The following is a 56,445-nucleotide window of genomic DNA, read 5'->3' as shown; positions in this document are numbered from 1 at the left end:
GTCTGCGGGCGGCGCTGGAGTCGCTGGCCGCCGCGCTCGGGCCCGCGCCGGAGAAGATCGTGCTGGTGGACGACCGTCCGGGCGGGCCGCACGCGGCGCCGAAGGTGCCCGAGGCGCTCGCCGACCGGACGGAGATCGTCGCGTCCGGCGGGGTCGGGCCGGCGGGGGCGCGCAACCTCGGCTGGCGGCGGACGCGGACGCCGTGGGTCGTGTTCCTGGACGACGACGTCCGCGTCGGTCCCGGCTGGCGCGACGAGCTGGCCGCCGATCTGGAGTCGGCGGCGCGCGACGTCGGCGGGGTTCAGGGCGACGTCAGCGTGCCGCTGCCGCGGGACCGTCCGCCGACCGACTGGGAGCGCGGCACGGCCGGGCTCGCGTCCGCCCGCTGGATCACCGCCGACATGGCGTACCGGCGGGCGGCGCTGATCGAGACCGGCGGGTTCGACGAGCGGTTCCCGCGCGCGTTCCGGGAGGACGCCGACCTCGCGCTGCGCGTCCTCGCCGACGGGTGGCGGCTGGAGACGGGCATCCGGCGCACCGAGCACCCCGTCCGTCCGGCGGGGCCGTGGGCGAGCCTGCGGGCGCAGCGCGGCAACGCCGACGACGCGCTGATGCGGCGGCTGCACGGCGCGGACTGGTACGAGCGCGCCGGGGAGACGCCGGGCCGCCGGTCGCGGCATCTCGGGATCGTCGCGGCGGGCGCGTCCGCGCTGACGCTGGCGCTGACCGGGCACCGCCGCGCCGCCGCGCTGCTCGGCGCGCTGACGGCGGCGGGCGTCGGGGAGTTCGCCGCCGCCCGCATCGCGCCCGGCCCGCGCACCGCCCGCGAGATCGCGGCGATGCTCGCGACGAGCGCCGCGATCCCGCCCGCCGCCGTGTGGCACTGGGCGCGCGGGACGCTCGCGGCGCGCGCCGCCCGGCCGTGGCCGCCCGAACCGCGCGTCCTGCTGTTCGACCGGGACGACACGCTGATCCGCGACGTCCCCTACAACGGCGACCCGGCGCTGGTCGAGCCGATGCCGGGGGCGCGCGAGGCGCTGGACGCCGCCCGCGCGCGCGGCCTGCGGATCGGGGTCGTCAGCAACCAGTCGGGCATCGCGCGGGGGCTGCTGACCGCCGCGCAGGCGCACGCCGTCAACCGGCGCACCGAGGAACTGCTCGGCCCGTTCGACGCGTGGGAGATCTGCCCGCACGGCCCCGGCGACGGCTGCTCGTGCCGCAAGCCCGCGCCGGGCCTGGTGCTGCGCGCCGCCGGACGGCTCGGCGCCGCGCCGCACGAGTGCGCGGTGATCGGGGACATCGGCGGGGACGTGGCCGCCGCGCACGCCGCGGGGGCGCGTGCGGTGCTGGTCCCGACCGCGCGGACGCTGCCCGGCGAGCTGACCGGCGCGCGCCGCGCCGCCGACCTCGGCGCGGCCGTCGCGCTGCTGCTGGACGGTGCCCGCGCCGGCCTCTGGCAGGACGCGTGACCGCGCTCGTCGTCCGGCTCGACAACGCGGGCGACGTGCTGCTGGCCGGGCCGGCGATCCGCGCCGTCGCGGCGCGGTGCGGCCCGGTGACGCTGCTGGCCGGTCCGCAGGGCGCGGCGGCGGGACGGCTGCTGCCCGGCGTCGGCGACGTCGTGGTCTACGACGCGCCGTGGTCGGGGTTCGTCCCGCCCGCGTTCGACGGCCCGGCGACCGACGCGCTCGTCCGCCGCCTCGCCGCGAGCCGGTTCACCGACGCGGTGATCCTGACGTCGTTCCACCAGTCGCCGCTGCCCGCCGCGCTGCTGCTGCGGATGGCGGGCGTCGGGCGCATCGCGGGCATCAGCGTGGACCATCCGGGCTCGCTGCTGGACGTCCGGCTGCGCGGCGACCCCGACCTGCCCGAGCCCGAACGGGCGCTGGCGCTCGCGGCGGCGGCCGGGTTCCCGCCGCCGCCCGGCGACGACGGACGGCTCGCGGTGCGGCGTCCGCTGCCCGACGTCGCCGCGCTCGCCGGGGACGGCCCGTACGTGATCGTCCATCCCGGCGCGTCGGTGCGGTCGCGGCGCTGGCCCGCCGAGCGGTGCGCCGAGACGGTCGGCGAGCTGGCCGCGCGCGGCCTGCGCCCGGTCGTGACGGGCGGCCCGGACGAGCGCGCGCTGACGACCCTGGTCGCGGGCCGCCTCGGCACCGACCTCGGCGGGCGCACCGACTGGCCGAGCCTCGCGGCCGTGTTCGCGGGCGCGGACGCGGTGATCACCGGCAACACCGGCCCCGCGCACCTGGCGGCGGCGGTCGGGGCGCCGGTGGTGTCGCTGTTCTCGCCGGTCGTCCCGGCGGCGCGGTGGGGGCCCTACGGCGTCCCGCACGTGCTGCTCGGCGACCAGCGCGCCGCGTGCCGCGACACCCGCGCCCGCGACTGCCCCGTCCCCGGCCATCCCTGCCTCACGAGCGTCACCGCCGCCGACGCGGCCGACGCCGTCGAGAAACTGATCGCGGAGACCGCCTCATGAACATTCTGATCTGGCATGTCCACGGCTCTTGGACGACCGCGTTCGTGCAGGGGCCGCACACCTATCTCGTGCCGGTCACGCCCGAGCGGGGGCCGGACGGGCTGGGCCGCGCCCGCACGTGGGAGTGGCCCGGCACGGTGAAGGAGGTGTCGCCGGACGAGCTGCGCGACCTGGACGTGGACATCGTCATCGCGCAGCGTCCGCACGAGCCCGAGCTGGCCCGGAAGTGGACCGGACGCGATCTTCCCCTCGTCTACCTGGAGCACAACGCGCCCGACGGCGACGTCCCGCTGACCCGCCACCCGCTCGCCGACCGGCCGGACGCGCTCGTCGTCCACGTCACCCACTTCAACGACCTGCTGTGGGACTGCGGGAGCACGCCGACCCGCGTGGTCGAGCACGGCATCGTCGATCCCGGCGCGCTGTGGACGGGCGAGCTGGCGCGGACGGCCGTCGTCACCAACGAGCCGCTGCGCCGGGGCCGCTACGTCGGCGCCGACCTGCTCCCCTACTTCGCCGAAGCCGGGCCGCTGGACGTGTTCGGGATGGGCGTGGCGGACGTCCCCGAACGCCTCGGCCTGCCCGGCGCCCAGGCGTTCGAGGATCTGCCGCAGGACCGGATGCACGCCGAGCTGGCGCGCCGCCGCGTCTACCTGCACCCGGTGCGGTGGACGTCGCTCGGCCTGTCGCTGCTCGAAGCCATGCACCTCGGGATGCCGGTCGTGGCGTTCGGGACGACCGAGGTCGCCGAGGCCGTCCCGCCGGACGCGGGCGTCGTGTCCACCGACCGCGCGGTGCTGCGCGACGCCGTCGCCCGCCTGCTCGCCGACCCGGCCGAGGCCGCCGAACGCGGCGCCGCCGCGCGCCGCGCCGCCCTCTCCCGCTACGGCCTGGACCGGTTCCTCGCCGACTGGGAGGCGATCCTCCCGGCGGCGGCGCAGTGAGACGCGTCCTGCTGCTGCGGGCGCTCGGGCTCGGGGACTTCCTCACCGGCGTGCCCGCCTACCGGGCCGTGCGGGCGGCGTTCCCGGGGCACGAGATCGTCCTCGCCGCGCCCGCCGCGCTCGCGCCGCTGGCCGCGCTGTGCGACGGGCTCGACCGGCTGCTGCCCACGGCCGAGCTGGCGCCGGTCCCCTGGGACGGCCCGCCGCCGGACGTCGCGATCGACCTGCACGGCAACGGCCCCGCCAGCCACCGGATCGTCGAGGCGCTGGGCGCGGACCGGACGATCGTCTACGGCCCCGAGTGGGACGAGGACGAGCACGAGGTCGCGCGCTGGTGCCGTCTGCTGGAGCTGAACGGCATCCCGGCCGACCCGTCCGCGCTCGGCCTGTCGCCGCCGCCCGGCGCGGAGCCCGCGGCGATCGTCCATCCGGGCGCCGCGTCGGGCAGCCGCCGCTGGCCGCCCGAGCGGTTCGCGACCGTCGCCGCAGCTCTCGCCGACGCGGGCCACCGCGTCCTGGTCACCGGCGGGGACGCCGAACGCGCGCTCGCGGCCCAGGTCGCGGACGGCCTGGACGTACTCGCCGACGCGGACCTCGCCGACCTCGCCGCCACCGTCGCCGCCGCGAACCTCGTGATCTGCGGCGACACCGGCGTGGCGCATCTGGCGACGGCGTGCGGCACCCCGTCGGTGACGCTGTTCGGCCCGGTGTCCCCCGCGCTGTGGGGGCCGCCGGACCTCCCCCGGCACAAGGTCCTGTGGAAGGGCGGCGCGGCGGGACGTCCGGGCGACCCGCACGGCGCCGACCCCGACCCGCGCCTGCTCGCGATCACCGTGCCGGAGGTGCTGGCCGCCGCGTCCGCGCTGCTCGACGCGTCAGCCGACGTACCGGCGCGCGGGTGAGCGCCGCTGGGCGTCCTCCAGCAGCCGCAGTCCGAACGCCACGCGCGCGGGGACGGGCCGCCGCTCGCGCAGCACCCACGGCAGGCCCCGCACGGCCTCGGCGACGGCCGCCGCGCTCGCCGTGTCGCGCGGCACCGAGCGCAGGAGCGTCCCGGTGCGGCGGACGGCGTCCAGGCCGGGCCGCCGCAGCCAGGTCGTCCAGAGCGTGTTGCGGATGCCGCGCCGGCGGCGGCTGCGCGGGTCCCGGACGGTCGACGCCGCGTGGTGCACGACGACGTCCTCGGTGAAGCACAGCCACCAGTCCGCCGCCGCGAGGTCGAGGCTGAGCAGTTCCTCCTCGCCGCCGAAGCCGAGCCGTTCGGAGAACCCGCCCGCCTCCCGGAACGCCGACACGCGCAGCATCGACGCGCCCGCGAGGATGCCGAGCAGCGCGGGGCCGGGCAGGCTGTCGGGGCCGGGGACGGGCGAGTGCCGCAGCTCGGGCGTGATGGGGTCCTCGGCGCCGTCCGGCTCGACGCGGATCAGCGCCGTCACCGACGCCACCGACGGATGGGCGTCGAGGTGGTCGGCGGCGCGGGCCAGCGACCCCGGCTCCCACCAGGTGTCGTCGTCGCAGAACGCGACGTAGGGCGTGGTGACGCGCTCGACGGCGAGGTTGCGGGCGACCGCGCCGAGGTTGTCGCGCAGCGCGGTGACCTCGACCTGCGGGAACGCATCGGCGACGGCGGACGCGGTGCCGTCCGTCGACCCGTTGTCCATGACGATGATCGGCGGGCGCTCCGGCACGGACGTCATCCGCCCCAGCACGTGGAGCAGCTCGCCGCACCGGTTGCGGGTGATGATGACGACCGTCATCCGCGGATCGGTCACGGCACCGGCTCCGGCGCATGCCGGTCGATGAGCCCGGCCGCGCGTTCCACCGGCGGCGGCAGCGGGCGGCGCCGGGCCAGCGCGGCGGGCAGCCGGCGCAGCGCCCCGGCGAGGGCGCGGCGGGCGTCGCCGTCGCCGGGCGCGGCGGCGGCGAGCCGGGCGGTCTCCCGGGCGGCCAGCGCGGCGGGCCGCCGCAGCCAGGCGGTGAGCACGGTGTTGCGCAGCTCGGCGCTGCGCCGCGCCCCCGCGCCCTGCCGGCGCGGCGACGGGTCGTGGACGGCCACGACGCCCGGCACATGGCAGCGGTCCCAGCCCGCGGCGGCCAGGTCGTAGGCGAGCAGCCGCTCCTCGCCGACGAAGAACAGCACCGTGCTGAACCCGCCGACGGACAGGAACGCCTCCCGCCGGACGACCGCCGCGCACGCCAGGAAGCCGAGCACCGGCGGGCCCGGCAGCGGGCGCGGCCCCGGCGGCAGCGGCGTGTCCGTCATCGCGGCGTTGATCGGGTCGGGGTCGCGGGCGGCGCCGACGAGCGTGCGCGCCGCGATCAGCCCGAGCCGGGGATGGGCGTCGAACTCGGCCGCCGCGCGGGCGAGCGAGCCCGGCTCCCACCAGGAGTCGTCGTCGCTGAACGCGACGTACGGGGTGCGGGCGGCGGCCACGCCGAGGTTGCGGGCGGGCGCGCCGACGTTGCGGGCCAGGCCGAGGACGGTCGTGCCGGGGTCGCCGAGCGCGCGGACGGCGTCGGCCGTCCCGTCCCGCGACCCGTTGTCCACGACGATGACCTCGGGCTCCTCGGGCAGGGCGCGCAGCCTGGCGACCGTCCGCAGCAGCTCGTCGCGGCGGTCGCGGGTCGCGATGACGACCGTCGTGCCCGCGCCGGGCCGGGGGGCGCGCGGCCCCCCGGCGGACGGACCCGTCACTTGTTGGCCGGGGCCGCGCTGATGTCGGCGAGGGCCGAGCGCTCGTCCCGCTCGATCGCGAGGTCCCCGATCGACACGATGCCCACGGGACGGCCGTCCTCGACGACCGGCAGCCGCCGCACGGCCTGGTCCCGCATGATGTCCACGGCGCGCGAGACGTGGTCGTCCGGCGCGAGCGTGTAGTCGGCGGAGCTGGCGACGGCCTGGGCCGTCGTCGTCCCCGGGTCGCCCCCGTCGGCCAGGAAGCGCGTCACCAGGTCGCGGTCGGTCACGACGCCCAGCAGCCGGCCGTCGTTGGTGACCAGCACCGCTCCGACGTCCTGATCTCGCATCGTCCCCGCAATATCCGTCACCACGGTGTCGGGCTGCACGCACTGCGGGGACTTGGTCATGATCTCGCGGATCTGCTGGCTCATAGCGGTGTCCTTCCTCGTCGGTCGGTGTCCGTCGGCGCGCCTACCCCGCGGGACGTCCGCTATGCGCCTTCCGCCGGGCCTTGCCGCGTCCGCTCGGCCGGGCCGCGGTGGTCCGCGCGGTCGTCCGGGTGGTGGTCCGCGTGGTCTCGGTGACGGTCTGGACCGACCGCGTCCGGCGGGCCGCGCGCGGACGCCGCTCGTCCGCCGGGCCGGGGTCGTCCTCGCCCTCGGCGGCGGCCCGCAGCAGCGCCAGGCTGTCGCGGATCAGCCGGGACACGTGCATCTGCGACAGCCCGACGATCGCGGCGATCTCCCGCTGCGTCTTGTTGCCGTAGAAGCGCAGCAGCAGGATCTGCCGCTCCCGCGCGGCGAGCCGGTTGAGCACCGGCTTGACCGACTCCCGCGAGTCGATGACCTCCGGCTCGGTGTCGAGCGTCGCGATCGTCTCGGCGACGGTCGGGCTGTCGGGGTCGTCGTCCACACTGCGGTCCAGCGAGCACAGGTGGTACTCGTCGCCCGCCTGGATCGCCTCGATGATCTCCTCCTCGTCGGTGTCCAGGTCGGCCGCGAGGTCGGCGATCGTCGGGGACCGGCCGAGCGACTGGCTGAGCCGGCCGCGCGCCTCGTTCAGCTCGGCCCAGCGCTCCTGGACGCCGCGCGGCGGGCGCACCGCCCAGCCCCGGTCGCGGAAGTGCCGCTTGATCTCACCGACCACGGTCGGCGTCGCGTAGGCGAAGAAGCGGGTGCCGCGATCGGGCTCGAAGCGGTCCACCGCCGAGATCAGGCCGAGCATCCCGACCTGGAAGAGGTCGTCCACGCTCTCGCCGCGGGACGCGAACCGGCGCGCGATCCGCTGCACCGTCGGGACGCACGAGACGATGATCTCCTCGCGCATCCGGTCGCGGCGCGGCCCGTCGGTCAGCGCGCGCAGTTCGGCGAGGCGTTCCTCGATCGTCGGTCCGGTCTCGTCCGGGCCGGGCCGGTCCGCCGTGTCAGTACGCGGGTCGGTACGAAGGTTCGTGGGACTCGTGAAAGCTGTCATGAGCGGAAAGTTCCTCCCTGCGGGACGCTGACCGGTCGGGTCATCACCGCCGAAGAGGCCGTGAATCACGCGGACGTTCTTCGGGAACGCCGCGTGCTCTCGTGGATGTGGTCCGCCGGGTGACGTTCACCCGGATCGGGCCGCGGCCGGGGCCCCCGCCGCCTTCCGGTCCCGCCGCGCCGTCTCGCGTGCGGGCCGTGCCGCGGGCCCCGCGCCCGGCGGCGGTCCTGCCGACGGGCGCACTTTCAGGATTGGCGCGGCGTCCGGGCGGAGTCAACTCGGATCGGCCATGGCGGGTCACGGCCTCGGCAAACGATCCTTGTCCTTGCTCGTCCGGGTATGCGATGCATCACCGTTTTGCCAGTGCTCCCCGGGTATGTCGGGCTTTATGGTGCACAAGGTGACGCAGGTGAAGGACGGGCCGCTGCTCATGGAAGGGCCGGTGGAGATCGAGATGGACGACGGGACGACCGTCCGGTCCGACCGGTTCGTCGTCGCGCTGTGCACGTGCCGCCGCAGCCGCACCGCGCCGTTCTGCGACACCAGCCACCGGCGCAAGGTCCGCGACGACGGCTAGCCCCCGTCCGCCGCCGCCCGAGCGGCCGTCGCCGGTCAGAGCGGGCGGAGCAGGGACGTGCGGCCGGCGTCCCAGGAGCCGAGCAGGTGGCCGTCCAGCCGGTCCTCCAGCAGGACGGTCGCCTCCGCGCCCAGCGCGACGTCCGGCGCCAGCTCCGGTTCCGCGTCCAGCAGCCCGCCGATGACGTCCCGGCGCAGCACCTGCTCGTGGACGGCGTCGGCCTCCACGTGCTCGGCGTAGAACCGCACGCCGCGCTCGGCGACGCCGAGCCGCCGCAGCGCCCGGCACATCCGCTCCGAGCCCGGGCTGCTCGTGATCTCCAGGACCGCGAAGTGGCCGAGGATCGCGCCGCGCAGCGCCCGGTGCAGCGCGAACAGCGACATCATGTTCGTGATGGCGAGCATCGGCGCGGGCACGACGTCCACGTACGCGCCGTAGGACGGGTCGAGGTCCGCCTCCTCCATGAGGTCGGCGAACAGCCGGGCGTGCATCCTCTCCGCGTTGCCGCCGCCGAACTCGTCGTACTGGACGGCCGCTAGCGCAGCCTTCGGCGGGCCTGCCAGTCTCGGGACGGCGAACGCCTGCGGATCCGACTCCTTGAGCTGGTAGATCGACCGGTGCACCAGGTACTCCCGCATCTGCCACATCTCGCCCTTGTCGCGCAGGTGGTGGGAGGGGCCGCGGGCGTCCAGGTGCTCGATGAGGAGGGCGTCCAGGACGTCGTGGACGTCCTTGCCGGGCGTCCCGTCCCGCAGCTCTGCGAGGAACGCCTGTTCCAGGGTGGCGCGCAGCCCGAGCAGCGCCGGATCCCACTCCCACCCGGCGTCCACGCCGGTGAGCCCCTGGTAGTGCAGCTCGTAGCAGAGGTGCAGCGCGAGGTGGAGGTCGTCGCCGAACGGGTCGTCCGCCGCCGGGGCCGCGCCGAGCGCCTTCTCCGCCGCCGGAGTTCCGGCCGGGCCGCGCAGCACCTCCAGGAGGGCTTCGCTGAGCGGGCCGCGGGGGGCCGGAAGGTCGGCGGTCATGAATTCCTCCAGGTCGTTCGTCCGTTGCTGCGTTCGCCGTCCTACCCGGCGCACGACGGACATGCGTGATCTTCGCCGCCTTGACAGCCCCGCCAGGCGCGGACATGGTCTTAGGTACATGTCCCTTAGGTCATGTTAAGGAGAGCGCCATGAGCGAGCAAAAATCCATCCTGGTCACCGGGGCCGCCGGCGGCATCGGGGCGGGGATCGTCACGGCCCTGGCCGAGCGGGGTCACACCGTCTACGCGGGGGTCCGCGCGGACACCAACGTCTTCGACGGCCTGGCGAACGTGCGCACCGTCCGCCTCGACGTGGCCGACCCGGCGAGCGCGTCCGCCGCCGCCCGGCTGATCGCCGCCGAGCTGGACGGACGCGGACTGGCCGCCGTCGTCAACAACGCCGGGCTCATCGTGCAGGGGCCGCTGGAACTCGTCCCGCCCGCCGATCTGCGCCGCCAGTTCGAGGTCAACACGTTCGGGCCGGTGTTCGTGGCCCAGGCGTTCCTGCCGCTGCTGCGGGCGGCGCGCGGACGGATCGTCAACATCAGCGCGCCCACCGCGCGGATGCCGTTCCCGATGCTCGGCGCCCTGTCGGGCAGCAAGGCCGCGCTCGCGTCGATGTCGGAGGCGCTGCGCGGCGAGCTGCTCGCCTGGGGCGTCCCGGTCGCGCTGGTCGAGCCGGGCAACACGGCGACCGAGATCTTCGCCCGCGCGGCGGCGGCGGACGCCGCGGCGCTCGCGGCGGCCGATCCCGAGCGCGCGCGTCTCTACGCCGCGCACCGGACGGCCTTCGAGCGGGCGGCGGAGCGGCGGCGGCCGGCGGCGGTGGACGCGACGGCCCGGGTGGTGGTGCGGGCCGTCGAGGCGCGCAGGCCGCGGCGGCACTATGCGGTGTCCGGCGAGGTGCGGGCCGTCGGGCTGCTGCTGCGTCTCCCCTACGCGGTGCGGTCCCGGCTCGTCCGGCGCGCGCTGGGCCTGCACGCGGTCCCGGCGGGCGGCTGACCCTAGCCCTGCCCGCCCGGCGGCGCGGCGGCCGGCGGACGGTCGGCCGCCCACCGCGCCCAGTCCGCCAGGGCGTCGAACAGCCGGACGGCGGCCTCGATCGTCACCCGCATCGACTGGACGGGCGGCGCGTCCCCGAACTCCCCCGCGTCCTTGCGGGCGGCGTACGCGCGGTAGGCCTCGGCCATGCCCGCGTAGTACTCGGCCTCCCGGGCGAGGTGGCGGTTCAGCTCGTCCGGGTCCATGAGCCAGAAGAAGAGGGAGCGCAGGAGCGGCTGGAGGCGCATCGTGCGGTCGACGTCCTCCTCGGCGAGCCAGTGCCGCAGCGCGGCGAGGCCGTCCCCCGTGATGCGGTAGGCGGTGCGTCCGCGCGGCCCCTGGCTGTCGACCTCGATCAGGCCCTCGGCGGTCAGCCGGCGCAGTTCGGCGTAGATCTTCGGGTGCTGCGCGGGCCAGATCGAGCTCAGCACCTCCTGGAAGCGCCGGGCCAGGTCGTACCCGCTCGCCGGTCCCTCGGCGAGCAGGCCGAGCAGGCCGTAGCGCAGCGACATCGGGCCCCCTCACGAATCGGGATCGGGCCTTTCATCTTGGCACGCGGTGGGCGGGCGTCATCCGCGGGGCGGACGGGGTCGGCGGTGCGGATGAGGCGCGAGGGAAAGGGCGGGCTGACCGCGAGGCGGTAGTTCCGGCACTTCACACCACTCTCTGCCTGCACCTATTCCCCTTCCGTAGTCAAACGACTACGTTCTGCGGTGAGACGTGGCAGACCGCCACGGTTCACATCGGGAGGACCCATGAGGATGCGCAGGATTCTCGTCGCGTCGGCCGTCGCCGCCGCCACGGGGCTCGCGCTCGCCGCTCCGGCCTCGGCGTCGCCGTGGCCCAACGGACCGCACCGGCCGCACGGACACCACGTGTACCAGCACCCCTACGGCCCGCACCGGCCGTACGCGCCCGGCCACCACGAGCACGGCCGCCCCTACGGCCAGCCGCACGGCCGCCCGCACGCGCACCACGGCCCGTACGTGCACCGCGGCCCGGCACGCCCGGGCCTCCCGTCGAGCACCGGCGTCGTCCACGGCCCCGGCGGCCACCACGGCTACGTCGCCCCCTGACACCTCCCGCCGGAGCGGCCACCCGGCCGCTCCGGCCCCCACACCGCCCCGACGAGCTGGACGCAAGCTGGACGCGACGAGCTGAGCGCGACGAGCTGGACGCGACCATGCCGGCGTGACGCGGTGTGCGCGAGGAAGTGAGCATGAGGAAGTGAGCACGAGGGAGCGTGCGCGAGGAAGTGAGCACGAGGGGGTGAGCGCGAGGAGGTGAGCGCAACGAGGTGAGCGCAAGAAGGTCGGCGCGGCGATGCCGACGCGACCGTGCCGGTGCGACCATGAGGCGTGACCTCAAGCAGCGAGACCTCGGCGGGCGACGCGGCCTGGCATGCGCGCATCGAGCATGTGCGAGGGCGTGATCTCACGCCGGACACGGCGCAGACGTCCGGGATGGTGAGATTCGAGGCGGTCTCTGGAAAGACCGTGGGCTCGGAGCGGCTGTGGATGGGCCGCACGCACGTCGCGCCCGCGACCGGTTCCGGCGACCACCACCACGGGGAGGCCGAGACGGCGATCTACGTGGTGTCCGGCCGTCCGGTGTTCGTGTTCGCCGACGGCGACGCGGAAGTGCGCGTGCAGACCGAGCCGGGCGACTACATCTTCGTGCCGCCCTACGTGCCGCATCGCGAGGAGAACCCGTCGCCGGACGAAGAGGCCGTCGTCGTCATCGCCCGCAGCACGCAAGAGGGCATCGTGGTGAACCTGCCCAGCCTGTGGGCGGAGGTCGAACGGCCCGCCTGAACCGGCGCGGCGTGCGGGCGGCGTTGAACGGGCTGCCCGGTCCGGTGGAACGCGCGTGGGTCATTCGTAGGGTTCGGTGCGGGATGTCACGACGGCTACCGGGCAATGGGCGTGGTGCAGGACGCCGTGGCTGATCGAGCCGAGCAGCATGGAGCGCATCCGGCCGAGGCCGCGGGCGCCGACGACGACCAGGTCGGCCTCGTGGGAGCGTTCGGCCAGGGCGTGGACGGGGTGGTCGCGGACCAGGACGTCCACCACGTCCACTTTGGGCCGCTGTTCGCCGAACTCGCGGCGCACGTCGCTCATCTGGGCGCGGAGCGAGTCCTCGACGCCGTCGATGTCCACGAAGCGGCCGGACGCCACCAGCGACGGCGCCGCGTGGAAGCCGCAGACGATCCGCAGCCGCGCGCCGCGCAGTTCGGCGGCCTCGTAGGCGTATTCGAGGACGTCGTGGGTCCGCTCGGACAGGTCCACGCCCGCGATCACCTCGTGGTGCCCGCCCTCGGGCGGCTTCTCGCCGCGCACGACGACGACCGGTCCGGCGGCCCGGCCCGCGACGCGCAGCGCCACCGAGCCGAGCATCATCCCGGCGAACCCGCCGAGGCCCCGGCTGCCGATGACGGTCTCGAACGCGCGCGGCGACTCGGCGAGCAGCGCCCGCACCGGGTCGGCGGTCAGCGCCTCGCCCGAGACGCTCAGTCCCGGCTGGCGGTGCGCGGCGATCGCGCGCGCCTCCTCGATCACCTTGGTGCGACCGTCGCCGAGTTCGCGGCCCTCGGGCCGGTCGGGCGGCGACTCCACGCCCATCGGCCATTCGCCGTCGGCGTAGAGCACGTGCAGTTCCCGGCCGCGCCGCGCGGCGTCGTCGGCGGCCCACTCGACGGCGCGGGCGCCGCCCGGCGATCCGTCCGTCCCCACGAGGACCGGGCGGTGCTCGTTCCCTGCCATGATCGTCCTCCCAGCCCGGGCACGCGTGCGCTCGCCCGTCGCTGATCGGCTACCCGGCGGGCCGGGGTCGCGGACGGACCCCGCAGGTGTCTTGCCGGAAGATTGACCGGCTTGTGAATCTGGTGCCCGCCCCCGGAGCACCCCGGTGGCCGCGGCCGGACCGCCGCCGGAGCCGCCCGGACGTCCCGCGTTCGGCGGTCGGCCGGGACCGCCGACGCTACGCTGAAGCGATGACGCAGCCGAAGGCCCCGTGGGCGGCCCGCACCGCCCGGGCCGGCCGCGACCACGAGACCCGGACGCTCCTGCTCGCCTGCGCCGCGAAGGTCTTCGCCCGGCTCGGCTACGCGCGCACGACCGTCGCCGACATCACGGCCGAGGCGCACGTGTCCCGCGCGACGTTCTACGTCTACTTCGCCTCCCGCGCGGACGTGTTCCGCGCCATCGCGGGACGGGTCCGCGACGCGTTCCTCGCCGCCCACGAGATCCCCGACGCGGGCGGCCCGGACGTCCTCGCCCGCGCGTCGATCGCCGCGTTCCTCACCGCCGCCGCCGAGCACCGCGAGCTGCTGACCGTCCTCGAACACCAGGCGCTCGCCGATCCCGCGATCGCCGCGATCATGACGGAGATCCGGGAGCGTCCGCTGCGCCGCAGCACGCGCTACGTCGAACGGCTCGCGGCGCGCGGCGAGGCGCGTCCGGCCGCGTCGCCGCGCGCGGTGTCGGAGGCCGCGTACGCGATGATCGACCGGTTCGCCCGGACGATCGACGGCCCGGCCTCGTTCGAACGGGCGCTGGACGACGTCACCGCGATGTACCTCCGCCTTCTCTTCCCCGACCGTCCCTGAGCGCCCGCGCGGGTCGTGCCCTGCGGGAAACGGGGTAAGGATCTTGGTACGCGGGTGAGGAGGGTGCATGGTGACCGGTGAGGGGCCGCGCGGGTGAACGCCGGCCTCGGGCTGCTCGCGGTGCTGGTGCTGACGGCCGCGACGGGCTACTTCGTCGCCCAGGAGTTCGCGTTCGTCACCGCCGACCGGCTGGAGCTGGAGCACCGCGCCCGCGACGGCGACCGGCGCTCCGCCCGCGCCGTCGAGGTGATGAACCGGCTGTCGTTCATGCTGTCGGGCGCGCAGCTCGGCATCACGGTGACGGCGCTGGTCGTCGGTTTCATCGCCCGGCCCGCCCTCTCCGGGCTGTTCCGTCCGGCGCTGGACGCGCTGGGCCTGCCCGCCGCGATGGCGGACGGCGCCGGGGTGGCGCTCGGGTTCGTCCTCGCGACGATCGTGCAGATGGTGCTCGGCGAGCTGTTCCCGAAGAACCTCGCGCTGGCCCGCGCCGAACCGCTCGCCCGGTTCCTCGCGGCGTCCACGCTCGCCTACCTGGCGGTCGCGGGGCCGCTGATCCGGCTGTTCGACGCGGCGGCGAACCGGCTGGTGCGCGCGGCCGGGATCGAGCCGGTCGAGGAGCTGCACCACGGCGCGACGCTGGAAGAACTCGGCCACATCATCGGCGAGTCCGGCGAGCAGTTGCAGGAGGGCCACATCGACCTGCTGGAACGCGCGCTGGTGTTCTCCGAGCGCAGCGCGGAAGAGGTCATGGTCCCGCGCGTGGACGTCGTGACCGTCGCGGCGGGCGACATGGCCGACGCGCTCAGCGAGGTGATCATCGCCAGCGGCCACACCCGCTACCCGGTCGTCGGGACGGGCGTGGACGACGTCGTCGGCATCGTCGGCCTGGACGAGCTGATCACGCTGAGCCCCCAGGAGGCCGCGCGGACGACCGTCCGGTCGCTGGCGCGGCCCGCGCTCATGCTGCCGTCGACGCTGCCGCTGCCGGAGGTCGTCGCGCAGCTCCAGGCGATGCGCGCCCCGCTGGCCTGCGTCGTGGACGAGTACGGCGGCTTCGCCGGGCTGCTGACCTGGGAGGACGTCGCCGAGGAACTGGTCGGCGAGATCTCCGACGAGAACGAGCCGATCGAAGAACTCGCGATCCGCAGCGGCGAGTGGTGGACGATCGACGCGGGCCTGCGCATCGACGAGGCCGCCCACGAGACGGGCGTCGAGCTGCCGCGCGGCGACTACGAGACCGTGGCGGGGCTGCTGCTGAAACGGCTCGGCCGGGTCGCCGAGCCGGGCGACGTGGTGGACGTCGAGCTGGCGGCCCGGCTGGACGAGCCGCCGCTGCACGCCGTGGTCGAGGTCATGACCGTCCACCGGCACGTGCCCGAGCTGGTGCGGATCCGCGTCGAGCCCGCCGGGGACGCGTCGTGAACCTCGGGATCGGCGCCCCGGTGACGCTGGCGCTGCTGGCGGGCAACGGGTTCTTCGTCGCGGCGGAGTTCGCGCTCGTCGCGGCCAAGCGGCCCCGGCTGGAGCGGGACGCGGCGGAGGGGTCGCGCGCCGCCGCGTCCGCCATCGCGGGGATCCGGGAGCTGTCGCTGATGCTCGCGGGCGCGCAGCTCGGCATCACGATGTGCTCGCTCGGGCTCGGCCTGGTGTCAGAGCCGGTGATCACCGACGCGCTGCTGCCGCTGTTCCACGCGGTCGGGCTGCCACGCGCGGCGGGGCACGCGGTGGCGTTCGTGCTGGCCCTCGCGCTCGTGACGTTCCTGCACATGGTCGTCGGGGAGATGGCGCCGAAGTCGTGGGCGATCGTCCGGCCGGAGCGGTCGGCGGAGATCCTGGCGCCGCCGTTCCGCGCGTTCACCCGCGTCGTCCGGCCGGTGCTGACGACGCTGAACGCGGTGACGAACCTGCTGCTGCGCGCGATCGGCGTCCGGCCGCGCGACGCGGCGGAGATCTCCCGGACGCCCGAGCAGCTCCGCGACCTCGCCGAGGAGTCGCGGCGCCTCGGGCTGATCGACGAGGCGGACCTGCGGGTGCTGACGGCCGCGCTGGACGCCCCGCGCGCGTCGCTGAAGGGCCTGGTGGTGCCGCTGGCCGACATCATCGCCGTCCACGAGAGCGCGTCGCCGCAGGAGATCATCGACACGGCCGCGCGGACGGGCCGGACGCGGCTCATGGTGCGCGGCGCGGGCACGCCCCGGATGGTCCACGTCCGGGACGCCTACCTGGCGCGGGCGCGCGACCGCGACACCCCGGCGGGCGAGCTGGCGCACCCGGTCCCGATGCTGCCGGAGCGGACGCCGGTGGCCGCCGCCGTCGCGGACCTGCGGGCCGCGCACAGCAACCTCGGGCTGGTCGCGGACGCGGCGGGCCGCCCGGTGGGGCTGATCAGCCTGGACGACCTGCTGGCCACCCTGCTCGTCCACCGCCAGCCGTCAACATGAGTTGACACCGCACCGCCCGTCAACCTAGATTGACGGCCATGAGCGATGGAGCGACGCTCGCCCGCGAGGCGAGCAGCGGGGACCCGGCGGTGGGCCTGCGCGCCGTCCGCGCCCTGCGGGAGCTGGCCGACCGGCTGGAGTCCTTGCAGGTCGCGAACGCCCGCGACCACGGCTGGTCCTTCCAGGAGATCGCGGTCTTCCTCGGCGTCAGCCGGCAGGCCGTCCACAAGAAGCACGGGAGCGGCGGCAGCCGCCGCCCGTCCCGCAGGGAGGACTGAATGTTCGAGAAGTTCGCGCAGTCCGCCCGCGAGGCGGTCGTGCAGGCGCAGCAGGCGGCCCGCGCCACCGGCGCGCGGCGGCTCGGCACCGAGCATCTCCTGCTCGCCCTCGCCGACGGCGACAGCGAGGCCGCCGAGGCGCTGCGCGCGGCGGGCGCCACCCCGATCCGGCTCCGCGACGCCGTCCAGCGCGAGGACGACGTCCTGGACGCCGAAGCCCTGCGCTCGATCGGCGTGGACCTGGCCGCCGTCCGCGAGGCGGCCGAAGCCGCGTTCGGCCCCGGCGCCCTAGACGCCCCCGCGTCCCGGCCCCGCCGCAGCGGCAAGCACGTCTCGCTCACCCACGAGGCGAAGAAGTCCATCGAGAACGCGCTGCGCCTGTGCCTGCGGACGGGCGGCCGACGCATCGAGGCCGAGCACCTGCTGCTCGCCGTCCTCATGGACGGCCGCTACGCCTCCGTCCTGCTGCTGATCGACGAGGGCGTCGACGTCCCCGTCCTCGCCGCCGACGTCACCCGCCGCCTGGAGGCCCGCGCCGCGTGACCCAGGGTCAGAGGCGGTCCACTGCCAGGACGCGGAGGACCGCCTCGCCCGCTTCGTCGGAGCCCGCCAGGTCGATTTCGGCGCTGATGCCCCAGTCGTGGTCGCCCGCCGGGTCGTCGAAGACCTGGCGGACGCGCCACAGGCCGTCCGCCGGGACCTCCTCGATCTGGAGGAGCTTGGGGCCGCGCGCGTCCGGTCCGGTGAGCAGTTCGTCGTGTTCGGAGTAGTAGGCGTCCATCGCGTCGGCCCACGCGTCCGCGCCGAACTCCGGGTCGAGGGCGCCGAGGTCGGAGTAGCGTTCGAGCGCGGCCAGTTCGACGCGGCGGAACAGCGCGTTGCGGACCAGCACCCGGAACGCCCGCGCGTTGGCCGTGACGCGGGTGACGCGCTCCTCGACGATCTCGTCCGGCGACGCGGCCGGGTTGGCGAGCTGCTCCCACTCGTCCAGCAGGCTGGAGTCCACCTGGCGGACCAGCTCGCCCAGCCACTCGATGAGGTCGATGAGGTCGTCGTTCTTGATCGACTCCGGGACGGTCTGCTGGAGCGCCTTGTACGCCCCCGACAGGTACCGCAGGACGAGCCCTTCCGCTCGCGCCAGCTCGTAGTACCCGATGTACTCGGTGAACGTCATCGCCCGCTCGTACATGTCGCGGACGACCGACTTCGGGCTGAGCGGGTGGTCCCCCACCCACGGGTGCCCAGCCCGGTACACCTCGTACGCCGCCTCCAGCTCCTCTTCCAGCGGCTTGGCGTAGGTGACGTCCTGGAGCAGTTCCATCCGCTCCTCGTACTCGATCCCTTCGGCCTTCATCGCCTGGACGGCCTCGCCGCGCGCCTTGTTCTCCTGCGCGGCGAGGATCTGGCGCGGGTCGTCCAGCGTCGCCTCGATCACCGACAGGACGTCCAGCGCGTAGCTCGCCGAGGACGGGTCCAGGATCTCGAACGCGGCGAGCGCGAACGTCGACAGCGGCTGGTTGAGCGCGAAGTCCTCCTGGAGGTCCACGGTGATGCGCGCCCAGCGGCCCTGCGCGTCCGGCTCGGGCAGCGACTCGACCACTCCCCCGGCCAGCAGCGACCGATAGATCGCGATGGCGCGGGAGATGTGGCGGCGGCGCGCGGCCGGGTCCTCGTGGTTGTCGGTGAGCAGCCGCTTCATCGCCTGGTAGGCGTTGCCGGGACGCGCGATCACCGACAGCAGCATCGCGTGGCTCACCTGGAACCGGGACCGCAGCACCTCGGGCGCGGCGGTCTGGAGCTTGGCGAACGTCTCGGCGTCCCAGCCGACGAAGCCCTCCGGCGCCTTCTTGCGCTGGACCTTGCGGCGCTTCTTCGGGTCGTCCCCGGCCTTGGCGAGCGCCTTCTCGTTCTCCACGACGTGCTCGGGGGCCTGCGCGACGACGAACCCGACGGTGTCGTAGCCGGCGCGTCCGGCGCGGCCCGCGATCTGGTGGAACTCGCGGGCGCGCAGGCGCCGCACGCGCGTCCCGTCGTACTTGGACAGGGCGGTGAACACGACCGTCCGGATCGGGACGTTCACCCCGACGCCGAGCGTGTCCGTCCCGCAGATGACCTTGAGCAGCCCGGCCTGCGCGAGCCGTTCCACGAGCCGCCGGTACTTCGGCAGCATCCCGGCGTGGTGGACGCCGATGCCGTGCCGGACGAACCGCGACAGGTTCCGCCCGAACTTCGTCGTGAACCGGAACCCGCCGATCAGCTCGGCGATCCGCGCCTTCTCCTCCTTGCTGCACACGTTCACGCTCATCAGCGACTGCGCCCGCTCGATCGCGGCGGCCTGCGTGAAGTGGACGAGGTAGATCGGCGCCTTGCGCTCGGCGAGCAGTTCCTCGATCGTCTCGTGCAGCGGCGTCACGCGGTAGTCGTAGATCAGCGGGACGGGCCGCTCCGCCGACGACACCACGGCGGTGGGACGCCCGGTGCGGCGCGTCAGGTCGGTGCGGAAGAACTCGACGTCCCCGAGCGTCGCCGACATCAGCAGGAACTGCGCCTGCGGCAGCTCCAGCAGCGGGATCTGCCAGGCCCAGCCGCGCTCGGGCTCGGCGTAGAAGTGGAACTCGTCCATGACGACGACGCCGATGTCGGCGTCCGCGCCGTCGCGCAGCGCGATGTTGGCCAGCACCTCGGCGGTGCAGCAGATGATCGGGGCGTCGGCATTGACGGACGCGTCGCCGGTCATCATCCCGACGTTCTCGCGCCCGAACATCTCGCACAGGTCGAAGAACTTCTCCGAGACGAGGGCCTTGATCGGCGCGGTGTAGAACGCGACCTCCTCGCGGCCGAGCGCGGTGAACAGCGCGCCCGCCGCGACGAGGCTCTTGCCGGACCCGGTGGGCGTGGCGAGGACGACGTTCGCGCCGGACACGACCTCGATCAGCGCCTCCTCCTGCGCCGGGTACAGGGTGATGCCGCGGCCGGACACCCAGCTCTCGAACGCCGCGTAGAGCGAGTCGGGGCCGAGGTCGTCACCGGTGGGAAGCTGATCGAGGAGGGTCACCCCTCCATCCTGCCCCCGAACGCCCACTGCCCGCGCCACGCGTCAGGCGGTGACCTCGGAGCGGTCGCCGCCCCAGAGCGTGTGGAAGGAGCCGTCCCGGTCGGTGCGGCGGTAGGTGTGCGCTCCGAAGAAGTCGCGCTGGGCCTGGGTGAGCGCGGCGGGCAGGCGGCCGGCGCGCAGCGCGTCGTAGTAGGCCAGCGCGCTGGAGAACCCGGGCGCGGGGATGCCGGCCCGCGCGGCGGCGGCGACGACCGAGCGCCACGCGTCCTGCGCGTCGCCGAGGGCCTGCGCGAAGTGCTCGTCGGTGAGCAGCGTCGGCAGGTGCGGGTCGGCGGCGTAGGCGGCGCGGATGCGGTCGAGGAACCGGGCGCGGATGATGCAGCCGCCGCGCCAGATCGTCGCCATCGCGCCCGCGTCGATCTCCCAGCCGTACTCGGCGGCGCCCGCCTCGATCTGGTGGAACCCCTGCGCGTAGGCGACGATCTTGGACGCGTACAGCGCCTTCTCGATCGCGTCGGCGAGGCCGGGCTCGGACGCGTCCGCCGAGTTCGGGCGCGGCCCCGGCAGCCCGGCCGCCGCCGCGCGCAGCCCGGTGTGGCCGGAGACCGAGCGGGCGAACACGGCCTCGGCGATGCCCGCGACGGGGACGCCGAGGTCCAGCGCGCTCTGGACCGTCCAGCGTCCGGTGCCCTTCTGCTCGGCACGGTCCAGGACGACGTCCACGAACGGCTGCCCGGTCGCGGGGTCGGCGTGGTCGAGGATCTCGGCGGTGATCTCGATGAGGTAGGACTCCAGCCGCCCGGTGTTCCAGGTGCGGAACACCTCGGCGATCTCGGCGGGCTCCAGCCCGACGGCGTGCCGCAGCAGGTCGTAGGACTCGGCGATGAGCTGCATGTCGGCGTACTCGATGCCGTTGTGGACCATCTTGACGAAGTGTCCGGCGCCGTCCGCGCCGACGTGGGTGCAGCACGGCGTGCCGTCCACGGTCGCGGCGATGTCCTCCAGCAGCGGGCCGAGCGACGCGTACGCCTCGGCCGACCCGCCGGGCATGATGCTCGGGCCGTTCAGCGCGCCCTCCTCGCCGCCGGACACGCCGGTGCCGACGAACAGCAGGTTGCGGCGGCGCAGGTCGGCCTCGCGGCGGCGGGTGTCGAGGAAGTGCGCGTTGCCGCCGTCGATGATCATGTCGCCGGGCTCCAGCAGCGGCGCGAACTCCTCGATGACCGCGTCCGTGGGCGCCCCGGCCTTGACCATGACGACGAGCTTGCGGGGCCGCTCCAGCGCCGCGACGAACTCCTCGGCGGTCTCGGTGGGGACGAACGTCCCCTCGTCCCCGAACTGCTCGACCAGCTCCCGGGTGCGCGCCGCCGTCCGGTTGTGGAGGGCGACGGCGTGGCCGTGCCGGGCGAAGTTGCGGGCCAGGTTCCGGCCCATGACCGCGAGCCCCGTGACGCCGATTTGTGCCTGCTCCATTGCATGCCTCCCCGTGTCCCTCCGGACCCTACCCGGGGCGCCCCCGGGCCGATCACGGCGAGTTCACGGGAATGCCCGCCCCGGCGGAGGGAAGAAGCGCAATCATCGGGGAGACGGGGCAGCCGACGAAAGTGAGACCATGCTGGGACTACCCGACGAGGTGACGGCCTGCCTGTTCGATCTGGACGGGGTCCTCACGCGGACGGCCGCGGTCCACGCCGCGGCGTGGAAGCGCATGTTCGACGCCTACCTGAAGGAACGGTCCGAGCGGACGGGTGAGCCGTTCCGCCCGTTCGACCTGCGCAACGATTACGCGACCTACGTCGACGGGAAGCCGCGCGCCGACGGCACGCGCTCGTTCCTCGCCTCGCGCGGCATCGAACTGCCCGCCGGCGCGCCGGACGACCCGCCGGACGCCGAGACCGTCGCCGGGCTCGGCAACCGCAAGAACGCGCTGGTGCTCGCGCTGATCGAGCAGGACGGCGTCGAGGTCTTCGAGGGCTCGGTCGCGTTCGTCCGGGCGGCGCGGGCGGCGGGGCTGAAGACGGCCGTGGTGTCGTCCAGCGCGAACACCGCCCAGGTGCTGCGCGTCACCGGCATCGAGGACCTGTTCGACGCCCGGGTGGACGGCGTCGTCGCCGCCGAGCGCAAGCTGCCGGGCAAGCCCGCGCCCGACACGTTCTTGGAGGGCGCGCGGGAACTCGGCGTGCCGGCGGCGCGGGCGGCGGTCTTCGAGGACGCGCTGGCGGGCGTCGAGGCGGGCCGCGCGGGGGCGTTCGGGTACGTCGTCGGGGTGAACCGGGTGGACGCCGAGCACGCCGCCGCGCTGGCCGCGCACGGCGCCGACCGCGTCGTGGACGATCTTTCCGAGCTGACGGGGGACGCAGGGTGAGCGACCAGGAACCGGAGCGGCCGCTGTTCCGGGTGGAGCCGTGGGTCGTCCGCGAGACCGACCTGCGGCTGGACCGGCTCGCGCAGACCGAGTCGGTGTTCGCGCTGTCCAACGGCCATCTCGGGCTGCGCGGCAACCTGGACGAGGGCGAGCCGCACGGGCTGCCCGGCACGTATCTGAACTCCTTCTACGAGGCGCGTCCGCTGCCGAGCGCGGAGGCCGCGTACGGCAACCCCGAGTCGGGGCAGACGGTCATCAACGTCACCAACGGCAAGATCATCCGGCTGCTGGTGGACGACGAGCCGCTGGACGTCCGCTACGGGCGCCTGCACCGGCACGAACGCGTCCTGGACCTGCGCGCGGGAACGCTGACGCGCGAGCTGGAGTGGACGTCGCCCGCCGACCGGACCGTCCGCGTCACGTCGGTGCGGCTGGTGTCGCTGACGCAGCGGGCCGTCGCGGCGATCTCCTACGAGGTCGAGCCGGTGGGTCATCCCGTCCGGGTCGTCGTGCAGTCGGAGCTGGTGGCCAACGAGGCGCTGCCCGAGGGCGACGGCCGGGACCCGCGCGGCACGGCCGCGCTGCGCGCCCCGCTCGTCGGCGAGGAGCACATGGCCGGGCACAACAAGGTCGTCCTCGTCCACGGCACGCGGGTCAGCGGGCTGCGGATGGCGGCCGGGATGGCGCACGAGATCGAGGCGCCGGGCCGGCTGTCGGTGGACGACGAGTCCAGCGAGGACGTCGGCCGCACCACGATCGCGACCCGGCTGGAGCCCGGGCAGAAGCTGCGGATCGTCAAGTACGTCGCCTACGGCTGGTCGGGGCGCCGGTCGCGGCCCGCGCTGCACGACCAGGTGGTCGGGGCGCTCGCGGGCGCGCGGCAGACCGGGTTCGACGGCCTGCTGGACGAGCAGCGCACCTACCTGGACGAGTTCTGGCGCGGCGCGGACGTCGAGGTCGACGGCGACGCCGAACTCCAGCAGGCCGCCCGCTTCGGGCTGTTCCACATCCTCCAGGCGGGGGCGCGCGCGGAGCGGCGGCTGATCCCGTCCAAGGGGCTGACCGGGCCGGGCTACGACGGGCACACGTTCTGGGACTCCGAGACGTACGTCCTGCCCGTCCTCACCTACACCCAGCCCGACGCCGCCGCCGACGCGCTGTCGTGGCGGCACATGACGCTGCCGCTGGCGTGCGAGCGCGCCCGCCAGCTCGGCCTGGACGGCGCCGCGTTCCCGTGGCGGACGATCCGGGGCCAGGAGTGCTCGGGCTACTGGCCCGCCGGGACGGCCGCGTTCCACATCAACGCCGACATCGCGGACGCGGTCGTCCGGTACGTGGACGCGACGGGCAACGAGCAGTTCGAGCGCGAGGTCGGGCTGGAGATCCTCGTGGCGACGGCGCGGCTGTGGCGCAGCCTCGGCCACCACGACGTCGAGGGCGTGTTCCGGATCGACGGCGTCACCGGCCCGGACGAGTACAGCGCCATCGCCGACAACAACATCTACACGAACCTGATGGCCCGCCGGAACCTCCAGGAGGCGGCGCGGATGGCGATGCGCCACCCCGACCTCGCCGACCGGCTCGGCGTGTCGTCGGAGGAGGCGGCGTCCTGGCGGGACGCGGCGGCGGCGATGTTCATCCCCTACGACGACCGGCTCGGCGTCCACCCGCAGTCGGAGGGGTTCACCAACCACGCGCCGTGGGACTTCGAGGACACGCCGCCGGAGAACTACCCGCTGCTGCTCAACTACCCGTACTTCGACCTGTACCGCAAGCAGGTGGTGAAGCAGGCCGACCTGGTGCTCGCGCTGCACCTCTGCGAAGAGGCGTTCACGGCGGAGCAGAAGGCCCGGGACTTCGAGTACTACGAGACGCTGACCGTCCGGGACTCGTCGCTGTCCGCGCAGACGCAGGCGGTGATCGCCGCCGAGGTCGGGCACCTGGAGCTGGCGCACGACTACCTCGGCGAGACGGCGCTGGTGGACCTGCACGACCTGAACGCCAACACCCGCGACGGCCTGCACATCGCGGCGCTCGCGGGCGCGTGGACGGGCCTGGTCGCCGGGTTCGGCGGGATGCGGGCCCGCGACGGGCTGCTGCGGTTCGCGCCCCGGCTGCCCGGCGGGATCAGCCGGCTGGCGTTCCGGATGCGGTACCGCGACAACCGGATCAAGGTCACGGTGACGGCGGACAAGGCCCGCTACGAGCTGCTAGAGGGGCCGGGGCTGAAGCTCGTCCACCACGCGACGGACCTGACGCTCGGCGACGAGCCCGCCGAGATCGCGATCCCGCCGCTGCCGCCGCGCGAGCCGCCGACGCAGCCCGCCGGGCGCGAGCCCGCGCCGCGCCGGATCGACCCGCGCGGGCACGAGGTGCGGTCCCCGGCGCCGTCCTGAGCGGGGACGGTCAGCAGGACGCGCAGCCGTCCGGCAGGGTCGGCTCCTTCGCGTCGGCAGGCTCGGGAGCCGGGCTGGGCGCCGCGCTGGGAGCCGGGCTGGGCGCCGCGCTGGGAGCCGGGCTGGGCGCCGCGCCGGTGAGCAGCCGGCGCGGCCCCGGCCCGTCGTCGCCGAGCCGGTCGTAGGGGTTGGCGAGGGCGCACTTCCTGATCGACAGGCAGCCGCAGCCGATGCAGTCGTCCAGGTCGTCGCGCAGCCGCTGGAGCTGGTCGATGCGGGCGTCCAGGTCGGCGCGCCACAGCTCCGACAGCCGCTTCCAGTCCGCCGACGTCGGCGTGCGGCCCTCGGGGAGCGTGTCGAGCGCGGCGCGGATGTCGCTGAGCGGGATCCCGACGCGCTGCGACACCTTGATGAACGCGACGCGGCGCAGCGTGTCCCGGGCGAAGCGGCGCTGGTTGCCCGCCGTCCGCCGGCTCTCGATGAGCCCCTTGGACTCGTAGAAGTGGAGCGCCGAGACGGCGACCCCGCTCCGTTCGGCGAGCTGCCCGACGGTCAGCTCGTTGACCCGGAATTCCAGACGCGACATGCCATCGGATCCTACGTTCCCCCGGCCGCGATCAGCCGGGGGCGATGAGCCGGGCCGCAGAGCCGGCCCAGGAGGCCGCGATGCCGATGCTCGACGTGTACGTCCCGGAAGGCGCCCTCGACCCCGACGTCGAGGACGAGCTGCTGCGCCGGATCACCGACGTGCTGATCACCCACGAGGGCTTCGACCCCGCCGATCCGGCGACGCGGGCGGCGTCCTGGGCGTTCCTGCACCGTCCGGCGGCGATCCGGGTCGGCGGCGAGCCCGCCGACGCGCCCCGGTACAAGATCGTCCCGTCCTATCCCGAGGGGCAGCTCGACGCGGACGGCCGGGCGGCGGTCGTCGCGGCGGTGACCGAGGCCGTCCTCGACGCCGAGCGCGGGCACTGGCCCCGCGACCCCGCCCGCGTCTGGGTGTTCCCCACCGAGATCCCCGAAGGGCACTGGGGCGGACGCGGAGGCGTCATCCCGCTCGCCGCCATCCTGAGCTTCACCGGCGACCCCGCGACCGCGGAGGCCCTGGCGGCCGAGCGGATCGCGCGCGCCCGCGCCGAGCGCGCCTAGGAGCCCGCGGGCTCGACGGAGATCGCGACGTCGTCGCCGGTCCGGTCGACGTGGACGGTGTCGCCCTCCGTCAGGTCGCCGCCGAGCAGCATCCGGGCCAGCGGGCCGTCCAGTTCGCGCCGGACGGTCCCGCGCAGCGGCCGGGCGCCCGCGCCGGGCCGGTGGCCGTGCTCGGCGAGCAGGTCGCGCGCCGCCTCGGTCACCTCCAGCCCGACGCCCTGCCCGGCGAGCCGGTCCTTCGTGCCGCGCACGAACAGGTCCACGACGGCGCGGAGCTGCGGATGGTCGAGGCGGGCGAAGACGATCGTCTCGTCCACGCGGTCGATCAGCTCGGACCCGAGTTCGGCGACGAGCAGGTCCAGCACCTCGTGCCGCAGGTCCGGGCTGTCGCGGCCCGCCTCCAGGACCCGCTGCCCGCCGACCCCGGTCGTCAGGACGACGATGGTCGTCCCGAAGTCGATCGTGCGGCCCTGCCCGTCGGTGACGCGGCCCTCGTCCAGCACGCGCAGCACCACCTCGCGGACGGCCGGGTGCGCGCGCTCGATCGCGTCCAGCACCACGACGCCGTGCGGGCGCCGCCGGACGGCCTCGGTGAGCTGCCCCTCCTCCTCGTAGCCGACGTAACCGGGCGGACGGCCGATGAGGCGCCCCACCGTGAACGCCTCCCCGTACTCGGCGAGGTCGATCAGCGTGAGCCGTCCGGACCCGCCGAACAGCACGTCGGCGAGCGCCCGCGCCGACTCGGTCTTGCCGACGCCCGGCGGCCCGACGAACACGAACGACCCGAGCGGGCGGTCGGGGTCGGCGAGCCCGGCGCGGGCGCGGCGGACGGTCTCCCCGATCGCCGCGACGGCCTGCTCCTGCCCGACGATCCGCTCGCCGATGTGCTCCTCCAGCCGGATCAGCCGCCCGCGCTCCTCCTCGGTGAGCCGGTCGACGGAGATCCCGGTCATCTGCGCGACGACGTCGGCGATGTCGGCGGCCGTCACCTCGGGCGCGCCCTCCGACACCGCGCCGTCGTCGTCGTGCTCGCGCCAGTCGCGGGGACGGCCGCGCCGCGCCCGGTCGAGCTGGGGCCGCAGCTCCTCGATCTCCATCCGGAGCCGTTCGGCGCGCGGGAAGTCCTCGTCGGCGACGGCCTGCTCCTTGTCGCGGTGCAGCGCGCCGAGCCGCTGCTCCAGCTCGCGGACGTCGTCGCGCGGCGACAGCGCGCGCAGCCGGACGCGGGCGGCGGCGCGGTCCAGGACGTCCACGGCCTTGTCGGGCTGGAACCGGCCGTGGACGTGCCGGCCCGACAGCCGCGCGGCGGCGTCGAGCGCACTGTCGGCGATCTTCACCTGGTGGTGCGCCTCGTACTTGTCGCGCAGCCCGGCGAGGATCTCGACCGTCCCGTCCGGGGTGGGCTCGGCGACCAGGACGGGCTGGAACCGCCGGTCCAGCGCCGCGTTGCGCCCGACGGCGCGGCGGTACTCGGCGGTCGTCCCGGCGGCGACGACGTGGACGTCCCCGTCGGCGAGCGCGGGCATGAGCAGGCTCGCGGCGTCCCCGGACCCGGCGAGCAGGTCGACGCCGTCCACGAACACCACGAGTTCGCCGGACGACGCGCGGATCTCCTCCAGCATCCGCGCGACGCGGTCGGCGGACTCGGCGCGGTTCCCGGCGGCGAGCCGGGACGGGTCGAGGTCGAGGACGCGCAGGTCCTTGAGCGGTTCGGGGACGGCGCCGTCCACGATCCGCTGCGCGACGCCCTCCAGCACCGAGGTCTTCCCGACGCCGGGCTCGCCGATGAGGCACGGGTTGTTGCGGGTGCGGCGGGCGAGGATCTCGACCGTCTCGGCGATCACCTCCTCGCGGCCGACGACCGGGTCCAGCGCGCCGGTGCGGGCGGCGGCGGTGACGTCGCGTCCGCAGGAGTCGAGCACCGGCGTCCGGGACGGCCCGGCGCCCTGCCCGCGCCCCGGCCCGCCGAGCGACGGACGGGCCAGCAGCGCGTTCTGGATCTCGTTGGCGGTGACGCCCTGCGCGCCGAGCAGCCGGACCGCCGGCGTGTCCGTCCCGGCGGCGGCGCCGAGCAGCAGGTGCTCGGGGCCGAGATACCCGGCCTCCAGCGCCCGCGAGACGCGCTGCGCGTCCAGCAGCGCGCGCTTGGCCGCCGGGGTCAGCGTGACGGGCGGATCGCCGGGTTCGCCGTCGACGAGGTCGCCGATGCGGGCCAGCAGCGCGTCCGGATCGGCGCCCGCCGCGCGCAGCAGCGCCCGCGCGGGGTCCTCCCGGGCCGCCGCGCCGAGCAGGTCCACGACGTCGAGGTCGGCGGCGCCGCGCCGGGCGGCGTGCTCCAGACCGCGCCGGACGAGGTCGCGGCCGGTGTCGCTGAGGAACCGGCCGAGGTCGGCGCGCCACGCCTCGGGCGCCTCGAACGGCCGTCCGGTCAGGGAGTCGAATCCGCGGAACGGGTCGCTGAACATCGAACCGGCCACGGCGTCCCTGCTGCTTGCGTCCCCCATGCGGACGGTCCTCGCCGCAGCCGCGCACGGATAAAACCAAGCATTCTCCCCCTTTCCCCCGGGGTCGGGCGCGGGATTTTACCCCCGGCGGCCCGATCGCTCTGTCGTCGTGTCCGGGCTTTTTCCGGAACCGGCCGTCCGCGCGGAAGCGGACGGCCGTTTCCCACCGGACACCCATAAGGTGTGCATCTCCCCGCCAACCCGCACGTTCACAGGGAGTAGTCCGATGTCGTCGGAATCGTCGGAAGGCGCGGTCGCGCGGTGGTGGGACGCGGTGACGCGGCGGGGCGGGTTCGTCCACGCCGCCGTCGTGGGCGCGCGCGGCACCGGGAAGACGACCTGGTTCCGGAGCCTCGCCGACGCCGACCCGAAGGCCGTCGCGCTGTGGGACGTCCGCCGCGTCGCGCGGGCCCGGTCGATGGACGAGGTGTGGGCCGACCTGTTCGCCGTGCTGGACGTGGAACCGACCGGCGGCGACCCCCTGGACGACCTGGAGGACCGTCTCGACCTCCTCGACCACGGCCCGGTTCTCGTCGTGGACGACTGGGACGCCGCCGTCGACGGGCGCGGCACGACCGTCCCCGACTGCTGCTACGAGGTGCTGGACCAGCTCGTCCGGTTCTGCCTCGGCCAGGCCACGACCCGCGCGGGCGCCGCCTGCCTCGGCCTCGTGCTCGTCACCTCGCTGCCGGACGTCACCGACCTCGAGTACTTCACCCGGGCCGTCCAGCGGCCGACGTTCGAGCGGCTGTCCCGGCTGGTCACGCGCGCCTTCACCGCCGAGCGCTTCCCGCTGCTCGGCCGCGCCGAGAGCGAGGCGCTGCTGCGCGGCGCGGGCCTGGCCGCCGCCGACGCCCGCAAGGCGGCGGACGCGTGCGGCGGCTGGCCCTGGCTGCTGCGGGAGGCCGCGGCGGCGGCGCACGCGCACGGCGGCTGGACGCCCGACGCCGAGCGCGACGTCCGCGAGGGCCGCCTGCCCGCCCTGCTGGACGCCGGGCTGCTGCCGAGCCTCGCGGCGCGGCCCGAGGTCCGGGTGCTCGGCGGCGCGCCGCTCGACTACCTGGTGCGGGAGCTGGACCGGCTGCGCGAGCCCGCCGCGTTCGGGCTGCCGCACGCGTTCGACGATCCGGGCCGTCCGGCGCCGCTCGTCCGGGACCTGCTGACCCGCCGGTTCCTCGTCGTGGACACCGAGAACCTGCGGATGCCGTTCCAGCGGCACGCCGAGGTCGCGCCGGACCGCTACGGCGGCGACGTCGACGCCTACCTGCAACCGCGCGTCGGCGCCTGGCTGCGGCGGCTGTGCGCGGCCCACCGCGTCGCCGCCGACGACGTGTGGCTCGTCGGCCGGTCGCAGGAGCGCATCGACCGGACGGTCGGCGCCGCGACGCCCGGCCGCCGCCTGTACCCGCCCGCGCCGCTGCGCAAGAAGGCGCGCAGCGGGAAGAACGGCAGCGACGACAACCTCATGACCGCCGAGGTCGCCCGGGAGGCGCAGCGCAACCCGCTGGCCCGGTTCGTGCTCGCCACCGGCGACGCCGACGCGCCGTTCATCCTCGACGTCGTCGGCGCGCTGGACCAGGTCACCGTCTGCACGCCGTGGGCGGCGTCGACGGCGCTGCGGCGGCGCCTGGCGGGCGAGGGCCGGCTGATCGAGCACACGTTCAAGGAGCGGCGCCCGCCGGAGGTGCGGCGCCGCAACCCGCCCGGCGGCGAGCGGTGACGGGCTTCGACCGGCTGGCGGCCGTCCTGCACGGATGGAAGTTCTGCGCCGCCAAGCCGTCCGTGCTGGCCTGGGCGACCGTGTCGGTGCTGGCCGTGTGGGACACGGCGGCGGAACGGCGCCTGGTCATGATCGACGTCGACCATCCGCTGCTCGCCGGGTTCGCCGACGCCGTCCCGGCCGGGGACGTCCTCGCCCGGCTGGCGGCCCTGCCGCCCGCCGAGCCCGCCGGCCCGGTCTGGACGGTCCGCACCGCGACCGGGACCGTCGTCGCGCCGCAGCGCGCCTGGTACGACGCCGCGCTCGCGCCGCCGCGCTGGGCCGAGCCCGCCGCGCTCGCCTCGGTCGCGCTCCGGACCGACGACGCCGCCGGCCCCTGCGTCGTGGAGCACCACCGGTCCGGGACGCCGGTCGCGCCGGCCGTGGCCGCGACCGAGCTGCTGCTCCTGCTGGCCCTGTTCACCCGGACGGCACCCGCCGCGATCGCCGCCCTCACCGCCGTCCTGGCGAAGCAGCCGCTGTTCACGGCCGCCGCCCGCGACGACGGGACGTTCTACCGCCGCGTCGGCGACCGGGCGCCCCAGACCTACGTCCCGGCGGACGGTTCGATGGCGTTCGTGTGGGACCGGAGCGCCGCCTGCGGGACCGTCCACGTCCTGGACGCCGCGTCCCCGGCGCTGGAAGGCGCGCGCTCGACGGCCAAGGACGGCGGCCCGGTCGTCCCGATCGGCGCGCCGCTCGCGCTGGCCGGCGGCATCGCCGTCCCGCCGGACGGGCCGGACGGCCTCCTCGTCCAGCAGGACGCTGGCTGGACCCTCGTCGGTGGCGTGCTCGTCGCCCGCGACGTCCGCGGCTGGGCGGTCACGCTCGACCCCGCCGCGCCGCCCCGGGGCGCGGTCCGCCGGGTGGCCCTGCGCGCGGACGGGCTGACGCTCGTCCACGACACCGCCCCGGGCGCCGACACCCGGGCCGCCCTGGACCGGCTCATCGTCCTCACCGCGGGCATCGCCGGACACGCCGTCGCCGCCCACGACACCTGGGCCGGGTCGGACGCGGCGGTCGCGGCCACCCGGCGGCGCGCCGTGGAATGGCTCGGCGCGCGCCGCACGCCGCTCGACCGGGACGCCGTCGACCACGTCGTCGCGACCGCCCTGCGCAACCAGTCCGACCCGCCGACGCTGCCCGCCGTGCAGAGCGCGCTCCCCCGCGTCGGCGTCGAGGACCTGGAGGACCGGCACTACGGGACGCAGGCCGTCGCGCTGCTCGTCCTGGAACGCGAGCTGGAACGGCGGTTCAAGCGCAAGGCCACCGACCCGGCCGTCTTCGCCGACGCGCTGACCGCCTACCTCGTCGCGCTCAACCAGGCGTCCACCGAGACGTGGCCGTGGGCGTGGCAGCGGATCGTCCGGCACCTGCGCGAGTACCTCGGCCGCACGCGGCAGCCGCAGCGGCGCGAGCCGACCCTGTCGGAGCAGGCGCTGCCGAAGGCGGTGCGCCCGGAGTGGGAGCGGCTGGCCGAGCGCATCCCGTGGATCCGCTGGGTGGCCCGGCCCGCGCTGGACCCGCCGAACGGCGTCGCGGTCACCGCCGCCGACGTCGTGGACCTGCTGACGCTGCTGCGTCCGCGCCAGGAGCCCGTCATGACCGGGACGCGGCGCCACAGCTCGGACATGGCGGTGCGGAACGTCCCGCTGCCGCCCCGGTTCGCGCAGCTCTACCGGGGCCCGGCCGTCGCGCCCGCCGTCCTCGGCGAGCTGGCCGACGCGCTCGGCCCGCTGCTGCACGACCCCGGCCAGTCCGCGCGCATGGCGCAGGCGCTGACGCTGCCGCCCGCGCTCGACGCGGCGGTCCGGCGGCGGCTGGCCGACGCGATCGAGGACCAGACCGACACCGCGCACCTGCTGGTCGTCCGGGTGGACGACTTCGAGTCCCCGCGCGTCCTGCTGACGAACCTGTCCCCGCACGCCGGGCTGTACGTGCGGCTGGATGACGAGCCGATCCGGCTCGCGCCGTGCGCGGTGGAGCAGGAGGGCGCGTTCAACTACTGCGCCGTCCGCCCGACGACCTCCGACGGCCGGCTCACGGTCGGGTCGGAGCGCGTGCCGCTGGACGCCGTCCGGTCTCCGCTGGACGAGGGCGCCGACGTCACGCTCCCCGCGCTGCCCGCCGACCTGTTCCGGGGCCGCGAGCAGCAGCTCGCCCGGCTGCGGCGCGTCATCGGCGGGTCGGGGCCGCGCGCCGGGAGCCTCGTGTTCGGCACCCGGCGGGCCGGGAAGTCGTCGCTGGCCTACCAGATCAGCCGGGACGACCGGCTGCGCGGACGGCTCTGGATCGACCTCGGCGACACGCCGACCTCGGTGACCGACGCCGCCGCCTGGAACCGCTCGGTCTGCCGGACGATCGCCCGCCAGGCCCGCCGCGAGCTGGGCATCGCGCTCGACCCGTCCGAGGGCGACGTCGTGGAGCTGCTGGCCGACCTGGACGACGCCCTCGACGGCGGTAAGCCGGTCGCGGTCGTGCTGGACGAGCTGGACGTCCTGCTGCTGCCCGAGCAGGGCGGCGCGGGCCGCCGGACGGCGGGCCGGCTCGGCAACCTCGCCCCCCGCAACCTCGTGCTGATCGGGACGGTGCAGCGCTTCCACCGGTCCGTCCACGAGTTCAAGACGTGGCAGGCCGTCGAGTGCCCCGCCGACCTGTCCTGGGCCGACGGCGTCACGTACTTCTTCGGCCCGCTCGCCGACCGCTCGGCCGGGCCGCGCGTCGTATGGCCGCGCCGGGCGGGGGTCGCGCCGCGCCACTTCGCGACCGAGATCGTCCCGCGCATCGGGCTGCGCCCGTACTTCTGGGCGCGGCTGCGCAACGGGCTGGACGGGCACGTCCACGACGACCGGGCCGGGACGCGGCTGGTCACGGCGCAGGACGTCCGCCGGTACCTGGACCGGCTCGTGGTCGAGGACCCGCACCTCAGCACCGTCATCGACGACGGCGCCGAACTCGACGCGCAGGAGCGGCGGCGGCACGACCTGTTCGGCGTGGACGAGCGGCGGATCCTCGTCCAGTTCGCGCAGATGCCGACGACGGGGAAGACGCTGTCGGTGCACCGGGCGGTGCGGGCGGGCGGGGAGGCGGCGCTCGCGGAACTGGTCGACCGCGCGTACCTGGCGTACACGCCGGAGGGGACGCTGCGGACGGCCGTCCCGATCTACCACGACTTCCTGCGCGCCCGCGTGACGGACCTCGTCGCGGTCACGCCCGCCGGGTGACGCCGGGGCCCGCGCGGGCCCCGGCGCCGGGAGCTAGGGGCGGAGGTCACCGTCCTTCATCCGGGCGAGGACGCCGGCCAGCACGCGGCGCGACAGCAGGAGGTGGCCCTGCTCGGGGGCCTTGCTGTCGCGGACGCCGACGCCGCCGGGCAGCGCGGCGACCGCCACGCAGTTCCCGACGCTCCGGCTGAGGCTCGACGTGCGCCATTCAACGGCCATCATGGCTCCAGGGGTGGGTGCGGAGGGGCGGACAGGGTCTACCCGATCACCGAGCGCTAGAACATGAAAAACCGTCCGAAAACGGACGGGACCGCGTCCCCTGCGGCGAGTTGCGTCGAGGGGGCGCGGTCCCGTTCCGGATCCGGTGCGCGGCGTCACTCCGCCAGGCGGTTCACCAGCGCGTTGTACTCGTCCCACAGCTCCTTCGGAAGGTGGTCGCCGAAGGTGTTGAAGTGGTCGGGGACGAGGGCGGCCTCCTGCTTCCAGACCTCGCCGTCCACCGACAGCAGCGTGTCGAGGTCGGCGTCGTCGATGACCAGGCCGTCGGTGTCCAGGGCGGCGCGGGTCGGCAGGTGCCCGATCGGCGTCTTCACGGCGTCGGCGCGGCCGTTCAGGCGCTCCACGATCCACTTCAGGACGCGGCTGTTCTCGCCGAAGCCCGGCCAGATGAACTTGCCGTCGGCGTTCTTGCGGAACCAGTTGACGTAGTAGATCCGCGGCAGCTTCTCGGCGTCGGTCGAGCGGCCGATCTTCAGCCAGTGGCCGAAGTAGTCGCCCATGTTGTAGCCGCAGAACGGCAGCATCGCGAACGGGTCGCGGCGCAGCTCGCCGACCGTGCCCTCGGCGGCGGCGGTCTTCTCCGAGGCGATGTTCGCGCCGAGGAAGACGCCCTGCTGCCAGTCGAAGGACTCGGTGACGAGCGGGACGGCCGAGGCCCGGCGCCCGCCGAACAGGATCGCCGAGATCGGCACGCCCTTCGGGTCCTCCCACTCCGGCGCGATGATCGGGCACTGCCCGGCCGGGGTGGTGAAGCGGGCGTTCGGGTGGGCGGCCGGGGTGCCGGACTCCGGCGTCCAGTCGTTGCCCTTCCAGTCGGTGAGGTGCGCGGGCGGCTGCTCGGTGAGGCCCTCCCACCACACGTCGCCGTCGTCGGTGAGCGCGACGTTCGTGAAGATGCTGTTGCCCCAGAACGTCTCGACCGCGTTGGCGTTGGTGTCGGCGCCGGTGCCGGGCGCGACGCCGAAGAAGCCCGCCTCGGGGTTGATCGCGTAGAGGCGGCCGTCCTCGCCGAACCGCATCCAGGCGATGTCGTCGCCGATGGTCTCGACCTTCCAGCCCGGGACGGTCGGCTCCAGCATCGCGAGGTTGGTCTTGCCGCACGCCGACGGGAACGCCGCCGCGACGTACCGCGCCTCGCCCTCGCCCTGCGGCGGGGTCAGCTTGAGGATCAGCATGTGCTCGGCGAGCCAGCCCTCGTCGCGCGCCATCGTGGACGCGATGCGCAGCGCGTAGCACTTCTTGCCGAGCAGCGCGTTGCCGCCGTACCCGGAGCCGTAGGACCAGATCTCACGGGTCTCGGGGAAGTGCGAGATGTACTTGGTGGAGTTGCACGGCCACGGGACGTCCTGCTGCCCCGGCTCCAGCGGCGCGCCGACCGAGTGGACGGCCTTCACAAACGAGCCGCGCTCCTCGATCAGCCGCAGCGCGGGCTCGCCCATCCGGGTCATGATGCGCATGGAGACCACGACGTACGGCGAGTCGGTGATCTCGACGCCCAGCTGGGAGATGTTCCCGCCCAGCGGGCCCATGCAGAACGGCACCACGTACATGGTGCGGCCCTTCATCGAGCCCTTGAAGATCTCGCCGAAGGTGCGGCGCATCTCGGCCGGAGCGACCCAGTGGTTGGTCGGCCCCGCGTCCTCCTCCTTCTCGGAACAGATGAAGGTGCGGTCCTCGACGCGGGCGACGTCGCTCGGGTCGGACGCGGCGTAGAAGCTGTTCGGACGTTTGGCGTCGTTGAGCCGCTTGAAGGTGCCCTGCTCGACGAGGAGGTCCGTCAGGCGCGTCCACTCCGCGTCGGAGCCGTCGCACCATTCGATCCTGTCCGGCTGGGTCAGCTCGGCGATCTCCCGTACCCAGTCCACGAGTTCGGCGTGGCTGGTCGGGGCCTGGTCGGTGTGTGAAGAGGCGGACGACGCAGCAACCTGGTGGGACACGGGCAACTCCTTCTTGCTGTTCGCAGGATCCTCGCATCATGAACAAAACCGAACGTCTTTTCCATTTGGTCTGGACCAATCACGCCCGGTTTTGGGTGATCCGGCATCCATTTGTGATGCTTATCACGGACAAAACCCCTGCTCAGGGGCCTTGGCACGGTCCTGTCCGCGGCCGTTCATGCCGGGTATACCTGGATCTCTGTGGCTTTGACCGATGTCCAGACCTCACTCCCGGTGACGAGTCCCAGGTCCGCCACGGCGGCCGGGGTGACGTCCGCGGCGACGGTGCGGCCGGGAGCGTCCAGGCGCACGCGGACCCGGTCGCCCTGCGGTTCGACGCCGCCGACCGTCGCGCGCCAGAGGTTGCGGGGGCTGCCGTCCGGCCGGGTCCGGTAGAGCGCGACCGAGGCTGGCGAAAAGGAAAGAAAGACCTCACCTCGCAGTGAGGTCGCTATGTCGATGGACGGGCCGTCCTGGACAACGGCGACCGGACCGTGCTCGCGGACCTCGACGCGTCCCCGGAACAGGTTCAGCCCGACCAGCCGCGCCACGTAGCCGGTGCGGGGCCGTCGCGCGACCTCGGCGGGCGCGCCCTCCTGCACGACGCGCCCGGCCTCCAGCACGACGAGCCGGTCGGCGAGCACCATCGCGTCCAGCGGGTCGTGGGTGACGAGCACCGCCGCGCCCGCGAACCCGTCCAGATGGCGGCGCAGCGCGGCGCGGACCTCCAGCCGGGTGTGGGCGTCGAGGGCGGACAGCGGCTCGTCCAGCAGGAGCAGGCCGGGCCGGACCGCGAGCGCGCGGGCCAGCGCGACCCGCTGCGCCTGCCCGCCCGACAGCGCGCGCGGCCGGGACGCGGCGTGCGCGGCGAGGCCCATCCGGTCCAGCCAGCCCGTCGCCTCCCGGCGCGCCGCCGCCTTGCGCGCGCCCCGGCAGCGCAGCCCGAACGCGACGTTGTCCAGCGCGCTGAGGTGCGGGAACAGCAGGTAGTCCTGGAACACCATGCCGATGCCGCGCCGGTCGGCGGGCAGCGCGGACAGGTCGGCGCCGTCCACGCACAGGTGCCCGCCGGACGGGACGAGCCCGGCGAGCGCCCGCAGCGCCGTCGACTTGCCCGCGCCGTTCGGGCCGAGCAGCGCGACGACCTCGCCGGGCGCGGCGGTCAGCGCCAGGTCGAGGGCGAACCCCGGGCGGTGGACGACGATCCGCGCGTCCAGCCCGCTCACGGCGCGCTCACCCACCGCCGCCGCAGCGCCGCCAAGACGGCCACCGACACCGCCAGCAGGACGAGGCTCAGCACGATCGCGGCCTGCGGGTCGTTCTCCAACGCCAGGTAGACGGCCAGCGGCATCGTCTGGGTGCGGCCGGGGAAGTTGCCCGCGAACGTGATCGTCGCGCCGAACTCGCCGAGCGCCCGCGCCCAGCACAGCACGGCGCCCGCCGCGATCCCGGGCGCGACGAGCGGGAGCGTGACGCGGCGGAAGACCGTCCAGCGGCCCGCGCCGAGCGTGGCGGCGGCCTCCTCGTAGCGCCGGTCGGCGGCGCGCAGCGCGCCCTCGACGCTGATCACGAGGAACGGCATCGCGACGAACGTCTCGGCGAGCACGACGCCGGCCGTGGTGAACGGCAGCGTGACGCCGAACGCGTCGTCCAGCCAGCGGCCGACCAGCCCCCGGCGCCCGAGGACGAGCAGCAGCGCCACGCCGCCGACCACCGGCGGCAGCACGAGCGGGACGGTGACCAGCGCCCGCGCGAGCCGGACGCCCGGGAACGGCACGCGCGCCAGCAGCCACGCCAGCGGCACGCCGAACAGGACGCAGAGCGCGGTCGCGAGCGTCGCGGTGACCAGGCTGAGCCGCAGCGCCTCGCGGACCTGCGGTTCGGCGAGGCGCGTCCCGAGCGTGGTCCAGGGCGCGCGGGCGAGCAGGCCGACGAGCGGCAGGACGAGGAACGCAAGCCCGACGAGGGCCGGGAGCACGAGCACCAGCGGTGCCCGGCCCCGGTTCCCGTCCCGGCGGCGCGTCACGGCTTCTCGAAACCCGCCCTGGTCAGCGCGTCCTGGCCCGCCGGGGACAGCACGAAAGCGACGAACTGCCGGGCCAGCGCGAGCTGCGGCGCCTTGGCGAGCGCGGCGATCGGGTAGGCGTTGATCGCCTGCGCGGCCTCGGGGAAGTCGATGCCGGTGACCTGGCCGGCGGCGGCGCCGACGTCGGTCCGGTAGACCAGGCCCGCGTCGGCCTCGCCGAGCCGGACCTTCGTCAGGACGGCCTTGACGTCCTGCTCCCGCGACACCGGCCGCACCGTCAGCCCGGCGGCGGCGAGCGCGGTCTTCGCGGCGGCGCCGCACGGGACCTGCTCGGCGCAGAGCACGACCTTGTTGCCCTTCGCCGCCAGGTCCTTGAGCGCGTGGACCTTCGCGGCGCCCTTCGGCACGGCGATGACCAGCCGGTTCCTGGCGAAGACCTGCGGCGCGCCGGACGCGTCGCCGTCGTCGGTCACCGTCTTCATCGTGGCCGGGCTCGCGGCGGCGAACACGTCGGCGGGCGCGCCCTGGACGATCTGCTGCGCGAGCGCCGAACTCCCCCCGAAACTGAACCGCACCTTCACGCCCGGATGGGCCCGCTCGAACGTCTTCCCGAGCGCGGTGAACGTCTCGGTGAGGGACGCGGCGGCGAGGACGGTCAGCGTCCTGTCCTCGCTCTTGCCGCCGTCGTCGCCGCACGCGGCGGCCGTCAGCAGGGTCAGGGCCGCGACGGCCGCGCTCAGGATGCGTTTCATCGTGCGTCTCCAGGGGGGTCGGGGCGTTCGACGACGACGGTGGTGGACTTCACGACGGCCTCGGCGACGACGCCGACTTCGAGGCCCAGCTCGTCGGCCGCCTCGCGGCTCATCAGCGAGACGATCCGGAACGGCCCGGCCTGGACGTCCACCTGCGCCATGACGCCGTCGCGGATCACCGCCGTGACGATGCCGCGCATCCGGTTGCGCGCCGAGGAGAACCGCTCGGCCTGGTCGCCGCCCGCCGCCTGCGCGCGGACGAACTCCGCGAGGGCCGCGCCGGGGATCCGCCGGTGCCCGTGCTCGTCCCGGTCGGCGACGAGGCGCCCGCCGTCCACCCACCGCCGGACGGTGTCGGCGCTGACGCCGAGCAGCGCGGCGGCCTCACTGATCCGGAACGTCGTCACGAGCAAACCCTACCGATGCGCAGATACCACCCTATAGTCGCCTCTGCCCTTCGAGATGCGACCGTGACCGCGATCCAGAGGTGGCAACTGCCGCACGCCGCCCGGCGGCGGGCCCTTGGCCGCGCGGACTGCGGCGGGGTAGTTAGGACGCGTGGAGAACCTTGTGATCGAACGGCGCGGCCGGGCCAGCCTGCGGTCGCGGGCCGTGGCGGGCGGCGTCCGGGGCGTCGTCCGGCCCCGGCTCGCGCGCCTGGCCGCCCGCCCGCTGGACGACCGCGCGCTGCGCCGCGTCGCCCGGATCGACCGGCTCGCCGGACGGGCCGGAACGCCGCGCGGCGTGTCCTGCGAACCCGTCCGGTTCGACGGGTTCGGCGCCGAATGGGTCCATGGACGCGGCGTCGGGCCGGACCGCAGCCGCGCGATCCTCTACCTGCACGGCGGCGGATGGGTGAGCTGCGGCCTCAACACGCACCGGCGGATGGTCGCGTGGTTCGGGGCGGCGGCGGGCGTCCCGGCGCTGTCGGTGGACTACCGGATGTACCCGGCCGTCCCGTTCGAGCGCGAGGTCGAGGACTGCGTCGCCGCCTACCGGTGGCTGCTGGCGTCCCGCGACCCGGCCGACGTCGTGATCATGGGCGACTCGGCGGGCGGCCACCTCACGTTCGCCACCGCGCTGCGCGCCCGCACCGAGGGCCTGCCGATGCCCGCCGCGCTCGTCGGCCTCTCCCCCGCGCTGGACCTGGACCTGACGGCCAAGCTCGCGCACGAGAACGTCCGGCTCGACCCGTCCGCGCCCGCCGAACTGCTCCAGCGGCTGGTGGACGCGTTCGCCGGGCACCTCGACACGTCCGATCCGGACATCTCGCCCGTCCGGGCCGATCTGACGGGCCTGCCGCCGACGCTGCTCACGGCGGGCTCCACCGAGCTGCTGTACAGCGACTCCGCCGAGATGGCGCGGCGGCTCGCGGACGCGGGCGTCCCCGTGGTCCTCGACGTCTGGGACCGGCAGATCCACGTGTTCCAGATGTTCGGCCCGCTGCTGCCCGAGTCCCGCGCGTCCATCCGCGACGTCGGCCGGTTCGTGCGGCGGGCGCTCAGCGCAGCGCCGCGCTGACCATCCCGAGGACGGACCAGTCGGCGCGGCCGTCGCGGCACAGCTCCCCGTAGGTCGTGATCTCCACCTGGGTGACCTCGCCGTCCGCCGCGACGCCGAGCGGACCCGCCGCGCGCAGCCGCGCCAGCTCGGCGTCGGTGATCTCGGCGGCGTAGACGTGCGCGCGGTGCGCCGAGAGCGTCGCCGCGACCTGCCGCGTCCCGCACGGCCGCAGCCGGTCCGCGGCCAGGACGAGCCCGGTCTCCTCGACGACCTCCGCGAGCGCCGTCTCCACCGGCCCGCCGGGACCGGACCCGCCGGGCGGCTCTTGGACGAACCCGTCCGGCGCCGCGCCCGGCGCGCGGAACTCGCGGACCAGCACGATCTCGGTCTCGTCCAGGGTCGGGCGCGGCCGGTAGAGCACGACCGCCGACACGTCCGGGCGCCCGAGCACGACCTCGCCGTCCTTCACCCGGTCCTCGGCGGCCACCAGGACCCGCACGCTCAGCGCCCAGAACGCCGCCGGACGGCCCTTGACCGGCAGCCGCCACACCAGCCGCGCCCCGAGCAGCACGTTCCCCGCGCCGCGCTGCGCCGCGTACCACCGCCGGAACGACGGCTCCCGCCACACCAGCAGCGGCACCTCGCGCTCGCCCCCGGACCGGACGGCGCCCGTCCCGATCCGCTCCAGCGCCGCCGCGACCGTCCCCGGCAGATCCTCGGCGACCGGCATCCCCGACCGGACGGCGTGGTGCAGCAGATACCGGTTCTTCGGGGCGTCCGGCGGCGCGCCGAACACCGCGCGCCCGCTGGCGTGCCACATCCCGAACTCTACGTTCGTCGTGAAGCCGGGTAGCGTGTCCAGGTCGCGCGGCACGTAGAAGACGACCTCGTCGGCCAGGTGCAGGCAGCGCTCCTCCCAGTCCACCTGGCCGAGGTAGTCGCCGTGCCACCCGTCCTGCGGTTCCGGCGCGAACACGACCAGCCGTCCCGGCCCCTTCCACCGCCGCCGCAGCTCGGCCACGGCCGCCGGACGCCACGACGGGACGTCCGCCGCGCGCGGCGACGGGCCCGCCAGGAACACCGCCGCCGCCCACGCGTCCGGGGGCTCCTGCGGGGCGAACACGACGCTGACCTCGGCGTTCACGATCCGCCTTTCGTTTCGCGCATGTTCGGACCGGGAGGCCGGGGGTAGGGGGCGCGCCAAGCAGAACGCACCTAATTCACCCCGGAGGGTGACCATGAATCGGACCATGCGGGCACCGCGCACCAGGGGTGCCCTCAGCGGAATGCTTCTCACGCTGCTCGGGCTGTGGGGTGGGCTGATGCCCTTCATCGGGCCGTACGCCTACTTCGGGTTCGCACCCGAAAGCGCCTGGCACTTCACCACCGACCGGCTCTGGCTGATCATCCTGCCGGCGGTCGCCACGATCATCGGCGGGCTGATCCTGATGTTCGCCGCGAACCGCGCCGTCGCGATGTTCGGCGGCTGGCTCGCCGCGGCCGGCGGGCTGTGGTTCGTGGCCGGCGGGACGATCGCCGCGCTGTGGGGCGGCGGGCTCGGCGCTCCGCTCGGCGACAGCCTGGGGCACCGCGTCGCCGTGGTGCTCTCGCTGACCACCGGGCTCGGCGCGCTGATCACGATGCTCGCCGGACTGGCCCTCGGCCGCTTCGCCGTGGTCGGCGTCCGCGAGGCGCGCCGTGCCGAGGCCGCCGCGGCGGCCGGGACGGGCGCCGGAGCCGAACGCGGCGCGCCGCGCCAGGGCGCCGCGCCGGAGTGGGAGCGCACCGGCGAGAACCGCGGCCGGCCGGTCCCCGCGCACGGACGGGCCGGACGCAACTCCAGCGAACGGGCCGCCGGTGAACTGCGCGACCGGCACTGACGCCGGTACGGCGCGGCTCAACGGCCGCGGGACCGGCGCATGTCGCGCACCGTCTTGCTGGTCTCGTAGCCGCCGTCGTCGCGGACGTCCACGTCGTCGCGGTCGGTGAACATGCCGACGAAGGCGACCAGCAGTCCGACGCCGCCGATCCACGGCGCGTGCCAGACGAAGCTGAGGGCGATGCAGACGGCAGCGACGGCCAGCAGGATCAGGAGCTTCATGTCACCTCGCGCGCCCGGGCCGTCCCGGGCGGGGGACGGTGGAGAAAGATCCGGTCCGCCCGATCCTGACACGGCGGGACCCGTCCGGGAAGACTCCCGGACGGGTCTCGTCGCTACTTCTTGCGGGCCCGCTTCTCGCGGATCTTCATCGTGACGTCCAGCGGGGCGCCCGCGAACCCGAACTCCTCGCGCAGCCGCCGCTCGATGAACCGGCGGTAGCCCTCCTCCAGGAAACCGGTCGTGAACAGCACGAACCGCGGCGGGCGCACGCCCGCCTGCGTCGCGAACAGCACGCGCGGCTGCTTGCCGCCCCGGATCGGGTGCGGGTGGGAGTTCACGAGGTCGGCGAAGAACTGGTTCAGCTTGGACGTCGGGACGCGCTGGTCCCAGCCGGCGAGCGCGGTCTCCAGCGCCGGGACGAACTTCTCCATGTGCCGTCCGGTGCGGGCCGAGACGTTCACGCGCGGCGCCCACCGGACGTGGTGGAGCTGCCGTTCGATCTCGCGCTCCAGGTAGTGGCGGCGCTCCTCGTCCAGCAGGTCCCACTTGTTGTAGGCGATCACCAGCGCGCGGCCCGAGTCGACCACCATCGAGATGATCCGCAGGTCCTGCTCGGCCAGCGACTCCGACGCGTCGACCAGCACGACCGCGACCTCGGCGCGCTCCAGCGCCGACTGCGTCCGCAGCGTCGCGTAGAAGTCGGCGCCCTGGTTCTCCCGGTGGCGGCGGCGGATCCCTGCGGTGTCGATGAACCGCCACACCTGCCCGCCGAGGGTGATCTCCTCGTCGATCGGGTCCCGGGTGGTGCCCGCGACGGCGTCCACGACCGCGCGGGTCTCCCCCGCGAGCTGGTTCAGCAGGCTGGACTTGCCGACGTTCGGGCGGCCGACCAGCGCGATGCGGCGCGGCCCGCCCGCCTCGGCGAACGTCTCCGGCGGCGCCTCGGCCGGCAGCGCCGCCAGCACCGCGTCCAGCAGGTCGCCGCTGCCGCGCCCGTGCAGCGCGCTCACCGGGTGCGGCTCGCCGATCCCGAGGTTCCACAGCAGCGCCGCGTCGGCCTCGGCGGAGACGCCGTCGACCTTGTTGGCGACGAGCACGACGGGCTTGCCGGAGCGGCGCAGGATCTCCACGACGGCCTCGTCCACGTCGGTCGCGCCGACGGTGGCGTCCACCACGAACATGACGACGTCGGCGAGGTCCACCGCGAGCCGCGCCTGCTCGGCGATCGACGCGGCCAGGCCGCGCGCGTCCGGCAGCCAGCCGCCGGTGTCCACCACGGTGAACCGGCGCCCGCTCCACGTCGCGTCGTAGGCGACGCGGTCGCGGGTGACGCCGGGAACGTCCTCCACGACGGCCTCGCGGCGGCCGAGGATGCGGTTCACCAGCGTGGACTTCCCGACGTTCGGGCGGCCCACCACCGCGACCACCGGCGCGGGCGGCGCGTCGGGCGGCGGCGCGTCGAAGTCCGCGTCGATGTCGACGCCGAGGTGGAAGTCGTGTTCGCTCACTGCAAGTCCCCTACGGTCCGGCGCGGCGGCCGGTCCGCTCACGTCTGCTCTTTCGCGAGGCGGACGACCGCCTCGACGACCTCGGCGAGGCCCAGCTCGGTCGAGTCGATCTCGGTCGCGTCCGCCGCCCTGGTCAGCGGGGACGTCGTGCGGGTCGAGTCGAGCCGGTCGCGGCGGGCCTGCTCGTCCAGCGTGACGGTCACCGACGCGGCCGGGTCGGCGGCCAGGTCCTTCGCGCGCCGCTGCGCGCGCACCTGCTCGCTGGCGGTCAGGTACACCTTGACGGGCGCGTCCGGGACGACGACCGTGCCGATGTCGCGACCCTCCACGACGATGCCGCCGGTTCCGATGATCTCACGCTGCAGGACCACCAGCCGCGCCCGGACCGCCGGAACCGCGCTGACCGCGCTGACGGCGTTGGTGACCTCGCGGGTGCGGATGGGCTCGGAGACGTCCGTGCCGTCCACCGTGATCGTCGGCGCGGACGGGTCGGTGCCGACCTCCAGGACGGGGTCGGCCGCGCGCGCCGCGACGGCCTCCGGGTCGTCCACCGGGACGCCGTTCTGCAACATCCACCAGGTCATGGCCCGGTACATCGCGCCCGTGTCGAGGTAGCGCAGGCCGAGCGCGCGGGCGACGCCCTTGGACGCGCTGGACTTGCCGGACCCCGAAGGGCCGTCCATGGCGATGACGAGCGACACGATCGCTCCCTCTCTCACGTTCGGGTGAAGGCCCGCGACGGCGGGCGGACGGGGCCGCGCCGAACGCCCCGGATCGCGGGCGGCCCCGGCCGTTCAGCGTACCGGTAGGCACGCACCGCGACGGCCCGGTTCGGGCCGGTGCGCGTCGGTTCAGCCCGGGACGGACCAGCCCCGCGCGCGCAGCTCGGCGGCCAGCGTCTCGGCCGCCTCGGGCTGCACCGCGATCTCCAGCACGCCGAGCGGACGGCCCGGCGAGTGCTCGATCGTCACGTCCTCGATGTTGACGCCCGCGATCCCGGCCGCCTGGAAGATCATCGCCAGCTCGCCGGGACGGTCGGGGATGACGACGGTGACGGTCGCGAACGCCTGGCCGGGACCGCCGTGCTTGCCGGGGATCCTGGACCGTCCGGCGTTGCCGCGCAGCAGCAGGTCCGCGACGTGGCCCGCCGCGCCCTCGCTGCCGTCGCGCAGCAGCGACGCGGCCACCGCGAGGTCGGTCGCGACGGCCTCCAGCACGTCGGCGACCGGGGCCGCGTTCGCGCTGAGGATGCCGATCCACAGGCGCGGGTCGCTGGCGGCGATGCGGGTGACGTCCCGGACGCCCTGCCCGGCGAGGCCGAGCGCGGTGTCGTCGGCGCCGGTCAGCCGCGCCGCGACCGCCGCCGACACGACGTGCGGGGCGTGCGAGACGAGGGCGACGGCGCGGTCGTGCTCGTCGGCCTCGACCACGACGGGTTCGGCGCCGCACGTCCGCGCCAGCGCCTCGACCGCCGCGACGGCCGCCGGGGACGTCTTCGGGGTCGGGCACAGCGCCCACGGGCGGCCGAGGAACAGGTCGTCGCGGGCCGCGGCGGGGCCGGAGCGCTCCCGTCCGGCCAGCGGGTGCCCGGGGACGAACGACGCCGGGTCGCAGCCCAGCTCGGCGGCCTGCCGCAGCGGCAGCGCCTTGACGCTCGCGACGTCGGTGTAGACGCGGGCGAGCCCGCGCTTCTGCGCGTCCAGCAGGGTGACGGCGACGGCGGCGGGCGGCACGGCGAGCACCGCGACGTCGGCGGGACCGCCCGGCGGCGGGCCGTCCCCGGCGGGCAGCTCGGTGCCGGCGCCGAGCCCGACGGCCAGGTCCAGCGCCGCGCGGTCCCGGTCGGCGAGCAGCACCTCGGCGCCCCGCGCCCGCAGGACGAGCGCGATGGACGTGCCGATCAGCCCGGTGCCGACGACCACGACGCGCCCGGGCGCTCCCTCGTCTGCCATCCCGCCACCCTAGCGCGTGCCCGCGCGGGCTCCGGCCCGCTCGCTACTGGGCGATGTCCAGGCGCAGGGCGGTCGCCCCGCGCAGGTAGACGTGCTGGATGTCCGAGCGCGGCCGGTCGGCGCTGACGTGCGCCATCAGCCGGATCACCCGGGGCAGCGCGTGCGGGACGGCGATCTCCGCCGCGCACAGCAGCGGGACGTCGTGGAACCCGAGCTTGCGCGCCGCGAGGGCCGGGAACTCGGCGGTCAGGTCCGGAGTGGCGGTGAACAGCACGCTGATCACGTCGTCGGTGGTCAGCGCGTTGCGCTCCATGACGGCGGTGACCAGCTCCGCCGTCGCCGACAGGATCTCCTCACGGTCGTCGGCGTCCACCTGGATCGCCCCGCGCACCGCGTGTACCGCCACTCTCGTCCTCCTCGTCGCGCGCCGCCCGGCGCTCCTACAGACCCATCTACAGGCCCACGGCCTTGTACAGCTCGCCGATCTCGCGGACGGTCAGCGCCCGCATCCCGCCCGGCTTGAGCTGGCCCAGCTTGACCGGGCCGAACTCTACGCGGGCGAGCTGCTGGACGGGGAAGCCGACCTCCTTCAGCAGCCGCCGCACGATGTGCTTGCGCCCCTCGTGCAGGGTGATCTCCACCAGCACCCGGCGGCCGACCTGGTCGAAGATCCGGAACCCGTCCGCCTTGGCGAACCCGTCCTCCAGTTCGACGCCCTTGCGCAACCGGCGGCCGAGGTCGCGCGGGATCGGCCCGTGGATCTCGGCGAGGTAGGTCTTGTCGACGCCGAACGACGGGTGCATCAGCCGGTGCGACAGCTCGCCGTCGTTGGTGAGCAGGATCAGGCCCTCGGTGTCGGTGTCGAGCCGTCCGACGTGGAACAGCCGCTCGGGGACCTCCACGTAGTCGGCGAGGGACTTGCGGCCCCGCTCGTCGGCCATCGTGCTCACCACGCCGCGCGGCTTGTTGATCATGTAGTACCGCATCTCGGCGCGGGTCTCGACCCGGCGGCCGTCCACATGGATCACGGCGCGGCGGGGGTCGACGCGCTCGCCGAACCGGAAGACCTTCTTGCCGTCGACCGTCACCCGGCCCTCGCCGATCAGCTCCTCGCAGTGCCGGCGGCTGCCGATCCCGGCGTCCGCCAGCACCTTCTGCAGCCGCACCTCCTGCACGTCCTCGTCGGCGCGGCCCTGGTTATCGCTCACGTGTCCTCAACTATCTCGTCCGGAAGGTCATCGGGAAGGTAGGGGGCGAGGTCGGGCAGCTCGTCCAGATCGCGCAGGCCCAGCCGCTCCAGAAAGTACCCGGTCGTCCGGTACAGGTGCGCCTGGCTCTCGGGGTCCTGCCCGGCGTCCTCGATGAGGCCGCGCAGGGTCAGCGTGCGCATGACGCCGTCGCTGTTGACGCCCCGGATGGACGACACCCGCGCCCGGCTCACCGGCTGCCGGTACGCCACGACCGCCAGCGTCTCCAGCGCCGCCTGCGTCAGCCGCGCCTGCTGCCCGTCGGTGACGAACCGCTCGACCACGGGCGCGCAGACGTCCCGCGTGTAGAACCGCCAGCCGCCCGCGACCTCCCTCAGGTCGAACCCCCGCCCGTCGGCGGTGTATTCCGCCGCCAGCTCGCGGAGCGTCGCGGTGATCTCGGGGACGGGCCGGTCCAGCAGATGGGCGAGGTTCACGACCGGGACGGGCTCGTCCACGACGAGCAGGATCGCCTCGACCGACGCCCGCAGGCCCGGCCCCTCGGTCGCGGATTCGGTCACGGTGTCGGTCATCCGCCGTCCTCCCCGGCCCCGGCGCCGCCCTCGCCGGGCGGCGGGCGGGTGCCCTCGTAGTCGTCGCCGACCTCGACGTCGCCGTCGTCGGCCCCGGTCCAGGTGACGTGCAGCGCGCCGAGCGGTTCGGCCTGCTCGAACGTCACGGCCGCCTCGCGGTACAGCTCCAGCAGCGCCAGGAACCGCGCGACGACCTCGAACGTGCCCTCGCAGTCCGCGGTGAGCACCGCGAACGTCGTGCTCCGCAGCCGCCGCAGCATCGCCACGACGAGCGCGGCCTGCTCCTTGACGCTCGCCTTCGGCTGGTACATGTGCTCGACCGACACCGCAGGCGGCGCCTTCGGCGCGAGCGCCTTGGCGGCGAGCCGCGCGAACTGGTCCGGGCCGAGGCCGAGCAGCACCTCCGGCAGCAGGTTCGCGAACTTCGGCTCGATCGGGACCGTGCGCGGGAAGCGGCGGGCGGCGTCGGCCATCCGCGCCGCGAGGTACCCGGCGACCTCCTTGTACGCGCGGTACTGCAGCAGCCGGGCGAACAGCAGGTCGCGGGCGGACAGCAGGGCGAGGTCGTCCTCGTCGTCCACCTCGCCGGACGGCAGCAGCCGCGCGGCCTTCAGGTCGAGCAGGGTCGCGGCGACGAGCAGGAAGTGGCTGGCCTGGTCGAGGTCCCAGTCTTTTCCGTGCGCGCGGATGTGGGCGATGAAGTCGTCGGTGACCTTGTGCAGCGAGACTTCGGTGATGTCCAGCTTGTGCTTGGCGATGAGGCCGAGCAGCAGGTCGAACGGCCCCTCGAAGTTGTCGAGGTGGACGCGGAACTTCCCGGCGCCCGCGGCGTCCTCGCCGGCGACGGCCTCCGTCGCCTCCCCGATGCTCACCGGTCCCATGTTCCCACGGCGCGGAACCGTCCGCGCCGACGCGCGCTCACTCGGCGGCGGACCACCGGTCGAGCACCTCGCGGGCCAGGCTGCGGTAGGCGTTGGCGCCCATGGAGTTCGGGTCGAAGAAGGTGATCGGCTCGCCCGCGACGGTCGCGTCGGGGAACCGGACCGTCCGGTTGATGACGGTGTGGAACACCTTGTCGCCGAACGCTTCCACGATCCGGCTCAGGACCTCGCGGGTGTGCAGCGTCCGCGAGTCGTACATCGTGCCGAGGACGCCGTCGATGACCAGGCCGGGGTTGATGCGCCCCTGCACCTTGTCGATCGTCTCCATCAGCAGCGCGACGCCGCGCATCGCGAAGTACTCGCACTCCAGCGGGATCAGCACGCCCTCGCTGGCGGCCAGCGCGTTCACCGTGAGCAGGCCGAGGGACGGCTGGCAGTCGATGAGGATGTAGTCGTAGTGCGGGACCGCGCCCTTCAGCGCCCCCGCGAGGATGTACTCGCGCCCGACCTCGTGGACGAGCTGGACCTCCGCGCCCGACAGGTCGATGTTGCTCGGCAGCAGGTCCATGCCCTCGACGCCGGTCTCGATGACGACGTCGTCCCACTCGGTGTCGTGTTCGAGCAGCATGTTGTGGACCGTGACGTCGAGCTGGCGCGGGTCGCCCTTGCCGAGGCCGACCGACAGCGCGCCCTGCGGGTCGAAGTCCACGAGCAGGACGCGGCGGCCGTACTCGGCGAGCGCCGCGCCGAGGTTGATGGTGGTGGTGGTCTTGCCGACCCCGCCCTTCTGGTTGCAGATCGCGACGATCCGGGCGGGCCCGTGCTCGGCGAGCGGCTCCGGTTCCGGGAAGACGGGAACGGGGCGCTGCGTCGGACCGAAACTGCGCTGCGGGTCGGTCTCGATGGTCGCCGAAGAGAGAACACCTCCCGGAGCCTGCGTGTTCTTCACCAGTTCCCTCCCCGACGGCTGCTTCTGCCATCCAGAACCGGGACTCTAGGCGCTGTCAAGGCGGGGCTCAAGCCGACGCGCGACGTTAGGCGCGATTTGTCACCGGACCCGGCGGGTGCGCGCCCGAGGATGCGACGTCGCGTACACCTCGCGCAGCAATCGCACGGTGACCAGCGTGTAGACCTGCGTCGTCGTGACGGACGCGTGCCCCAGGAGTTCCTGGACGACCCGGACGTCGGCGCCGCCGTCGAGCAGATGCGTCGCGAACGAGTGCCGGAGCGTGTGCGGGGACACATCGCTGAGCCCCGCGCGCTCGGCGGCGGCGCGCAGCACCATCCACGCGCCCTGCCGCGACAGCCGACCGCCGCGCGCGTTGAGGAACAGGGCGGGGCCGCCGCGTCCGGCGCGCGCCAGCTCGGGCCGCGCCCGCACCAGGTACGCCTCGACGGCGCGCCGCGCGTAGTCGCCGACCGGGACGACGCGGGTCTTGCCGCCCTTGCCGCGGATCCGGGCGAAGCCCTCGGCGAGGTCGAGGTCGTCGACGTCCAGGCCGACGGCCTCGGAGATCCGCACGCCCGACCCGTACAGCAGTTCCAGCAGCGCCCGGTCGCGCAGGCCGCGCGCGGCGTCCCCGGCGTCGCCCGCCGGGCCCTGCGCGGCGCCGAGGAGGCGTTCGACGTCGTCCAGCGAGATCGCCTTGGGCAGCCGCCGGGGCGGGGCGGGCGGCCGGACGTCGCGGGCCGGGTCGGCGTCGGCCAGCCCCTCGCGCAGCGCGAACCGGTGCAGGCCGCGCACCGCGACGACCGCGCGCGCCGCCGAGCCGGCCGCGAGCGGCGGGTGGTCGGCGTCGCCCTCGCGCAGCCCGGCGAGGAACGCCCGGACGTCGTCCTCGGTGACCTCGCCGATCGCCGCGCGGCCCCGCGCCGCCAGCGCGTCGGTGTAGCGGCGCAGGTCGCGGCGGTAGGAGCTGAGCGTGTTGGCGGCGAGGCCCCGTTCGACGGCCAGGTGTCCGAGGTAGCCGCGCACGGCCGCCTCCAGTGCGCCGGCGGACGTGCCGGGGCGTGTCGCGGGCGAGGACAGCGCGGCACCTCCTCGAAGGGGCGGGACGATCAGCCCATCATGCCCGCTCGCGCCCGCCGCGGCCCGTTCCCGCGCCCGGCATGTCGGGACCCCGTGTCGGCAACCGGACGAACCGGTCGCTACTCCTCGGGCGCGTCCGCCGGGCGCAGCCCCTCGACCGCGCCGCCCCGGTAGGCGTGTGCGGCCAGGATCCCCTGGACGGCGAGCGCGTTGTGGATCTCCCCGGCGAGGACCTTGCGGACGGCGTCGGCCAGCGGCACCCACACCACCGGCATGTCGGCCTCCTCGTGGACCCGCTCGAAGTCGATCTCGTCGGCGGGCACCTCGGCGAGGTCGCGGGCGAGGAACACGCGGGACCGCTCGTCGGACATGCCCGGCGACGGGTAGACGTCGACCAGCGTGTCCCAGCGCTCGGCCCGGTAGCCGCTCTCCTCCAGCAGCTCGCGGGCGGCGAGGTCGCGCAGGGGCTCGCCCGCCACGTCCCGCAGCCCGGCCGGGATCTCCCACAGCTTCGCGCCGACCGCGTGCCGGTACTGCCGCAGCAGCAGGACGCGGTCGGCGGCGTCGAGGGCGAGGACGGCCACCGACCCCTGGTGCTCCACGACGTCCCGGCCGACGGCCTCGGTGCCGCCGCCGGACGCGGGCATGACGACCTTGTCCCGCCGGATCGCGAAGATCGGCCCTTCGAACGCCCGGGCGGACGCGGTGACCTCCCAGCGCTCGGGCTCGTCCCGGACGTCCCCGGGACCGGGCGCGGCCGTCACGAGCGCTCCGCGTAGTCCAGCGCCGCCGCGACGAGCCCGACGAACAGCGGGTGCGGACGCGTCGGACGGGACCGGAACTCCGGGTGCGCCTGCGTCCCGACGAAGAACGGGTGCTCCTCGCGCGGCAGCTCGACGTACTCCACGAGGCGGCCGTCGGGCGACAGGCCGCTGAACCGCAGCCCCGCGTCCTCCAGCTTGCCCCGGTAGGCGTTGTTCACCTCGTAGCGGTGCCGGTGCCGCTCGGACGCCTTGGCCTCGCCGTACAGCTCCCGGACGATGGTGCCCTCGCCGAGGTCGGCCGGGTACAGCCCGAGCCGCATCGTGCCGCCCATGTCGCGCTCGCCGGCGACGACGTCGAGCTGGTCGGCCATCGTCGCGATGACGGGGTGCGCGGCGGCCGGGTCGAACTCGGCGCTGCCCGCGCCCGCGAGTCCCGCCAGCGACCGCGCCGCCTCGATGACCATGCACTGGAGGCCGAGGCAGATCCCGAGCAGCGGGACGCGGTGCTCGCGCGCGTAGGTGATCGCGCCGACCTTGCCCTCGATGCCGCGCACGCCGAAGCCGCCGGGGATCAGGATGCCGTCCGCGCCGCCGAGTTCGCGCTCGGCGCCCTCGGGGGTCTCGCAGTCGTCGGACTTCACCCAGCGGATCCTCACCCGCGCGTCGTTGCCGAACCCGCCGTGCCGCAGCGCCTCGGTGACCGACAGGTACGCGTCGGGCAGGTCGATGTACTTGCCGACCAGCGCGATCGTCACCTCGCGTGCGGGGCGGTGGACGCGGCGCAGCAGCTCGTCCCAGGCGCCCCAGTCCACGTCGCGGAACGGCAGGCCGAGGCGGCGGACGACGTAGGCGTCCAGGCCCTCGGCGTGCAGGACCTTCGGGATGTCGTAGATGCTGGCCGCGTCCACGGCCGAGACGACGGCCTCGCGGTCCACGTCGCACATCATGCTGATCTTGTGCTTGAGGCCGTCGGTGATCGGCCGGTCGGACCGGCAGACGATCGCGTCGGGCTGGATGCCGATGGAGCGCAGCGCGGCGACCGAGTGCTGCGTCGGCTTGGTCTTCAGCTCACCCGAAGGGCCGATGTAGGGCAGCAGCGAGACGTGCAGGAAGAAGCAGTTCTCCCGGCCGATCTCGTGCCGGATCTGGCGGACCGACTCCAGGAACGGCTGGGACTCGATGTCGCCGACCGTCCCGCCCACCTCGGTGATCACGACGTCGACCGCGGTGTCGGCCATGCCGCGGATGCGGTCCTTGATCTCGTTGGTGATGTGCGGGATGACCTGCACGGTGTCGCCCAGGTACTCCCCGCGCCGCTCCTTGGCGATGACGTTGGAGTACACCTGGCCCGTGGTCACGTTCGCCGAGCCGTGCAGCTCGGTGTCGAGGAACCGCTCGTAGTGCCCGATGTCCAGGTCGGTCTCGGCGCCGTCGTCGGTGACGAACACCTCACCGTGCTGGAACGGGTTCATGGTGCCGGGATCGACGTTGAGGTAGGGGTCGAGCTTCTGCATGGTGACCCGCAGGCCGCGCAGGGTGAGCAGGCGGCCGAGGCTGGACGCCGTCAGGCCCTTGCCCAGGCTGGAGGCGACACCGCCGGTGACGAAGAGGTGCTTGGTGGGCCGAGCCCTACCCGTTGCTGCCGAAGGCAAGTTGAAACGCTCCCGTGGTCGTTGCTGGGCGGACGGTTCAGCACTGTCCACGGGCCACCAGAATAACAGGAGGCGGAGACCCCGGCGTCCGGGACGCGCATGATCACATGCGCGCGGCCTCCCGCAAGGGCACCGGCCCCCGCCGGAGACGACGTTGCGCACGCCGGACGGGGGCCCGCACCGAAGAAACGGCGGTCAGGAACGCGGCACCGCGGTCGGCATGATCGTGCGGAGCTGGCGCGTCAGCTCGTCGATCAGCGAGCGGGCCTGGTCGGCGGCCTGCCGCGCCGCGTCCCGCTCCTGGGACAGCTCGGCGATCGCGGCGCGCTGCTCGGTGACGGCCTGGGCGAGCTGGTCCACCCACTGGTCGCGCTCGGCGAGCTTCTCGGCGACGGCGTCGCGCTCGGCGGCGAGCTGGCGCAGGCCCGCGACGGCCTTGTCCTTCTCGCGCGCCTCCTGGTCGGCCCGGCCGCGCGCGATCGTCAGCTCCGACTCGGCGCGGGTCTGGCTCTGCACGGCCGTGTCCCGGGCGCGCTCGGCGCTCTCGCGGGCCTGCACGGCGCCGTCCAGCGCCCGCTCGGCCTTCTTGGCGGCCTCCAGGGACTGCGCGGCCGTGTCCAGCGCCTGCTGGCGCTCCTGCTCGGCCTCGGCGGCGCGCCGCTCGGCGTCGGCGGACCGGCGGTCGGCCTCCTGGACGCGGCGCTCGGCGTCGGCGGCCCGGCCGTCGGCGCCCTTGGCCCGCAGCTCGGCCTCCTGGACGCGCCGCTCCAGCTCGCCGGCGCGGCCCTCGGCGGCGGTGGCGCGGATCCGGCCCTCGTCGGCCTCCTTGGACTTGGCGGCGACGGCGTGCTGGAGGTTCTGCGCCTTGCGGTCGGCGTCGGCGAGCTTGGCGCGCAGCGCGGCCAGCTCGCCGTGCGCGACCTCCAGGGCGCGCGACAGCTCGGCGGCCTGCTCGACGGCGCGGTCGCGCTCGTTCTCGGCGGCGCGGCGGGCGGTGACGGCGTCCTCGACGGCGCGCAGGGCGTCGTCGCGGGCCTCGCTCATCGCGTCCCGCTGGGTGATGGCCTGCCGGACGGTCGCCTCGGTCTCGGCGACGCGCCGCTCGGCCTGCTCGACCTGGGCCTTGGCCTGCGCCTGCGCCTGGTCGAGCTGGGCGCGGGCCTGCTGGGCCTGGTTCCAGGCGGCGGCGGCGTCGCGCTGGGCGTTGTCCTTCTCGCCCTGGAGCGCGGCGATCTGCGTGACGGCCTCGGACTGCACCTCGGCGATGCGGCGCTCCAGGTCGGCGGCCTTGCGCTCGGCCTCGACCACGCGCCGGTCGGCCTGCTCGGCCTGCCCGCGCGCCCGCTGCACCTCGCCCCACGCGGCGGCGGCGTCGCGCTGCGCCGACTCCTTCTCGGCCTGCGCCGCCGCGACCTGCGCGGCGGCGTCGTTCTGCGCCTCGGTGATCTTGCGCTCGGCCTCGACGGCGCGCCGGTCGGCCTGCTCGGCCTGTCCCCGGGCCCGCTGCACCTCGCCCCACGCCGCCGCCGCGTCGCGCTGCGCCGACTCCTTCTCGGCCTGCGCGGCGGCGACCTGCGTCGCGACCTCGCTCTGCGCCTCGGTGACCTTGCGCTCACCGGCCGCCAGCGCGTCGCCGATCAGGTCGGCCATCTGGCGCAGCCGCTCCACGAGGTCCCACGGCTGCACCTCCAGGCCGTCGCCCTCGGGCTCGCCGGGCCGGGACGCCTTCAGCGGGCGCCGCGGCGCGGGAACGCCGGACTTGGGCTCGGGCGGGCGTCCCATCGGCCAGGGCGAGGACGCGTCCGGGACGCTCCGCGAACCACCGGATCCGTTCAGCTCGCTCACTTGTCTCCCTGCCTGTTCGCCTGCCTGTTCGCTGCAACGCCGCGCCGGTCGGCCGCTCGGCTCACGGAAGGCACTCTAGTGCCGGACCGCGAGAACGTTTGCCCTGTTTGGGGTTTAGTTTCGTGATCCCCGCCGCCGCGGCGGCGCGCGGCCGGGGCGCGGCGCCCCCTCGGACAGCGCCGTCCCCAGTGAAAGAATCACAGCTCATGGAGCTGCGCACCCTGTATCCGCCGATCGAGCCCCAAGAATCCGGGATGCTCGACGTCGGCGACGGCGACACCCTGTACTGGGAGGTCTGCGGAAACCCCGACGGCGTCCCGGCCGTGATGCTGCACGGCGGCCCGGGCGGCGGCTGCACGCCCGACCACCGCCGCCAGTTCGATCCGGAGAAGTATCGGATCGTGCTGTTCGACCAGCGCAACTGCGGCCGGAGCCGGCCGCACGCCGCGGACCCGGGCGTGTCGCTGGAGGCGAACACGACGTGGAGCCTCGTCGCGGACATCGAGCGCCTGCGGGAACATCTCGGCGTGGATCGGTGGCTCGTGTTCGGCGGGTCCTGGGGCAGCGCGCTGGCGCTGGCGTACGCGCAGACGCATCCGGAGCGGGTCACGGCGCTGGTGCTGCGCGGGATCTTCACGCTGCGGCCGTTCGAGCTGTACTGGTTCTACCAGGAGGGCGCGTCGCTGATCTTCCCCGACCTGTGGGAGGACTACCTGGCGCCGGTGCCCGAGGACGAGCGCGAGGACCTCATCTCGGCCTACCACGAGCTGCTGAACTCCCCCGACCGGGCGACGCGGGTGCGCGCCGGGCGGGCGTGGGCGCAGTGGGAGGCGCGGACGCTGACGCTGCGGCCGGACCGGGCGGTCGTCGCGCCGTTCGAGGACGACGACCACGCGGTGGCGTTCGCCCGCATCGAGAACCACTACTTCGTCAACGAGGGGTTCCTGGAGGACGAGCAGCTGCTGCGGAACGTGGACCGCATCCGGCACATCCCGGCGGTGATCGTCCAGGGCCGCTACGACGTCTGCACCCCGGCGGCGACGGCGTGGGATCTGCACCGCGCGTGGCCGGAGGCCGACTTCCATCTGGTGGACGACGCGGGCCACGCGTTCTCCGAGCCGGGCATCCTGCACCGCCTGATCGAGGCGACGGACCGCTTCGCCGAACGGCTCTGAAGGAGGGCGCCCCGGGCGGCGCCCTTTTCCCGTGGCGGCCTATTCTTCTCGCGCGCGTGCGCGGGAAGAATAGGCCGTGGAATGCGCGGAGTTCGCCCGTGGAAACACGCGCCCCGGCCGCCTGGGGCGACGGCGGACGGCACGCGGGGGCCGCGCGGCACCGCGCGCAGCGCCCGTCGCGGGCGCCCGACGGAGCGTGGAAGGACTTTCCTACCCCCACTGACCTCGCTCAATCCGACGTGACGCAGGGCACCGCCGTCGCGTTGACCGCGCCTTGCTGTGATTCACCTCACATAAATGAGACCGAAAAGATCCGGCCGCACCGCCGATCATGAGGGAAGTTGCGGACGCAAACGCTTGATCCGGGCCGTACGGCCGCCGCGCGGATACGCCCTGCACAGACACGCGAACGGGCGAGTTAACACGGGCGAAATGACGCACCCCGGGTACCCGGAATTTGCAAGCGAATCGTCATACCCGACCCGCCTCGGACCCAAACATTCGCCGTATAACAATCTATAACGGCCACCGTCCGGCGTTCGCTACGTTTACTGAACATGGCAGCGCAACCCCTGGAATCACCCGTCCGGCGCACCGGCGGCACCGAGGTGCGCCTCCGGGAGCCGGTCCCCGAGGACGGTCCCGCCCTGTGGCGGATCGCCCGCGACTCCCGCGCCCTCGACGTCAACTCCCCCTACAGCTACGCGCTCTGGTGCCGCGACTTCGCGGCGACCTCCGTCGTCGCCGAGGACGACGACGGCCCGTGCGGGTTCGTCACCGGGTACGTCCGGCCCGACGCGCCCGGGACGTTCTTCGTCTGGCAGGTCGCCGTCGACCACGCCCACCGGGGCCGCGGCCTCGCCCGCCTCATGCTGGACCGGCTCGGCGCCCGCCTCGGCGGTCGCGGCCACCGGTTCCTGGAGGCGACCGTCACGCCCGGCAACACCGCGTCCACCGCGATGTTCACCTCCTTCGCCCGCGACCACGGCTGCAAGCTGTCCCGGACGCCGCTGTTCGGCGTCGAGCACCTCCCCGAGGACCACGAGCCCGAGGTCCTGTTCCGCATCGGCCCGCTCCCCGTCCCCCGCCGCGCCTCGCGCTGAGCGCGCTCCCCCGCCACAAGTCCCCCCGCCGCAAGTCCCCCCGCCCAACGTCCTCCCGCCACGAGTCCCCCCGCCCATCGTCTTCCGCCCCTACCTGCCCGGAGGCAGATATGACCGACGTCTTCGCCCGCCTGGAGTCCGAGGTCCGCGGCTACTGCCGCGGCT

Annotated in this window: 54 protein-coding genes (2 of these 54 running past the window's edge); 23 read left to right on the top strand and 31 right to left on the bottom strand. The window is 74.7% G+C overall.

Annotation, left to right across the window (positions count from 1 at the left end; all coding sequences use genetic code 11):
• The 4 genes in view from GQ466_RS09155 to GQ466_RS09140 are tightly spaced (each overlapping or abutting the next) and all read left to right on the top strand, a layout consistent with a single transcriptional unit that may run on beyond the window.
• Positions 1-1,469, top strand: the 3' portion of a protein-coding gene (locus tag GQ466_RS09155; RefSeq protein WP_161102501.1) for an HAD-IIIA family hydrolase. 22 nt of this gene lie to the left of the window's left edge; only the last 1,469 of its 1,491 coding nucleotides appear in the window; the start codon falls outside the window, past its left edge; the stop codon is at positions 1,467-1,469.
• On the top strand, positions 1,466-2,479 hold the full coding sequence (locus tag GQ466_RS09150; RefSeq protein WP_161102250.1) for a glycosyltransferase family 9 protein: 1,014 nt from the start codon (positions 1,466-1,468) through the stop codon (positions 2,477-2,479). Before GQ466_RS09155 ends, GQ466_RS09150 begins: the two co-directional genes overlap by 4 nt.
• Positions 2,476-3,423 carry a glycosyltransferase gene (locus GQ466_RS09145; RefSeq protein ID WP_161102249.1) on the top strand — a complete coding sequence of 316 codons (948 nt, stop codon included), beginning with the start codon at positions 2,476-2,478 and terminating at the stop codon, positions 3,421-3,423. Before GQ466_RS09150 ends, GQ466_RS09145 begins: the two co-directional genes overlap by 4 nt.
• Positions 3,420-4,325: a glycosyltransferase family 9 protein gene (locus GQ466_RS09140; RefSeq protein WP_161102248.1), complete on the top strand. Its 906-nt coding sequence runs from the start codon at positions 3,420-3,422 to the stop codon at positions 4,323-4,325. The genes GQ466_RS09145 and GQ466_RS09140 overlap by 4 nt, the downstream gene beginning before the upstream one ends.
• On the opposite strand, the gene GQ466_RS09135 is transcribed toward GQ466_RS09140, so the two are convergent.
• Genes GQ466_RS09135 through GQ466_RS09120 form a run of 4 tightly spaced genes read right to left on the bottom strand, consistent with a single transcriptional unit; the run spans position 4,299 to position 7,576 of the window.
• Positions 4,299-5,180, bottom strand: a complete 882-nt coding sequence (locus tag GQ466_RS09135; RefSeq protein WP_161102500.1) for a glycosyltransferase family 2 protein — start codon at positions 5,178-5,180, stop codon at positions 4,299-4,301. The two genes, GQ466_RS09140 and GQ466_RS09135, sit on opposite strands and share 27 nt — an antisense overlap.
• An 11-nt stretch (positions 5,181-5,191) precedes the next feature.
• Positions 5,192-6,118, bottom strand: coding sequence for a glycosyltransferase (locus GQ466_RS09130; RefSeq protein ID WP_161102247.1), 927 nt, complete (start codon positions 6,116-6,118; stop codon positions 5,192-5,194).
• Positions 6,115-6,534 carry a CBS domain-containing protein gene (locus tag GQ466_RS09125; protein ID WP_161102246.1) on the bottom strand — a complete coding sequence of 140 codons (420 nt, stop codon included), beginning with the start codon at positions 6,532-6,534 and terminating at the stop codon, positions 6,115-6,117. Before GQ466_RS09125 ends, GQ466_RS09130 begins: the two co-directional genes overlap by 4 nt.
• 40 nt (positions 6,535-6,574) lie before the next feature.
• Positions 6,575-7,576, bottom strand: a complete 1,002-nt coding sequence (locus tag GQ466_RS09120; RefSeq protein WP_237417624.1) for a SigB/SigF/SigG family RNA polymerase sigma factor — start codon at positions 7,574-7,576, stop codon at positions 6,575-6,577.
• A gap of 400 nt (positions 7,577-7,976) precedes the next feature.
• On the opposite strand from GQ466_RS09120, the gene GQ466_RS09115 reads away from it, so the two are divergent.
• Positions 7,977-8,153, top strand: a complete 177-nt coding sequence (locus GQ466_RS09115) for a CDGSH iron-sulfur domain-containing protein (RefSeq protein ID WP_337193383.1) — start codon at positions 7,977-7,979, stop codon at positions 8,151-8,153.
• A gap of 35 nt (positions 8,154-8,188) precedes the next feature.
• On the opposite strand, the gene GQ466_RS09110 is transcribed toward GQ466_RS09115, so the two are convergent.
• Complete coding sequence (locus GQ466_RS09110) at positions 8,189-9,175, bottom strand: iron-containing redox enzyme family protein (protein ID WP_161102244.1); 987 nt, start codon at positions 9,173-9,175, stop codon at positions 8,189-8,191.
• Between the two features lie 149 nt (positions 9,176-9,324).
• Here GQ466_RS09110 and GQ466_RS09105 point away from each other — a divergent pair, with 149 nt between their 5' ends.
• A complete protein-coding gene (locus GQ466_RS09105; protein WP_161102243.1) occupies positions 9,325-10,176 on the top strand; it encodes an SDR family NAD(P)-dependent oxidoreductase in 852 nt (283 codons plus the stop codon).
• Positions 10,177-10,178: 2 nt separating this feature from the next.
• Here the strand turns inward: GQ466_RS09105 and GQ466_RS09100 are convergent, their stop codons facing one another.
• Positions 10,179-10,727: a PadR family transcriptional regulator gene (locus GQ466_RS09100; protein WP_161102242.1), complete on the bottom strand. Its 549-nt coding sequence runs from the start codon at positions 10,725-10,727 to the stop codon at positions 10,179-10,181.
• 243 nt (positions 10,728-10,970) lie between these two features.
• Between GQ466_RS09100 and GQ466_RS09095 the strand changes: the two genes are divergently transcribed.
• The gene (locus GQ466_RS09095) at positions 10,971-11,291 is read left to right on the top strand and encodes a hypothetical protein (protein ID WP_161102241.1); all 321 of its coding nucleotides are present in this window, start codon (positions 10,971-10,973) and stop codon (positions 11,289-11,291) included.
• Positions 11,292-11,678: 387 nt separating this feature from the next.
• Positions 11,679-12,029, top strand: a complete 351-nt coding sequence (locus GQ466_RS09090) for a cupin domain-containing protein (protein ID WP_237417623.1) — start codon at positions 11,679-11,681, stop codon at positions 12,027-12,029.
• Between the two features lie 60 nt (positions 12,030-12,089).
• Here GQ466_RS09090 and GQ466_RS09085 read toward each other — a convergent pair whose 3' ends face one another.
• Positions 12,090-12,977, bottom strand: coding sequence for a universal stress protein (locus tag GQ466_RS09085; RefSeq protein WP_161102239.1), 888 nt, complete (start codon positions 12,975-12,977; stop codon positions 12,090-12,092).
• Between the two features lie 230 nt (positions 12,978-13,207).
• On the opposite strand from GQ466_RS09085, the gene GQ466_RS09080 reads away from it, so the two are divergent.
• The 5 genes from GQ466_RS09080 (at position 13,208) to GQ466_RS09060 (ending at position 17,084) form a co-directional block, all read left to right on the top strand.
• Positions 13,208-13,822: a TetR/AcrR family transcriptional regulator gene (locus GQ466_RS09080; protein WP_161102238.1), complete on the top strand. Its 615-nt coding sequence runs from the start codon at positions 13,208-13,210 to the stop codon at positions 13,820-13,822.
• A 93-nt stretch (positions 13,823-13,915) separates the two neighbouring features.
• Positions 13,916-15,244 carry a CNNM domain-containing protein gene (locus tag GQ466_RS09075; RefSeq protein ID WP_161102237.1) on the top strand — a complete coding sequence of 443 codons (1,329 nt, stop codon included), beginning with the start codon at positions 13,916-13,918 and terminating at the stop codon, positions 15,242-15,244.
• The gene (locus GQ466_RS09070; RefSeq protein WP_161102236.1) at positions 15,241-16,263 is read left to right on the top strand and encodes a CNNM domain-containing protein; all 1,023 of its coding nucleotides are present in this window, start codon (positions 15,241-15,243) and stop codon (positions 16,261-16,263) included. The genes GQ466_RS09075 and GQ466_RS09070 overlap by 4 nt, the downstream gene beginning before the upstream one ends.
• A gap of 38 nt (positions 16,264-16,301) precedes the next feature.
• Positions 16,302-16,541: an RNA polymerase subunit sigma-70 gene (locus GQ466_RS09065; RefSeq protein WP_161102235.1), complete on the top strand. Its 240-nt coding sequence runs from the start codon at positions 16,302-16,304 to the stop codon at positions 16,539-16,541.
• Entirely contained in the window at positions 16,542-17,084 is a 543-nt protein-coding gene (locus GQ466_RS09060; protein ID WP_161102234.1) for a Clp protease N-terminal domain-containing protein, read from the top strand.
• A 7-nt stretch (positions 17,085-17,091) separates the two neighbouring features.
• Here the strand turns inward: GQ466_RS09060 and GQ466_RS09055 are convergent, their stop codons facing one another.
• Complete coding sequence (locus tag GQ466_RS09055) at positions 17,092-19,596, bottom strand: DUF3516 domain-containing protein (protein WP_161102233.1); 2,505 nt, start codon at positions 19,594-19,596, stop codon at positions 17,092-17,094.
• 42 nt (positions 19,597-19,638) lie between these two features.
• Positions 19,639-21,069, bottom strand: a complete 1,431-nt coding sequence (gene gndA, locus GQ466_RS09050; protein WP_161102232.1) for an NADP-dependent phosphogluconate dehydrogenase — start codon at positions 21,067-21,069, stop codon at positions 19,639-19,641.
• 139 nt (positions 21,070-21,208) lie between these two features.
• Between gndA and GQ466_RS09045 the strand changes: the two genes are divergently transcribed.
• Together GQ466_RS09045 and GQ466_RS09040 are read left to right on the top strand one after the other, a co-directional pair.
• A complete protein-coding gene (locus GQ466_RS09045) occupies positions 21,209-21,961 on the top strand; it encodes a beta-phosphoglucomutase family hydrolase (RefSeq protein ID WP_161102231.1) in 753 nt (250 codons plus the stop codon).
• On the top strand, positions 21,958-24,357 hold the full coding sequence (locus GQ466_RS09040) for a glycosyl hydrolase family 65 domain-containing protein (RefSeq protein ID WP_161102230.1): 2,400 nt from the start codon (positions 21,958-21,960) through the stop codon (positions 24,355-24,357). Before GQ466_RS09045 ends, GQ466_RS09040 begins: the two co-directional genes overlap by 4 nt.
• 10 nt (positions 24,358-24,367) lie before the next feature.
• On the opposite strand, the gene soxR is transcribed toward GQ466_RS09040, so the two are convergent.
• Complete coding sequence (soxR, locus tag GQ466_RS09035) at positions 24,368-24,943, bottom strand: redox-sensitive transcriptional activator SoxR (protein ID WP_161102229.1); 576 nt, start codon at positions 24,941-24,943, stop codon at positions 24,368-24,370.
• Between the two features lie 80 nt (positions 24,944-25,023).
• On the opposite strand from soxR, the gene GQ466_RS09030 reads away from it, so the two are divergent.
• Positions 25,024-25,506, top strand: a complete 483-nt coding sequence (locus tag GQ466_RS09030; RefSeq protein ID WP_161102228.1) for a Tautomerase enzyme — start codon at positions 25,024-25,026, stop codon at positions 25,504-25,506.
• Here the strand turns inward: GQ466_RS09030 and GQ466_RS09025 are convergent.
• Positions 25,503-28,010 carry an AAA family ATPase gene (locus GQ466_RS09025; protein WP_161102227.1) on the bottom strand — a complete coding sequence of 836 codons (2,508 nt, stop codon included), beginning with the start codon at positions 28,008-28,010 and terminating at the stop codon, positions 25,503-25,505. The genes GQ466_RS09030 and GQ466_RS09025 overlap by 4 nt on opposite strands.
• 226 nt (positions 28,011-28,236) lie before the next feature.
• On the opposite strand from GQ466_RS09025, the gene GQ466_RS09020 reads away from it, so the two are divergent.
• Positions 28,237-29,730 (top strand): hypothetical protein, encoded by a 1,494-nt coding sequence (locus tag GQ466_RS09020; protein ID WP_161102226.1) that lies wholly within the window; start codon positions 28,237-28,239, stop codon positions 29,728-29,730.
• Entirely contained in the window at positions 29,727-32,993 is a 3,267-nt protein-coding gene (locus tag GQ466_RS09015) for a hypothetical protein (protein ID WP_161102225.1), read from the top strand. Before GQ466_RS09020 ends, GQ466_RS09015 begins: the two co-directional genes overlap by 4 nt.
• 33 nt (positions 32,994-33,026) lie before the next feature.
• Here GQ466_RS09015 and GQ466_RS09010 read toward each other — a convergent pair whose 3' ends face one another.
• From GQ466_RS09010 to GQ466_RS08985, 6 genes are all read right to left on the bottom strand, one after another.
• Positions 33,027-33,212 carry a DUF397 domain-containing protein gene (locus GQ466_RS09010; RefSeq protein WP_237417622.1) on the bottom strand — a complete coding sequence of 62 codons (186 nt, stop codon included), beginning with the start codon at positions 33,210-33,212 and terminating at the stop codon, positions 33,027-33,029.
• 155 nt (positions 33,213-33,367) lie between these two features.
• Positions 33,368-35,209: a phosphoenolpyruvate carboxykinase (GTP) gene (locus GQ466_RS09005; protein ID WP_161102223.1), complete on the bottom strand. Its 1,842-nt coding sequence runs from the start codon at positions 35,207-35,209 to the stop codon at positions 33,368-33,370.
• Between the two features lie 176 nt (positions 35,210-35,385).
• Positions 35,386-36,435 (bottom strand): ATP-binding cassette domain-containing protein, encoded by a 1,050-nt coding sequence (locus tag GQ466_RS09000; RefSeq protein ID WP_161102222.1) that lies wholly within the window; start codon positions 36,433-36,435, stop codon positions 35,386-35,388.
• Positions 36,432-37,235, bottom strand: coding sequence for an ABC transporter permease (locus GQ466_RS08995; protein ID WP_161102221.1), 804 nt, complete (start codon positions 37,233-37,235; stop codon positions 36,432-36,434). The genes GQ466_RS09000 and GQ466_RS08995 overlap by 4 nt, the downstream gene beginning before the upstream one ends.
• Positions 37,232-37,987, bottom strand: a complete 756-nt coding sequence (gene modA / locus GQ466_RS08990; protein ID WP_161102220.1) for a molybdate ABC transporter substrate-binding protein — start codon at positions 37,985-37,987, stop codon at positions 37,232-37,234. Before modA ends, GQ466_RS08995 begins: the two co-directional genes overlap by 4 nt.
• Entirely contained in the window at positions 37,984-38,394 is a 411-nt protein-coding gene (locus GQ466_RS08985) for a TOBE domain-containing protein (protein WP_103564591.1), read from the bottom strand. Before GQ466_RS08985 ends, modA begins: the two co-directional genes overlap by 4 nt.
• A 151-nt stretch (positions 38,395-38,545) precedes the next feature.
• Between GQ466_RS08985 and GQ466_RS08980 the strand changes: the two genes are divergently transcribed.
• Positions 38,546-39,508 carry an alpha/beta hydrolase gene (locus GQ466_RS08980; RefSeq protein ID WP_337193382.1) on the top strand — a complete coding sequence of 321 codons (963 nt, stop codon included), beginning with the start codon at positions 38,546-38,548 and terminating at the stop codon, positions 39,506-39,508.
• On the opposite strand, the gene GQ466_RS08975 is transcribed toward GQ466_RS08980, so the two are convergent.
• Positions 39,489-40,634: a nucleoside 2-deoxyribosyltransferase domain-containing protein gene (locus GQ466_RS08975; protein ID WP_337193381.1), complete on the bottom strand. Its 1,146-nt coding sequence runs from the start codon at positions 40,632-40,634 to the stop codon at positions 39,489-39,491. The genes GQ466_RS08980 and GQ466_RS08975 overlap by 20 nt on opposite strands.
• A gap of 142 nt (positions 40,635-40,776) precedes the next feature.
• Between GQ466_RS08975 and GQ466_RS08970 the strand changes: the two genes are divergently transcribed.
• Positions 40,777-41,370, top strand: coding sequence for a hypothetical protein (locus GQ466_RS08970; protein WP_161102218.1), 594 nt, complete (start codon positions 40,777-40,779; stop codon positions 41,368-41,370).
• A 17-nt stretch (positions 41,371-41,387) separates the two neighbouring features.
• Here the strand turns inward: GQ466_RS08970 and GQ466_RS08965 are convergent, their stop codons facing one another.
• The 13 genes from GQ466_RS08965 to GQ466_RS08905 form a co-directional block, all read right to left on the bottom strand.
• A complete protein-coding gene (locus tag GQ466_RS08965; RefSeq protein WP_161102217.1) occupies positions 41,388-41,591 on the bottom strand; it encodes a hypothetical protein in 204 nt (67 codons plus the stop codon).
• 113 nt (positions 41,592-41,704) lie between these two features.
• Complete coding sequence (gene der, locus GQ466_RS08960) at positions 41,705-43,099, bottom strand: ribosome biogenesis GTPase Der (protein ID WP_161102216.1); 1,395 nt, start codon at positions 43,097-43,099, stop codon at positions 41,705-41,707.
• Between the two features lie 38 nt (positions 43,100-43,137).
• Positions 43,138-43,800 carry a (d)CMP kinase gene (gene cmk / locus GQ466_RS08955; RefSeq protein WP_337193380.1) on the bottom strand — a complete coding sequence of 221 codons (663 nt, stop codon included), beginning with the start codon at positions 43,798-43,800 and terminating at the stop codon, positions 43,138-43,140.
• Between the two features lie 150 nt (positions 43,801-43,950).
• Entirely contained in the window at positions 43,951-45,051 is a 1,101-nt protein-coding gene (locus tag GQ466_RS08950; RefSeq protein ID WP_161102215.1) for a prephenate dehydrogenase, read from the bottom strand.
• Between the two features lie 43 nt (positions 45,052-45,094).
• Positions 45,095-45,457: a chorismate mutase gene (aroH, locus tag GQ466_RS08945; protein ID WP_161102214.1), complete on the bottom strand. Its 363-nt coding sequence runs from the start codon at positions 45,455-45,457 to the stop codon at positions 45,095-45,097.
• Between the two features lie 46 nt (positions 45,458-45,503).
• Positions 45,504-46,259: a pseudouridine synthase gene (locus GQ466_RS08940; RefSeq protein WP_161102213.1), complete on the bottom strand. Its 756-nt coding sequence runs from the start codon at positions 46,257-46,259 to the stop codon at positions 45,504-45,506.
• On the bottom strand, positions 46,256-46,831 hold the full coding sequence (scpB, locus tag GQ466_RS08935; protein ID WP_161102212.1) for an SMC-Scp complex subunit ScpB: 576 nt from the start codon (positions 46,829-46,831) through the stop codon (positions 46,256-46,258). Before scpB ends, GQ466_RS08940 begins: the two co-directional genes overlap by 4 nt.
• Positions 46,828-47,712, bottom strand: a complete 885-nt coding sequence (locus tag GQ466_RS08930) for a segregation and condensation protein A (protein WP_161102211.1) — start codon at positions 47,710-47,712, stop codon at positions 46,828-46,830. Before GQ466_RS08930 ends, scpB begins: the two co-directional genes overlap by 4 nt.
• Before the next feature lie 37 nt (positions 47,713-47,749).
• Complete coding sequence (locus GQ466_RS08925; protein WP_161102497.1) at positions 47,750-48,616, bottom strand: AAA family ATPase; 867 nt, start codon at positions 48,614-48,616, stop codon at positions 47,750-47,752.
• A gap of 144 nt (positions 48,617-48,760) precedes the next feature.
• Complete coding sequence (gene xerD / locus GQ466_RS08920; RefSeq protein WP_337193378.1) at positions 48,761-49,687, bottom strand: site-specific tyrosine recombinase XerD; 927 nt, start codon at positions 49,685-49,687, stop codon at positions 48,761-48,763.
• 173 nt (positions 49,688-49,860) lie between these two features.
• A complete protein-coding gene (locus GQ466_RS08915; RefSeq protein ID WP_337193377.1) occupies positions 49,861-50,505 on the bottom strand; it encodes an NUDIX hydrolase in 645 nt (214 codons plus the stop codon).
• Complete coding sequence (locus tag GQ466_RS08910; RefSeq protein ID WP_161102210.1) at positions 50,502-52,157, bottom strand: CTP synthase; 1,656 nt, start codon at positions 52,155-52,157, stop codon at positions 50,502-50,504. The genes GQ466_RS08915 and GQ466_RS08910 overlap by 4 nt, the downstream gene beginning before the upstream one ends.
• A 195-nt stretch (positions 52,158-52,352) precedes the next feature.
• Positions 52,353-54,002, bottom strand: coding sequence for a coiled-coil domain-containing protein (locus GQ466_RS08905; protein ID WP_161102209.1), 1,650 nt, complete (start codon positions 54,000-54,002; stop codon positions 52,353-52,355).
• Between the two features lie 206 nt (positions 54,003-54,208).
• On the opposite strand from GQ466_RS08905, the gene pip reads away from it, so the two are divergent.
• The 3 genes from pip to ectB all read left to right on the top strand — a co-directional run.
• Entirely contained in the window at positions 54,209-55,177 is a 969-nt protein-coding gene (gene pip, locus GQ466_RS08900; RefSeq protein WP_202420025.1) for a prolyl aminopeptidase, read from the top strand.
• 557 nt (positions 55,178-55,734) lie between these two features.
• Positions 55,735-56,280: a diaminobutyrate acetyltransferase gene (gene ectA / locus GQ466_RS08895; protein WP_161102208.1), complete on the top strand. Its 546-nt coding sequence runs from the start codon at positions 55,735-55,737 to the stop codon at positions 56,278-56,280.
• 110 nt (positions 56,281-56,390) lie between these two features.
• A protein-coding gene (ectB, locus tag GQ466_RS08890; protein WP_161102207.1) for a diaminobutyrate--2-oxoglutarate transaminase crosses the window boundary here: on the top strand, positions 56,391-56,445 show its 5' end (the start). It continues 1,211 nt past the right edge of the window; 55 of the gene's 1,266 nt are visible here — the first part of the coding sequence; it begins with the start codon at positions 56,391-56,393; its stop codon lies beyond the right edge, outside the window.

It is taken from the genome of Actinomadura rayongensis, from assembly GCF_009831215.1.
Lineage (GTDB): Bacteria > Actinomycetota > Actinomycetes > Streptosporangiales > Streptosporangiaceae > Spirillospora > Spirillospora rayongensis.
The sequence above is the reverse complement of the archived record's forward strand: the minus strand, read 5'-3'. Positions and strand labels throughout refer to the sequence as shown.

Coding starts and splice junctions, on each gene's coding strand:
- GQ466_RS09020 (WP_161102226.1), top strand. CDS start 28,237: ATGTCGTCGGAATCGTCGGAAGGCGCGGTCGCGCGGTGGTGGGACGCG.
- GQ466_RS09110 (WP_161102244.1), bottom strand. CDS start 9,175: ATGACCGCCGACCTTCCGGCCCCCCGCGGCCCGCTCAGCGAAGCCCTC.
- GQ466_RS09085 (WP_161102239.1), bottom strand. CDS start 12,977: ATGGCAGGGAACGAGCACCGCCCGGTCCTCGTGGGGACGGACGGATCG.
- GQ466_RS08930 (WP_161102211.1), bottom strand. CDS start 47,712: ATGGGACCGGTGAGCATCGGGGAGGCGACGGAGGCCGTCGCCGGCGAG.
- GQ466_RS08965 (WP_161102217.1), bottom strand. CDS start 41,591: ATGAAGCTCCTGATCCTGCTGGCCGTCGCTGCCGTCTGCATCGCCCTC.
- GQ466_RS09045 (WP_161102231.1), top strand. CDS start 21,209: ATGCTGGGACTACCCGACGAGGTGACGGCCTGCCTGTTCGATCTGGAC.
- ectA (WP_161102208.1), top strand. CDS start 55,735: ATGGCAGCGCAACCCCTGGAATCACCCGTCCGGCGCACCGGCGGCACC.
- GQ466_RS09135 (WP_161102500.1), bottom strand. CDS start 5,180: ATGACGGTCGTCATCATCACCCGCAACCGGTGCGGCGAGCTGCTCCAC.
- GQ466_RS09080 (WP_161102238.1), top strand. CDS start 13,208: ATGACGCAGCCGAAGGCCCCGTGGGCGGCCCGCACCGCCCGGGCCGGC.
- GQ466_RS09095 (WP_161102241.1), top strand. CDS start 10,971: ATGAGGATGCGCAGGATTCTCGTCGCGTCGGCCGTCGCCGCCGCCACG.
- GQ466_RS09010 (WP_237417622.1), bottom strand. CDS start 33,212: ATGGCCGTTGAATGGCGCACGTCGAGCCTCAGCCGGAGCGTCGGGAAC.
- GQ466_RS09090 (WP_237417623.1), top strand. CDS start 11,679: ATGGTGAGATTCGAGGCGGTCTCTGGAAAGACCGTGGGCTCGGAGCGG.
- scpB (WP_161102212.1), bottom strand. CDS start 46,831: ATGACCGACACCGTGACCGAATCCGCGACCGAGGGGCCGGGCCTGCGG.
- GQ466_RS09065 (WP_161102235.1), top strand. CDS start 16,302: ATGAGCGATGGAGCGACGCTCGCCCGCGAGGCGAGCAGCGGGGACCCG.
- GQ466_RS09100 (WP_161102242.1), bottom strand. CDS start 10,727: ATGTCGCTGCGCTACGGCCTGCTCGGCCTGCTCGCCGAGGGACCGGCG.
- GQ466_RS08970 (WP_161102218.1), top strand. CDS start 40,777: ATGCTTCTCACGCTGCTCGGGCTGTGGGGTGGGCTGATGCCCTTCATC.
- GQ466_RS09120 (WP_237417624.1), bottom strand. CDS start 7,576: ATGACAGCTTTCACGAGTCCCACGAACCTTCGTACCGACCCGCGTACT.
- GQ466_RS08950 (WP_161102215.1), bottom strand. CDS start 45,051: ATGGCAGACGAGGGAGCGCCCGGGCGCGTCGTGGTCGTCGGCACCGGG.
- pip (WP_202420025.1), top strand. CDS start 54,209: ATGGAGCTGCGCACCCTGTATCCGCCGATCGAGCCCCAAGAATCCGGG.
- gndA (WP_161102232.1), bottom strand. CDS start 21,069: ATGGAGCAGGCACAAATCGGCGTCACGGGGCTCGCGGTCATGGGCCGG.
- GQ466_RS09025 (WP_161102227.1), bottom strand. CDS start 28,010: ATGGGGGACGCAAGCAGCAGGGACGCCGTGGCCGGTTCGATGTTCAGC.
- soxR (WP_161102229.1), bottom strand. CDS start 24,943: ATGTCGCGTCTGGAATTCCGGGTCAACGAGCTGACCGTCGGGCAGCTC.
- GQ466_RS09125 (WP_161102246.1), bottom strand. CDS start 6,534: ATGAGCCAGCAGATCCGCGAGATCATGACCAAGTCCCCGCAGTGCGTG.
- modA (WP_161102220.1), bottom strand. CDS start 37,987: ATGAAACGCATCCTGAGCGCGGCCGTCGCGGCCCTGACCCTGCTGACG.
- GQ466_RS09105 (WP_161102243.1), top strand. CDS start 9,325: ATGAGCGAGCAAAAATCCATCCTGGTCACCGGGGCCGCCGGCGGCATC.
- GQ466_RS09030 (WP_161102228.1), top strand. CDS start 25,024: ATGCCGATGCTCGACGTGTACGTCCCGGAAGGCGCCCTCGACCCCGAC.
- GQ466_RS09145 (WP_161102249.1), top strand. CDS start 2,476: ATGAACATTCTGATCTGGCATGTCCACGGCTCTTGGACGACCGCGTTC.
- GQ466_RS09060 (WP_161102234.1), top strand. CDS start 16,542: ATGTTCGAGAAGTTCGCGCAGTCCGCCCGCGAGGCGGTCGTGCAGGCG.